This is a genomic window from Micromonospora sp. ATLC20 (genome assembly GCF_057196585.1).
On sequence record NZ_JBXUOV010000015.1, the window covers coordinates 1 to 57,340 of the forward strand.

At 72.6% G+C, this 57,340-nt stretch carries 50 protein-coding genes (1 of these 50 cut by a window edge); 31 read left to right on the plus strand and 19 right to left on the minus strand.

Annotated elements, in window-relative coordinates; genetic code table 11:
* Positions 1-114 precede the first annotated feature (114 nt).
* The gene (locus tag AC2CHG_RS05695) at positions 115-960 is read right to left on the minus strand and encodes an ABC transporter permease (RefSeq protein WP_210893836.1); all 846 of its coding nucleotides are present in this window, start codon (positions 958-960) and stop codon (positions 115-117) included.
* On the minus strand, positions 957-1,805 hold the full coding sequence (locus AC2CHG_RS05700; protein ID WP_262014013.1) for an ABC transporter ATP-binding protein: 849 nt from the start codon (positions 1,803-1,805) through the stop codon (positions 957-959). The genes AC2CHG_RS05695 and AC2CHG_RS05700 overlap by 4 nt, the downstream gene beginning before the upstream one ends.
* 86 nt (positions 1,806-1,891) lie before the next feature.
* Here AC2CHG_RS05700 and AC2CHG_RS05705 point away from each other — a divergent pair, with 86 nt between their 5' ends.
* From AC2CHG_RS05705 to AC2CHG_RS05725, 5 genes are all read left to right on the plus strand, one after another.
* A complete protein-coding gene (locus AC2CHG_RS05705; protein ID WP_355514524.1) occupies positions 1,892-2,416 on the plus strand; it encodes a PadR family transcriptional regulator in 525 nt (174 codons plus the stop codon).
* Positions 2,413-3,093 carry an ABC transporter ATP-binding protein gene (locus AC2CHG_RS05710; RefSeq protein WP_262014014.1) on the plus strand — a complete coding sequence of 227 codons (681 nt, stop codon included), beginning with the start codon at positions 2,413-2,415 and terminating at the stop codon, positions 3,091-3,093. The genes AC2CHG_RS05705 and AC2CHG_RS05710 overlap by 4 nt, the downstream gene beginning before the upstream one ends.
* Positions 3,090-5,243, plus strand: a complete 2,154-nt coding sequence (locus tag AC2CHG_RS05715; protein ID WP_484524299.1) for an FtsX-like permease family protein — start codon at positions 3,090-3,092, stop codon at positions 5,241-5,243. The genes AC2CHG_RS05710 and AC2CHG_RS05715 overlap by 4 nt, the downstream gene beginning before the upstream one ends.
* A 101-nt stretch (positions 5,244-5,344) precedes the next feature.
* Positions 5,345-7,357: a methylmalonyl-CoA mutase family protein gene (locus AC2CHG_RS05720; RefSeq protein ID WP_484524300.1), complete on the plus strand. Its 2,013-nt coding sequence runs from the start codon at positions 5,345-5,347 to the stop codon at positions 7,355-7,357.
* 52 nt (positions 7,358-7,409) lie between these two features.
* On the plus strand, positions 7,410-7,706 hold the full coding sequence (locus AC2CHG_RS05725) for a DUF1540 domain-containing protein (protein ID WP_377642990.1): 297 nt from the start codon (positions 7,410-7,412) through the stop codon (positions 7,704-7,706).
* A 10-nt stretch (positions 7,707-7,716) separates the two neighbouring features.
* Here AC2CHG_RS05725 and AC2CHG_RS05730 read toward each other — a convergent pair whose 3' ends face one another.
* Positions 7,717-8,334 (minus strand): DUF4126 domain-containing protein, encoded by a 618-nt coding sequence (locus tag AC2CHG_RS05730; protein ID WP_349880608.1) that lies wholly within the window; start codon positions 8,332-8,334, stop codon positions 7,717-7,719.
* 71 nt (positions 8,335-8,405) lie between these two features.
* Here AC2CHG_RS05730 and nucS point away from each other — a divergent pair, with 71 nt between their 5' ends.
* The gene (gene nucS, locus AC2CHG_RS05735) at positions 8,406-9,065 is read left to right on the plus strand and encodes an endonuclease NucS (protein WP_484524301.1); all 660 of its coding nucleotides are present in this window, start codon (positions 8,406-8,408) and stop codon (positions 9,063-9,065) included.
* A gap of 9 nt (positions 9,066-9,074) precedes the next feature.
* Here the strand turns inward: nucS and AC2CHG_RS05740 are convergent, their stop codons facing one another.
* Entirely contained in the window at positions 9,075-10,577 is a 1,503-nt protein-coding gene (locus AC2CHG_RS05740; protein WP_484524302.1) for an aldehyde dehydrogenase family protein, read from the minus strand.
* A gap of 218 nt (positions 10,578-10,795) precedes the next feature.
* Here AC2CHG_RS05740 and AC2CHG_RS05745 point away from each other — a divergent pair, with 218 nt between their 5' ends.
* From AC2CHG_RS05745 to AC2CHG_RS05775, 7 genes are all read left to right on the plus strand, one after another.
* Positions 10,796-11,242, plus strand: coding sequence for an FHA domain-containing protein (locus AC2CHG_RS05745; RefSeq protein ID WP_135241787.1), 447 nt, complete (start codon positions 10,796-10,798; stop codon positions 11,240-11,242).
* Positions 11,243-11,846: 604 nt separating this feature from the next.
* Positions 11,847-12,911, plus strand: coding sequence for an alpha/beta fold hydrolase (locus AC2CHG_RS05750; protein WP_484524303.1), 1,065 nt, complete (start codon positions 11,847-11,849; stop codon positions 12,909-12,911).
* A 123-nt stretch (positions 12,912-13,034) separates the two neighbouring features.
* A complete protein-coding gene (locus AC2CHG_RS05755; RefSeq protein WP_262014021.1) occupies positions 13,035-14,825 on the plus strand; it encodes a 3-hydroxyacyl-CoA dehydrogenase family protein in 1,791 nt (596 codons plus the stop codon).
* Between the two features lie 41 nt (positions 14,826-14,866).
* Positions 14,867-15,361: a SigE family RNA polymerase sigma factor gene (locus tag AC2CHG_RS05760; protein ID WP_262014022.1), complete on the plus strand. Its 495-nt coding sequence runs from the start codon at positions 14,867-14,869 to the stop codon at positions 15,359-15,361.
* Entirely contained in the window at positions 15,358-16,437 is a 1,080-nt protein-coding gene (locus AC2CHG_RS05765) for a hypothetical protein (protein ID WP_355508870.1), read from the plus strand. The genes AC2CHG_RS05760 and AC2CHG_RS05765 overlap by 4 nt, the downstream gene beginning before the upstream one ends.
* A gap of 110 nt (positions 16,438-16,547) precedes the next feature.
* A complete protein-coding gene (locus tag AC2CHG_RS05770; RefSeq protein ID WP_262014024.1) occupies positions 16,548-16,874 on the plus strand; it encodes a hypothetical protein in 327 nt (108 codons plus the stop codon).
* A gap of 67 nt (positions 16,875-16,941) precedes the next feature.
* Positions 16,942-17,751, plus strand: a complete 810-nt coding sequence (locus AC2CHG_RS05775; RefSeq protein ID WP_450068455.1) for an alpha/beta hydrolase — start codon at positions 16,942-16,944, stop codon at positions 17,749-17,751.
* Between the two features lie 4 nt (positions 17,752-17,755).
* Here the strand turns inward: AC2CHG_RS05775 and AC2CHG_RS05780 are convergent, their stop codons facing one another.
* From AC2CHG_RS05780 to mce, 5 genes are all read right to left on the minus strand, one after another.
* Positions 17,756-18,853 carry an AI-2E family transporter gene (locus tag AC2CHG_RS05780; RefSeq protein ID WP_484524318.1) on the minus strand — a complete coding sequence of 366 codons (1,098 nt, stop codon included), beginning with the start codon at positions 18,851-18,853 and terminating at the stop codon, positions 17,756-17,758.
* A 432-nt stretch (positions 18,854-19,285) separates the two neighbouring features.
* Positions 19,286-21,385, minus strand: coding sequence for a coiled-coil domain-containing protein (locus AC2CHG_RS05785; RefSeq protein ID WP_484524304.1), 2,100 nt, complete (start codon positions 21,383-21,385; stop codon positions 19,286-19,288).
* 172 nt (positions 21,386-21,557) lie between these two features.
* The gene (locus AC2CHG_RS05790; RefSeq protein ID WP_194800613.1) at positions 21,558-22,808 is read right to left on the minus strand and encodes a DivIVA domain-containing protein; all 1,251 of its coding nucleotides are present in this window, start codon (positions 22,806-22,808) and stop codon (positions 21,558-21,560) included.
* Positions 22,809-23,071: 263 nt separating this feature from the next.
* On the minus strand, positions 23,072-24,427 hold the full coding sequence (gene ccrA, locus AC2CHG_RS05795; protein ID WP_355508876.1) for a crotonyl-CoA carboxylase/reductase: 1,356 nt from the start codon (positions 24,425-24,427) through the stop codon (positions 23,072-23,074).
* Positions 24,428-24,708: 281 nt separating this feature from the next.
* Positions 24,709-25,173, minus strand: a complete 465-nt coding sequence (gene mce / locus AC2CHG_RS05800; protein ID WP_194800614.1) for a methylmalonyl-CoA epimerase — start codon at positions 25,171-25,173, stop codon at positions 24,709-24,711.
* Between the two features lie 62 nt (positions 25,174-25,235).
* On the opposite strand from mce, the gene AC2CHG_RS05805 reads away from it, so the two are divergent.
* Both AC2CHG_RS05805 and meaB read left to right on the plus strand, forming a co-directional pair.
* Positions 25,236-26,429 (plus strand): acetyl-CoA C-acetyltransferase, encoded by a 1,194-nt coding sequence (locus AC2CHG_RS05805; protein ID WP_120573447.1) that lies wholly within the window; start codon positions 25,236-25,238, stop codon positions 26,427-26,429.
* A gap of 12 nt (positions 26,430-26,441) precedes the next feature.
* Positions 26,442-27,443, plus strand: coding sequence for a methylmalonyl Co-A mutase-associated GTPase MeaB (meaB, locus tag AC2CHG_RS05810; RefSeq protein WP_387188182.1), 1,002 nt, complete (start codon positions 26,442-26,444; stop codon positions 27,441-27,443).
* A gap of 38 nt (positions 27,444-27,481) precedes the next feature.
* On the opposite strand, the gene AC2CHG_RS05815 is transcribed toward meaB, so the two are convergent.
* Entirely contained in the window at positions 27,482-28,126 is a 645-nt protein-coding gene (locus AC2CHG_RS05815; protein WP_355508879.1) for a TetR family transcriptional regulator, read from the minus strand.
* A 143-nt stretch (positions 28,127-28,269) separates the two neighbouring features.
* Here AC2CHG_RS05815 and AC2CHG_RS05820 point away from each other — a divergent pair, with 143 nt between their 5' ends.
* Both AC2CHG_RS05820 and AC2CHG_RS05825 read left to right on the plus strand, forming a co-directional pair.
* Entirely contained in the window at positions 28,270-30,408 is a 2,139-nt protein-coding gene (locus AC2CHG_RS05820) for an ABC transporter permease (RefSeq protein WP_484524305.1), read from the plus strand.
* A gap of 92 nt (positions 30,409-30,500) precedes the next feature.
* Complete coding sequence (locus tag AC2CHG_RS05825; RefSeq protein WP_262014031.1) at positions 30,501-30,905, plus strand: Asp23/Gls24 family envelope stress response protein; 405 nt, start codon at positions 30,501-30,503, stop codon at positions 30,903-30,905.
* Between the two features lie 15 nt (positions 30,906-30,920).
* Here AC2CHG_RS05825 and AC2CHG_RS05830 read toward each other — a convergent pair whose 3' ends face one another.
* The gene (locus AC2CHG_RS05830; RefSeq protein WP_262014032.1) at positions 30,921-31,337 is read right to left on the minus strand and encodes a GntR family transcriptional regulator; all 417 of its coding nucleotides are present in this window, start codon (positions 31,335-31,337) and stop codon (positions 30,921-30,923) included.
* A gap of 244 nt (positions 31,338-31,581) precedes the next feature.
* Here AC2CHG_RS05830 and AC2CHG_RS05835 point away from each other — a divergent pair, with 244 nt between their 5' ends.
* The 4 genes from AC2CHG_RS05835 (at position 31,582) to AC2CHG_RS05850 (ending at position 34,695) form a co-directional block, all read left to right on the plus strand.
* The gene (locus tag AC2CHG_RS05835) at positions 31,582-31,908 is read left to right on the plus strand and encodes a DivIVA domain-containing protein (protein WP_450068459.1); all 327 of its coding nucleotides are present in this window, start codon (positions 31,582-31,584) and stop codon (positions 31,906-31,908) included.
* Positions 31,905-32,162, plus strand: coding sequence for a hypothetical protein (locus tag AC2CHG_RS05840; RefSeq protein WP_030503872.1), 258 nt, complete (start codon positions 31,905-31,907; stop codon positions 32,160-32,162). Before AC2CHG_RS05835 ends, AC2CHG_RS05840 begins: the two co-directional genes overlap by 4 nt.
* Before the next feature lie 152 nt (positions 32,163-32,314).
* Positions 32,315-33,031, plus strand: coding sequence for a FadR/GntR family transcriptional regulator (locus AC2CHG_RS05845; RefSeq protein ID WP_262014034.1), 717 nt, complete (start codon positions 32,315-32,317; stop codon positions 33,029-33,031).
* Positions 33,032-33,222: 191 nt separating this feature from the next.
* On the plus strand, positions 33,223-34,695 hold the full coding sequence (locus AC2CHG_RS05850) for a P1 family peptidase (protein ID WP_484524306.1): 1,473 nt from the start codon (positions 33,223-33,225) through the stop codon (positions 34,693-34,695).
* 662 nt (positions 34,696-35,357) lie between these two features.
* Here the strand turns inward: AC2CHG_RS05850 and AC2CHG_RS05855 are convergent.
* The 3 genes from AC2CHG_RS05855 to AC2CHG_RS05865 form a co-directional block, all read right to left on the minus strand.
* A complete protein-coding gene (locus tag AC2CHG_RS05855) occupies positions 35,358-36,875 on the minus strand; it encodes an ABC transporter substrate-binding protein (protein WP_262014036.1) in 1,518 nt (505 codons plus the stop codon).
* Between the two features lie 124 nt (positions 36,876-36,999).
* Positions 37,000-37,956 (minus strand): formylglycine-generating enzyme family protein, encoded by a 957-nt coding sequence (locus AC2CHG_RS05860; RefSeq protein ID WP_484524307.1) that lies wholly within the window; start codon positions 37,954-37,956, stop codon positions 37,000-37,002.
* Between the two features lie 7 nt (positions 37,957-37,963).
* Positions 37,964-39,052 (minus strand): 3-isopropylmalate dehydrogenase, encoded by a 1,089-nt coding sequence (locus AC2CHG_RS05865; protein ID WP_262014038.1) that lies wholly within the window; start codon positions 39,050-39,052, stop codon positions 37,964-37,966.
* Positions 39,053-39,171: 119 nt separating this feature from the next.
* Here AC2CHG_RS05865 and pdxR point away from each other — a divergent pair, with 119 nt between their 5' ends.
* The 9 genes from pdxR to AC2CHG_RS05910 are packed head-to-tail and all read left to right on the plus strand — an operon-like array spanning position 39,172 to position 50,181.
* Entirely contained in the window at positions 39,172-40,764 is a 1,593-nt protein-coding gene (gene pdxR / locus AC2CHG_RS05870; RefSeq protein ID WP_484524308.1) for a MocR-like pyridoxine biosynthesis transcription factor PdxR, read from the plus strand.
* Between the two features lie 11 nt (positions 40,765-40,775).
* Positions 40,776-42,020: a M20 family metallopeptidase gene (locus tag AC2CHG_RS05875; protein ID WP_484524309.1), complete on the plus strand. Its 1,245-nt coding sequence runs from the start codon at positions 40,776-40,778 to the stop codon at positions 42,018-42,020.
* On the plus strand, positions 42,017-43,459 hold the full coding sequence (locus AC2CHG_RS05880; protein WP_484524310.1) for an aldehyde dehydrogenase family protein: 1,443 nt from the start codon (positions 42,017-42,019) through the stop codon (positions 43,457-43,459). The genes AC2CHG_RS05875 and AC2CHG_RS05880 overlap by 4 nt, the downstream gene beginning before the upstream one ends.
* Positions 43,460-43,481: 22 nt before the next feature.
* Positions 43,482-44,426 (plus strand): ABC transporter permease, encoded by a 945-nt coding sequence (locus AC2CHG_RS05885; RefSeq protein WP_194800627.1) that lies wholly within the window; start codon positions 43,482-43,484, stop codon positions 44,424-44,426.
* Complete coding sequence (locus AC2CHG_RS05890) at positions 44,423-45,307, plus strand: ABC transporter permease (protein ID WP_013288207.1); 885 nt, start codon at positions 44,423-44,425, stop codon at positions 45,305-45,307. The genes AC2CHG_RS05885 and AC2CHG_RS05890 overlap by 4 nt, the downstream gene beginning before the upstream one ends.
* 5 nt (positions 45,308-45,312) lie before the next feature.
* The gene (locus AC2CHG_RS05895; RefSeq protein WP_484524311.1) at positions 45,313-46,299 is read left to right on the plus strand and encodes an ABC transporter ATP-binding protein; all 987 of its coding nucleotides are present in this window, start codon (positions 45,313-45,315) and stop codon (positions 46,297-46,299) included.
* Positions 46,296-47,120, plus strand: a complete 825-nt coding sequence (locus tag AC2CHG_RS05900) for an ATP-binding cassette domain-containing protein (protein WP_318333014.1) — start codon at positions 46,296-46,298, stop codon at positions 47,118-47,120. Before AC2CHG_RS05895 ends, AC2CHG_RS05900 begins: the two co-directional genes overlap by 4 nt.
* The gene (locus AC2CHG_RS05905; protein ID WP_262014044.1) at positions 47,117-47,872 is read left to right on the plus strand and encodes an SDR family NAD(P)-dependent oxidoreductase; all 756 of its coding nucleotides are present in this window, start codon (positions 47,117-47,119) and stop codon (positions 47,870-47,872) included. Before AC2CHG_RS05900 ends, AC2CHG_RS05905 begins: the two co-directional genes overlap by 4 nt.
* Positions 47,873-47,880: 8 nt before the next feature.
* Positions 47,881-50,181: an arylsulfatase gene (locus AC2CHG_RS05910; protein WP_484524312.1), complete on the plus strand. Its 2,301-nt coding sequence runs from the start codon at positions 47,881-47,883 to the stop codon at positions 50,179-50,181.
* A gap of 92 nt (positions 50,182-50,273) precedes the next feature.
* Here AC2CHG_RS05910 and AC2CHG_RS05915 read toward each other — a convergent pair whose 3' ends face one another.
* The 5 genes from AC2CHG_RS05915 to AC2CHG_RS05935 form a co-directional block, all read right to left on the minus strand.
* Complete coding sequence (locus AC2CHG_RS05915; protein ID WP_484524313.1) at positions 50,274-51,560, minus strand: dihydrolipoamide acetyltransferase family protein; 1,287 nt, start codon at positions 51,558-51,560, stop codon at positions 50,274-50,276.
* A 14-nt stretch (positions 51,561-51,574) separates the two neighbouring features.
* Positions 51,575-52,543 (minus strand): alpha-ketoacid dehydrogenase subunit beta, encoded by a 969-nt coding sequence (locus tag AC2CHG_RS05920; protein WP_262014048.1) that lies wholly within the window; start codon positions 52,541-52,543, stop codon positions 51,575-51,577.
* Between the two features lie 28 nt (positions 52,544-52,571).
* Positions 52,572-53,702 (minus strand): thiamine pyrophosphate-dependent dehydrogenase E1 component subunit alpha, encoded by a 1,131-nt coding sequence (locus AC2CHG_RS05925; RefSeq protein ID WP_484524314.1) that lies wholly within the window; start codon positions 53,700-53,702, stop codon positions 52,572-52,574.
* A gap of 116 nt (positions 53,703-53,818) precedes the next feature.
* Positions 53,819-55,150, minus strand: coding sequence for an aspartate aminotransferase family protein (locus AC2CHG_RS05930; protein WP_366623251.1), 1,332 nt, complete (start codon positions 55,148-55,150; stop codon positions 53,819-53,821).
* A 20-nt stretch (positions 55,151-55,170) separates the two neighbouring features.
* Positions 55,171-56,703 carry a CoA-acylating methylmalonate-semialdehyde dehydrogenase gene (locus tag AC2CHG_RS05935; RefSeq protein ID WP_484524315.1) on the minus strand — a complete coding sequence of 511 codons (1,533 nt, stop codon included), beginning with the start codon at positions 56,701-56,703 and terminating at the stop codon, positions 55,171-55,173.
* Positions 56,704-56,809: 106 nt separating this feature from the next.
* Between AC2CHG_RS05935 and AC2CHG_RS05940 the strand changes: the two genes are divergently transcribed.
* Positions 56,810-57,340, plus strand: partial view of a PucR family transcriptional regulator gene (locus AC2CHG_RS05940; RefSeq protein WP_484524316.1) — the 5' portion only. 1,113 nt of this gene lie beyond the right edge of the window; 531 of the gene's 1,644 nt are visible here — the first part of the coding sequence; the start codon lies at positions 56,810-56,812; the stop codon falls past the right edge of the window.

Sequence of the window (57,340 nt, forward strand, 5' to 3'; positions counted from 1 at the left end):
GGTTGGCTCGACACCACCGGACCTACCGAGGGCCTTCCCTCACCTTCAACACGACACGCCGCCCGACCCCACCACTTCTCAAACACTCACTAAGAGGGGGCCCTTCCTTACACCTCAGCCGTCGCGCTTGGTGGTCCAGCGGAACGTGGTCAGGCAGAGCACCAGGCCGATGACGCACCAGGCGCCCAGCACCAGCGCGACGGTGCCCAGCTCGAACGAGCCGCCCGGCTCCCGGGCGCCGAAGCTGTCCGGCAGGAAGACCGAGCGCAGCCCCTGGCACATCCACTTGAGCGGGAAGATCGCCGCGACCTGCTGCATCCAGGTGGGCAGGCTGGTGAAGACGAAGAACACGCCGGAGATGAACTGGAGCACCAGAGCGACCGGGGTGACCACGGCCGAGCCGCTGCGGGCGGTGCGGGCCAGCGACGAGATGGCGATGCCGCAGAGCGTGCAGGCGGTGACGCCGAGGACGGAGACCCAGGCGAACGTCAGCCACTTGGTGGTGGTCTGCGGCAGGTCCAGGTCGAACATCGCCACCGAGACGGCGAGCAGCAGCACGGTCTCGGCGATGCCGATGACCACCACCATGATCACCTTGCCGGCGAACCAGACCCACTTCGGCATCGGCGTACCGCGGTAGCGCTTGAGCACGCCCCGGTCCCGCTCGATCGGGATCCAGATGCCGAGGTTCTGGAAGCTGACTGTCATCAGGCCGGTCGCGATCATGCCGGTGATGAAGTACTGCGTGTAGCTGACCCCGGGCGCGATCTCGTCGCTGAAGATCGCCGCGAAGATCAGGATCATGATGATCGGGAAGCCCATCGTGAACACGACGGACTCCCGGCTGCGCAGGAACTGGGTGATCTCCAGCCGCCCCTGGCGCAGCGCCAGCGCGCCCGCGCCGGGCCGCCGGGCCGCGGCGGCGGTGACCGGGGCCGCGGGGTTCGTCGTGGTGGTCATGAGTGTCCGATCATCCGCAGGTAGACGTCTTCCAGGGTCGGCCGGGTCACGGTCAGGCCCGGTACCTCGCCGCCGAAGTACGCAGCCAGGTCGTGCACCAGGGCCGTCGGGGTCGCGGTCTCCCTCGATCCCGGCGTGCCGTCGGGGTTGATCCAGGAGACGCTCGCCAGCGCCTCCTGCCGGTTGCCCAGCCGGTTGGGCGGCGCGACCTCGATCACCCGTCCGGCGGCGATCACGCCGACCCGGTCGGCGAGCGCCTCGGCCTCGTCCAGGTAGTGGGTGGTGAGCACGATCGTGGTGCCGGCGGCGGACAGGTCCCGGATCAGCTCCCAGAACTCGCGCCGGGCCTCCGGGTCGAAGCCGGTGGTCGGCTCGTCGAGGAAGAGCAGCTCGGGGCGGCCGATGATGCCCAGCGCCACGTCCAGGCGGCGCTTCTGCCCGCCGGAGAGCGTGTGCGTACGGGCCTTGGCCTTGGCGCCCAGCCCGACCCGCTCGACCACCTTGTCCGGGTCGTCGGCGCCCGGGTAGAAGCCGGAGAAGTGCCGGACCACCTCGATGACGCTGAGCTCGTCGAACTCGCCGGTGCCCTGAAGCACGATGCCGACCCGGGAGCGCCAGCCGGCGTCCGGGTGGGCCGGGTCCGCGCCGAGGACGCGTACCTCGCCCGCGTCGCGCTGCCGGTAGCCCTCCAGGATCTCGACCGTTGTGGTCTTGCCGGCGCCGTTGGGGCCGAGTAGGGCGAACACCTCGCCCCGGCGGACGTCCAGGTCCACCGACGCGACGGCGACGTTGTCGCCGTACGCCTTGCGCAGCCCTCGCACGGAAATCGCGAGCTCGTTCTCCATGACGTCAAGTGTGCGTCGTGCGGTAGCCCGTTCCACTGCCGGGTCAGCTATATACGCGAGGTATACACTCGGTGTAGTCTCTGGTCATGACGGTTCCCCTGACCCTGCTCGGCCTGCTCGAACGCGAACCGAGCCACGGCTACGACCTCAAGCGCGACTACGACACCTTCTTCGGACGCGGCAAGCCGCTGCCGTACGGGCAGGTCTACTCGACGCTGAGCCGGCTGGCCCGCGACGGCAAGGTGGTGGTCGGCGACGTCGCTCCCGGCGCCGGGCCGGACCGCAAGCGCTACGTCATCACCGACGTGGGCGCCACCGAGGTGGAGCACTGGCTGACCGAGCCGGTCGAACCGGAACCACACCTGCAGACCCTGTTGTTCACCAAGGTCGTGCTCGCGCTGATGCTCGACCGCCCGGCCGAGGAGTACCTGGACACCCAGCGCGCCGCGCACCTGCGCCGGATGCGCGAACTCACCGAGATCAAGCGCAGCGGCGAACTCGTCGACGTGATGCTGGCCGACCACGGCCTCTACCACCTCGAGGCGGACCTGCGGTGGATCGAGACGACGGGCGCCCGGCTGGACGCCCTGCGAAAGGCGGTACGGGCATGAGCCCGATGATCGAGGCACGCGACGTCACGTACGCGTTCGGCGAGACACCGGCCCTGCGCGGCGCGAGCCTCGCCGTGGCCGCCGGTGAGGTCGTCGCCGTGATGGGACCGAGCGGTTCCGGCAAGTCGACGCTGCTGCACTGCCTGGCCGGCATCCTGCGCCCCGACTCCGGCGAGGTCCGGTTCGACGGCACCCGGATCGACACGCTCGGCGAGGCCGACCGCAGCGCGCTGCGCCGCGACAGCTTCGGCTTCGTCTTCCAGTTCGGCCAGCTCGTGCCGGAACTCACCGCGGCGGAGAACGTGGCGCTGCCGCTGCTGCTGCGCGGTGTCCGCCGCACTCCGGCGCTGCGCACCGCGCGGGGCTGGTTCGAGCGGCTCGGCCTGGCCGGCATGGAGCACCGCCGCTCGGGCGAACTGTCCGGCGGGCAGGCCCAGCGGGTCGCGCTGGCCCGCGGCCTGGTCGCCGAGCCCCGGGTGCTGTTCGCCGACGAGCCCACCGGCGCGCTCGACTCGCTCACCGGCGAGGAGGTGATGACGCTGCTGGTGGAGGCCGCCCGCGAGAAGGGCACCACAGTCGTCCTGGTGACGCACGAGGCGCGCATCGCGGCGTACGCCGACCGGGAGGTCATGGTGCGGGACGGCCGGGTCAACGCCCCCGCCGGGGTCGCCTCGTGATCGGGCTCGCGCTCCGGCTCGCCGTCGCCGGTGGCCGGGAGGCGCTGGTCCGGCTGGTCGCCATCGCCGCCGCCGTCGCGGTCGGCACCGGCCTGCTGCTCACCACGCTCGCCGGTGTGAACGCCACCGACGCCCAGCTCACCCGCTACGCGTCGATGTACCCGCAGGAGACGGCGGGCGGGTCCGCCGACCCGCTGCTGTGGTCGACCCGGTTTGACTACTTCCGGGGCGATCAGATCGTTCGCATCGACGTCGCCGCCACCGGTCCGGACGCGCCCACGCCGATCGGCGTCCCCCGCGCGCCGGGACCCGGCGAGTACTACGCCTCCCCGGCGCTGCGCAAGCTGCTGGCCACCACCCCCGCCGACCAGCTCGCCGACCGCTACCCGGGCCGGGACCTCGGCGTCGTCGGGCCGGCGGCGCTCACCTCGCCGGACACCCTGCTCGTCCTGGTCGGCGGCACCCCGGAGCAGGTCGGGAAGCTGGACCAGGTTCGCAAGGTCACCCGGCTCGACGACAACCGGGCTCCGCTGCCGAGGGCGGCGATCGACCTCATCCTCGGCGTGGCCGCGGGCGGACTGCTGTTTCCCGTACTCGTCTTCATCGGCACGGCGACCCGGCTCGGCGCTGCCCGCCGGGAGCAGCGGTTCGCCGCGATGCGACTGGTCGGGGCCACGCCCCGGCAGATCTCGGCGGTCGCGGCCGTCGAGGCCGCGCTCGCGGCGGTGGCCGGCGCGGCGGCCGGCTTCGCGGTGTTCTTCGCGTTCCGCGGGCAGCTCGCCGGCATCCCGTTCACCGGCATGCCGTTCTTCCCCGGCGACATGGCCATCGGCGCGCCGGAGGCCCTCCTGGTGGCGCTCGGCGTGCCGGCGGGCGCGGCGGCCGCGGCCTGGGTCGCGCTGCGCCGGGTCCGGATCTCCCCACTCGGTGTCAGCCGCCGCGTCACACCCCGGCCGCCCCGGGTGTACCGGCTGATTCCGCTCGCGCTCGGCCTGGCCGGGCTGGGCTTCGCCCTGGTGTACCGGCCGCCCACGTCGGACGGGCAGACCGCGCTGTTCCTGCCCGCGCTGCTGCTGGTCATGGTCGGGCTGCTCACCGGCGGCCCGTGGCTGACCATGGTCGGTGCCCGGGCGATGGCCGCCCGGGCCAACCGGCCGGCCGCGTTGATCGCCGCGCGCCGGCTCGCCGACAACCCGTCCGCCGGGTTCCGGGCGGTGAGCGGCGTGATGCTCGCGCTGTTCGTCACGACGGTGGCCGTGGGCGTGATGGGGACGATCACGTACGAGCGCGGTCCGGCGCCCCGGGGGTCGCTGGAGGCCGGCCGGCTGTCGATGGTCCTCACCGACGACCCGCCCGTGCCGGGCACGCTGCTGGCCGACCTCGCCGCGACTCCCGGCGTCCGCAACCCGGTGCTCGTCCGGGAGAACCCGGTACGCGGTGACGGCCGCGACTCCGGGGTGATCGCCTGCGCGGACATCCCGCCCGCGTACGGGCGGTGCGCCGCCGGGGCGAGCGTCGCCGAGGTGCCGCCGGACCTGATCCCCTGGCGGGAGTCCGCCTCGGCCGACCGGATCTGGCCGTCGTCCCCGGTGGACCCGGCTGCCCTCGCGGAACTCCCGGCGGGTTCGGTGGCGGTCGAGGCGGAGGATCCGGTCGCGGTGGAGCGGGCCCGGACGGTCCTCGAAGCCGCGTTCCCGACGTTCTACGTGGCGCCGAACGTGCCCGGCGACTTCGAGGCCGACTTCGCCGACACCATGCGGGGCTGGCAGCGGCTGGCCGACCTCGTCGTAGTGGCCGGTCTCGTGCTCGCCGGATGCAGCCTGGCCGTGGCCGTGGCGGCCGGCCTCAGCGAACGGAAGCGGCCGTTCAGCCTGCTCCGGCTCAGCGGCGCCCCGGTACGGCTGCTGCGCCGGGTGGTGGCGCTGGAGAGCATGGTACCGCTGCTGACCGTCGCCGTGGTGGCGGTCGGGATGGGACTGGTCGCTGCGCAGCTGTTCCTGCGCGCGCAGATGCAGTACGACCTGCGCGTGCCGGGGATCGGGTTCGCCGCGGTGGTGGCCCTCGGCGTGCTGGGCTGTCTCGCGGTCATCGCGGCCACTCTGCCGCTGCTGGAACGGATCACCGGTCCGGAGACCGCCCGCAGCGAATGACCCGTACGGTGGGCCGGCCGCACGCCGGCCCACCGGTGTGGGCATCGGGTTGTGTGGTTTTCCACACTCTCTTTTACTGAACGGTAACTTAAACTCCGGCCATGGACGACGCGATGCCGGGACGGCTGCCCGAGCGGGACCGCCCGTGGGTGATGCGCACGTACGCCGGGCACTCCTCCGCCGCGGCCACCAACGCGCTCTTCCGCCGCAACCTGGCGAAGGGGCAGACCGGCCTGTCGGTCGCCTTCGACCTGCCCACCCAGACCGGGTACGACCCGGACCACGAACTGGCCTCCGGTGAGGTGGGCCGGGTCGGCGTGCCGGTGGCGCACCTGGGCGACATGCGGGCGCTGTTCGAGGGCATCCCGCTCGCCGAGATGAACACCTCGATGACCATCAACGCCCCGGCGATGTGGCTGCTCGGCCTCTACGGCACCGTCGCGGCCGAGCAGGGCGCCGAGCTGAGCCGCTGCGCCGGCACCACGCAGAACGACATCATCAAGGAGTACCTGTCCCGGGGGACGTACATCTTCCCGCCGGCGGCCTCGCTGCGGCTGACCGCCGACGTGATCGCGTACACGCTGCGTGAGATGCCGCGGTGGAACCCGGTGAACATCTGCTCGTACCACCTCCAGGAGGCCGGCGCCACGCCGGTGCAGGAGGTCGGCTTCGCGCTGGCCACAGCCGTCGCCGTGCTGGACACCGTGCGTGACTCCGGTCAGGTGCCGCCCGAGCGGATGGGCGACGTGGTCCAGCGGATCTCGTTCTTCGTCAACGCCGGGGTGCGCTTCGTCGAGGAGATCGCCAAGATGCGCGCGTTCGGCGCGCTCTGGGACGAGATCACCCGCGACCGCTACGGCGTGGCGGACCCGAAGCAGCGCCGGTTCCGCTACGGCGTCCAGGTCAACTCGCTGGGCCTGACCGAGGCGCAGCCGGAGAACAACATCCAGCGCATCGTGCTGGAGATGCTCGGCGTCACGCTGTCCCGCGACGCCCGCGCCCGGGCTGTGCAGCTGCCCGCCTGGAACGAGGCGCTCGGCCTCCCCCGCCCGTGGGACCAGCAGTGGTCGCTGCGCATGCAGCAGGTGCTGGCGTACGAGTCGGACCTGCTGGAGTACCCGGACCTGTTCGCCGGCTCGCACGTGATGACCGCGCTCGTCGACGAGATCGTCTCCGGTGCCCGCGTCGAGCTGGAGAAGGTGCTGGAGATGGGCGGCGTGGTCACCGCCGTCGAGACCGGCTACCTGAAGAGCGCGCTGGTGGCCTCGCTCGCCGACCGGCGCCGCCGGATGGAGTCCGGCTCGGACGTCGTGGTCGGCGTCAACCGGTTCACCGAGACCGAGCCGTCGCCGCTGACCGCTGCGGGTGCCGAGGCGGTCGAGCAGGTGGACCCGGCCGTCGAGGAGGCGGCCACCGACGGCGTACGCCGGTGGCGGGCCGACCGGGACGCGGCGGCCGTCGAGGCGGCGCTGGACCGGCTGCGTGCCGACGCCGCCACCACGGCGAACCTGATGCCCGCGACGCTGGACTGCGTGCGGGTCGGGGTCACCACCGGCGAGTGGGCGGGCGCGCTGCGCCAGGTGTACGGCGAGTACCGCGCGCCGACCGGCCTGGCCGGGGCGGTCGGCACAACCGGTGACGCCACCCTTGCCGGGGTCCGGGAGCGGGTCGCCGCGACCGCCCGGGAGCTGGGCAGCGGCCGGCTGCGGCTGCTGGTCGGCAAGCCGGGGCTGGACGGGCACTCGAACGGCGCGGAGCAGATCGCGGTACGCGCCCGTGACGCCGGCTTCGAGGTGGTCTACCAGGGCATCCGGCTGACCGCCGGGCAGATCGTGGCGGCGGCGGTGGAGGAGGACGTCGACCTGGTCGGCCTCTCCGTGCTGTCCGGCTCGCACCTGGCCGCCGTGCCGGCGGTGCTGGACGGGTTGCGCGCGGCTGGGCGGGGTGACCTGCCGGTGGTGGTGGGCGGGATCATCCCGGCCGCCGACGCCGAGACGCTGCGCGCCGCCGGGGTGGCCCGGGTGTTCACGCCGAAGGACTTCGCGCTCACCGGCATCATCGACGAGCTGGTCACCGTGATCCGCGAGGCGAACGCGCTGGATCCGGCACGCTGAAAGCATCACAAAGCCTAAAGTCGGGGCAAGACACCCACTGAAGGGCGAGATGATGACCGCGTCGTTGGAGATGCCCCGGGTCCAGGAGTGCGCCGTCCGGTCCTGCGCCTACAACCACACGAACGACTGCCACGCGTTCGCCATCACGATCGGCAGCAGCGACCACGCGCACTGCCACACGTTCGTGGAGATGCCGGTGCGTGGCGGAATCGACCAGCTCGTGGCCCAGGTCGGCGCGTGCTCGCGCGCGGACTGCCGGCACAACGGCGACCTGGAGTGCCACGCCCCGGCCATCACCGTCGGCCCGGACATGGACCTGGCCGACTGCATGACCTACGAGAGCCGCTGAGCCGCCGCGCTCACACGCGGAAGCCGGCCTCCCGGGCGGCGGCGCGTTCCCGGCGCCGCTCCCGGCGGCGGCGGAACAGCCACGGTACGAAGAACACCAGGGCGACCAGGAACACCAGCACCAGCACCGGCAGCAGCAGCGCCACCACCGACATGACCACGCTCGTCGCGTCCTCGGCGGTGCTGGCCACCGGCGCGCCCACCCCGGCGGTGGTCGCGTTGATGACCGGCCGGGCGGCGGCCTTGAGCAGGTGTACGCCGAGCGCGATCAGCACGCCGACCACCACCGGCACCCACTGGTGGGTGGAGAAGAACGTGTCCGGGTCGCTCACGGTGACCGTCTCCGAGCCGGCGCCCGCGCCGAACGCGAGCCCGCCCGCGGTCGGCCGGACCACCGTCTGCACCACGTCGTTGACGTGGTCGACCACCGGCACCTTGTCGGCCACCACCTCGACCGCGAGCAGGACGGCGAGGATCAGCACCACCCAGCCGTTGCCGAGCCACTGCCAGCCGCTCGGCAGCTCGACCAGATCGGTGTAGCGGGACAGCAGCCCCATCAGCAGCAGCGGGATGTAGGCGTTCAGGCCCGCCGAGGCGGCCAGACCGGAACCGGTGAGGACTTCGAGCACGATCTCAATATGGCACCGGTACGCCAGTGGCGCTCGTCGGCGTCCGCCGGGGCCTCGGCTACCCTCGGCGGGTGCGGTTGGTGATTGCGAAGTGCTCGGTGGACTACGTCGGACGGCTCTCGGCCCACCTGCCCCCGGCGACCCGGTTGCTGATGGTGAAGGCGGACGGGTCGGTGTCGATCCACGCGGACGACCGGGCCTACAAGCCGTTGAACTGGATGAGCCCGCCCTGCCGGCTGGAGGAGGCACCAGGCGTCTGGCGGGTGGTGAACAAGGCCGGCGAGGAACTGCGCATCACCCTGGAGGAGATCTTCCAGGACACCTCGTACGAGCTGGGCGTGGACCCGGGCCTGCGCAAGGACGGCGTCGAGGCGCACCTGCAGGAACTGCTCGCCGCGAACCCGGAGACGCTGGGGGAGGGCTTCACGCTGGTCCGGCGCGAGTACATGACCGCGATCGGGCCGGTCGACCTGCTCTGCCGGGACGCGGTCGGCGGCGCGGTGGCGGTCGAGGTGAAGCGGCGCGGCGAGATCGACGGCGTCGAGCAGCTCACCCGCTACCTGGAGCTGGTGAACCGCGATCCGCTGCTCGCGCCGGTGGCCGGCGTGTTCGCCGCGCAGGAGATCAAGCCGCAGGCACGGGTACTCGCCACCGACCGGGGGATCCGGTGCGTGGTGGTCGACTACGACAAGCTGCGCGGCATCGAGCGCGACGAGCTGACGTTGTTCTGAGGCGTTGCTTCAGCGGCCCCGGCCGTACATCAGCTTGGCGATCTTGATGATCCGGGCGACGTCGGCCGGGGTGCGCTCGAACGTCATCGCCGGCAGCAGCGACCGGGCCCGGCGGCGGGTGACCGACTTGGGCCGGCCGAACTCGCGCAGCCCCTCCTCGCCGTGGATGCGGCCGAAGCCGGACTCGCCGGTGCCGCCGAACGGCAGCGTCGACATGCCGGCGAAGGTCAGCGCCGAGTTGACCGAGGCCATCCCGGAGCGCAGCCGCCGCGCGACCGCCACCGCCCGCGCCCGGCCGAAGACCGAACCCCCGAGCCCGTACGGCAGCGCGTTGGTCCGCTCGACCGCCTCGTCCACGTCCCGGACGCGGTTGACCACGAGCGTCGGGCCGAACGTCTCCTCCCGCACGGCGGCCGAGTCCTCCGGCACGTCGACCAGCACCGTCGGGTGCACGTACGGCGGCTGGACCGCCTCCGGGCCGCCCAGCACCGCCCGGCCGCCCCGGTCGATCGCGTCGTCGATGTGCCGGCGGATGACGTCGATCTGCGACGGCATGGTGATCGGGCCGAGGTCGGAGCCGTCGGCGCCCACGGTGAGCCGCCCGGCCTTCGCCACCACCTTCTCCACGAAGGCGTCGAAGACCTGGTCGACCGCGTAGACCCGCTCGATGCCGATGCACGTCTGGCCGGCGTTCGTCATCCCGCCCCACACGCACGCGTCGGCGGCGGCGTCCAGGTCGGCGTCGCTGTCCACGATCATCGCGTCCTTGCCGCCGGCCTCCAGCAGCACCGGCGTGAGCGTCTCGGCGCAGGCGGCCATCACCCGCTTCGCGGTGGCGGTCGAGCCGGTGAACGCGACCTTGCCGACCCCGGAGCGGCACAGCGCCGCGCCGACCGCGCCGAAGCCGTGCACCACCTGGAACACCGGCTGCTCCGGCACCACCTCGGCGAACCTGTCGACCAGCCACTGGCCGACGGCCGGGGTGTACTCGCTGGGCTTGAACACCACCGCGTTGCCGGCGGCGAGCGCGTACGCGGCGGAGCCGATCGGGGTGAAGACCGGGTAGTTCCACGGGCCGATCACGCCGATCACGCCGTACGGCTGGTATTCGAGGTGACCGCTGAACTCGGCGAGGACCAGGCGGGAGCGGACCCGGCGCGGCCCCAGCACCCGCTGCGCGTTGCGGGCCGCCCAGTCGATGTGCTCCAGCGCGGTGAGGATCTCCACCACCGCGTCACCGACCGGCTTGCCGCCCTCGGTGTGCATCAGGTCGGCCAGTTCCTCGATCCGCCGGGCGAGCACGCCGCGCCAGCGCTGGAGGCGGTCGCGCCGGCCGGCGAAGCCGAGCCCGGCCCACCAGTCACCGGCCGCCCGGGCGCGGTCGACGGCGGCGCGCACGTCCGCCTCGGTGGCCAGCGGAAATCGGCCCGCCTCGGCGCCGGTGGCCGGGCTGGTCGACACCAATTGACCCTCGGAGATGAGCGGGGCGCCCGGCACATGTACAGCGGTCATGGCCGAAGTCTAGACCCGAGGATTACTCGCCGGTAGGTGTCGAACGCGCCGTACGCTGCGCGGACGATCAGCCGTCGCATCGACGGAGGTGCCGTCCGAAACGGCGAACGGGAGATGACCGGCCGGGGTCGCGGGGGTGACCGCGCGGTGGTGCAAGCCACTACGGTGAGGTGGCAGGCTGACGCCGCGGGGCGATGTGGGGTGGAGGTCGACTGTCCATGGAGGAGCATCCTGAGCTGATGCCGTTGCTGACGGTGTCGGGCGGGGCGATGCGGGGGCTCACGTTCCGGGTCGGCCAGGAGGCGCAGGTGATCGGCCGTGCGCCGACCGCCGACATCGTGCTCGCCGACCCGCATCTGAGCCGGCGGCACGCCACCGTCCGGGCCACCCCGGAGGGGGTGCTGCTCACCGACCTCGGCTCGACGAACGGCACCTGGCTCAACGACACCCGGGTAACCGGCAGCGTGGCGATCGCCGACGGCGACGTGGTCCGGCTCGGCCGCACCGATCTGCGCCTCTACGACCCGGGTGTTGCCCGCACCGACCCGGTCGGGATGAGCTTCGGCGCGATGCGCCGCGACCAGCGCCCCACAGTGCCGCTGCCCGTCCCCGGGCCACGCCAGCCGATCGAGGCCCGCGAGGCGCAGCCGGCCGACGTCAGCTAGCGGCACCGGCCGTCGCGGCGCCCTCGAGGCCGCTGACTCCCGGCACCCGCCCGTTGGGCCCTCCACGGCCGCTGAGTGCCGGCACCCGCTGGGCCGTCGAGGCCATGCGAACCCTCGACGGCCGCTGATTCCCGGTGCTCTCTGAGCCCTCGCGTCCGCGCTGACCCCGGCCTCGCGCCGGCCCGCGCGCTCAGCCCGCGCGCTCAGCCCGGCGGTGCCTGGGCGCGCCCCGCCACCCGCCCGCCTTCCCGGCGCCCCTCCCCGGCCCACCCACTCACGGTGATCAAGGAGTTTGGGTACGGGAAGGGCTCCTTCGGTGACACAAACTCCTTGATCACCGCTGCCGATGGGCCGCCGGTGTGGTCGCCGACGGACCGGCGACGGGGCCGGCGGACGGGTGGGCTGGGCGGGGTTGGCGCTCCCAGGTCTCGTCGATCATGAAGTTGGCGGCGTTCTGCGTCCGATTTGTCGCCGCCAACTTCATGATCGACGCGGTGAAGGGAGGGGGAGGGCGGGGCGGCGGGGGTGTGGGCCACGTGCGCGTCGGGCGGTGTGTCTGTGGGGCACATGGACCGGGGGTGGGGGCGCGTGCCAGCATGCGCGGATGCGTAGCGCACGGCTCACCGTCCAGGCCAACGGCATCACCCAGGCGGTCCGCGTGGCCGGTCCACCGGACGGCTTACCGGTCCTGCTGGTGCACGGCAACGTCTCCTCCTCCGCGTTCTGGGAACCGCTGCTGGCCCGGCTGCCGGAGACGCTGCGGGTGGTCGCCCCCGACCTGCGCGGCTACGGCGAGACCGACACCGCGCCGGTCGACGCCACCCGAGGGCTGGACGACTTCGCCGACGACGTGGCCGCGCTGCTGGACGCCCCGGGGCTGTTCGCGCCCGGCGCCCGGCCGGTGGTGGCCGGGCACTCGCTGGGCGGCGGCGTGGCGATGCGGCTGCTCGTCGGCCAGCCCGATCGGGTGGCCGGGCTGCTGCTGGAGGCGCCGGTGTCCCCGTACGGCTTCGGCGGCACCCGGGACCTCGACGGCACCCCCACCACGCCCGACTTCGCCGGCACCGGCGCGGGCGGCGCGAACCCCGACTTCGTGGCCCGGCTCGCCGCCGGTGACCGGAGCGCCGACGGCCCGACCAGCCCGCGGGCGGTGCTGCGTGCCGCGTACGTGGCCGACCCGGCCTCCCTCGGCGACGACGAGGACCTGCTGCTGGAGAGCATGCTGACCACCGCCACCGGCGACGACAACTACCCGGGCACCGCTGTCGCCTCGCCGCACTGGCCGGGGACCGCCGCCGGGCCGCGCGGCGTCCTCAACGCGCTTGCCCCGGCCCACTTCCGGCTCGCCGACGAGCTCGTCGCCGTGCCGGTCAAGCCGCCGGTGACCTGGGTACGCGGCGACGCCGACGTGATCGTCTCGGACACCTCGCTGTTCGACCTGGCGTACCTCGGCCGGCTCGGTGTGGTGCCCGGCTGGCCCGGCGACGGGGAGTGCCCGCCGCAGCCGATGGTGGGGCAGGCCCGCGCGGTGCTGGACCGGTACGCGGCGGCCGGCGGGACGTACCGCGAGGTGGTGCTGCCCGGCTGCGGGCACAGCCCGCACCTGGAGCGACCGGCGGAGTTCGTCGCCGAACTACTGGCGCTGGCCGGGGAGAACGCCACCGGGTGAGGCGCGGTGCGTGAAATATCCCACGGCGTCTCGACAACACAGCGTCACGTGGCAGACTCCGGCGCATAACCTTAGCGGCCGTTCATGTCGCGGACGGCGGAGTCGAGCCAGGGGAGGCCGGTCGTGGCGCGGGAGTTCACCAGGGTGGGCGTGGTGGGTCTGGGCACCATGGGTGCCGGCATCGTGGAGGTGTTCGCCCGCAACGGCGTCGACGTCACAGCCGTCGAGATCTCCGACGCGGCGCTGGAGCGCGGCCGGGTCACGCTGACCGGCTCCACCGACCGGGCCGTCGCCAAGGGCAAGCTCGCCGAGGCCGAGCGGGACGCCCTGCTCGCGCGGGTCGACTTCCGGGTCGGCCTGGACGCGCTGCACGACGTGGACCTGGTGATCGAGGCGGTGCCCGAGCACCTGGACCTCAAGCAGCGGATCTTCGCCGAGCTGGACCGGGTCTGCAAGCCCGAGGCGATCCTCGCCACCAACACGTCCTCGCTGAGCGTCACCGAGATCTCCGTCGCCACCACCCGGCCCAACCAGGTCATCGGCATCCACTTCTTCAACCCGGCCCCGGTGATGAAGCTGGTCGAGGTGGTCCGCACGGTGGTCACCTCCGCCGACGTGGTCGCCGACGTGGAGGCGCTCTGCGAGCGGCTCGGCAAGGTCGACGTGACGATCAGCGACCGGGCCGGGTTCATCGCCAACGCGCTGCTGTTCGGCTACCTGAACCACGCGGTCGGCATGTTCGAGGCCCGGTACGCCACCCGCGAGGACATCGACGCCGCCATGAAGCTCGGCTGCGGCCTGCCGATGGGCCCGCTGGCGCTGATGGACCTGATCGGCCTGGACACCGCGTACGAGATCCTCGACACCATGTACCGGCGCGGCGGCCGGGACCGCCGGCACGCCCCGGCCCCGCTGCTCAAGCAGATGGTCACCGCCGGTCTGCTGGGCCGCAAGTCCGGCCGCGGCTTCTACACCTACGAGCGGCCGGGCTCGCCGAAGGTCGTACCCGACGAGTACACGCCGCTCGCCGCGGACGCCGCGCTCGCCGACGGCGCCCGCGCCATCGCGAAGGTCGGCGTGGTCGGCTCCGGCACCATGGCCACCGGCATCATCGAGGTGTTCGCCAAGGCCGGCTACGAGGTCATCTCGGTGACCCGGGGCGCGGAGAAGTCCGCGAAGGTCTGCGAGGCGGTGAAGACCTCGCTGAACAAGGGCGTGGTACGCGGCAAGCTCAGCGAGACCGACCGGGACGAGGCGCTCGGCCGGATCACCTGGTCCGCGACGCTGGAGCACCTGGCCGACGTCGACCTGGTGGTCGAGGCCGTGATCGAGGAGCTGAGCGTCAAGAAGGCGCTGTTCGCCAGCCTCGACGAGATCTGCAAGCCCGGCGTCGTGCTCGCCACCACCACCTCGTCGCTGCCGGTGATCGACGTGGCGATGGCGACCCAGCGCCCCGCCGACGTGGTCGGCCTGCACTTCTTCAACCCGGCGCCGATCATGCCGCTGGTGGAGATCGTGCAGACCATCCGCACCTCCGCCGAGACGTCGGCCACCGCCCGCGCGGTCTGCGCGAAGCTCGGCAAGACCGGCGTGGTCTGCGGCGACCGGTCCGGCTTCATCGTCAACGCGCTGCTGTTCCCGTACCTGAACGACGCGGTGAAGATGCTGGAGGCCAGCTACTCGACCGCCGACGACATCGACTACGCGATGAAGCTCGGCTGCGGCTACCCGATGGGCCCGTTCGAGCTGCTCGACGTGGTCGGCCTGGACGTCTCGCTGGCCATCCAGCGGGAGCTGTACCTGGAACTGCGCGAGCCCGGCTTCGCCCCGGCGCCGCTGCTGGAGCACCTGGTCACGGCCGGCTATCTGGGCCGCAAGTCCGGCCGCGGGTTCCGCGACCACACCCGGCGCTGACCGCTGTCAACAGCCGGGCCCGGTGACGGCGTCTTCGGGGTGTGACCTTCGAGGAGTACGTCGGCAGCCGCGGCCCGGCTCTGTTGCGTCTGGCCCGGCTGCTGACCGGCGACGCGCACCGCGCCGAAGACCTGACCCAGGACGTGCTGGCGCGCGCGTACGTGCACTGGCGGAAGATCGCCCGGGTCGACCGGCCCGACGTGTACGTGCGCCGGATGCTCGTCAACGCGAACACGTCCTGGTGGCGGCGGCGGTCCAGCCGCGAGCTGGCGGTGGACACGTTCGCCGACCGGCCCGAACGCGGAGACCTGAGCGGCGAGGCGGCTGACCGGGACGAGATGTGGGGGCTGATCCGCGCCCTCCCGGACCGCCAGCGCGCCGTGCTGGTGCTGCGCTACTACGAGGACCTGGACGACGCCACGATCGCCCAGATCCTCGACTGCTCCCCGGTCACCGTCCGCACCCACGCGATGCGGGCGCTCGCCCACCTCCGGGAGCGCTGCGGCGTCCCGATGACCAAGGGGAGCCGGCCGTGACCGACCTCGACCAGCGAATCGTCTCGGTGTTGCGGGAGCACGCCGAGGGCGAGACAGACACCGGGCGCCTGCTGCGTCGCTCCCGCGCGCTCGGCCGGCGCCGGCAGGTACGCCGCCGACTCACCGCCGGCACCGCGCTCGCCCTGGTCGGCGTGCTCGGCTTCACCGGCGCGATACGCGCGGACGTGGGCGGGCTGGCCGGGCGGATGCCCTGGACGGCCGCAACCCCGGAGGCGGCGCCACCGCCGGTGCCGCCGCTCGCCGACGGGGTGCCCGGGGCGCTTCAGCGTCCCGATCTGGTGGGTACCGACCCGCAGGTGCTGCACCTAGGCGTCGACACCACCCGGGCCCGCTATCTGGGCTGGTCCGTCCACAGCTCCAACCTGGTCGAGTCGATCCGGTTCAGCGTCGGTGACGGACACCCGGTCCTGCTCGAGGTCAGCCCGGTGGCGAAGACCCTCGACGACACCTCGATCGAAGGCTTCCCGGTGCAGGCCGTCAGCGGCCGGCTGACCTTCGACGGTGGCGTGCTGCGCGTCGCCGGTACGGACGGTCTGGTCAAGTCGTGGCAGCCCTTCCCCGGCCTCTACGCCCGCGCGGCCACGCTTCGCGGTGACGTAGCCACCTTGGACCGGGTGGCCGGACTGGTGCGCTGGGACGAAGCCCGGCGATGCACCGGGCCGGTCCGACCGACCACGTTGCCGGCGAACGCGGCGGTGACGGGATGCTCGGTGGACGCGGCCGCCTTCCCGAAGGGCCTCACGGTTCAGCTCACCGTCTTCCGGGCACCCTCTTCGAACATGTGGATGAAGCTGGTCTACGGGGCGGAGATGGGGGAGGACACGGGCCGCGCCAGCAACCGCGACCTGGGTGGCCGTCCGGGCTTCCGGTATCCGGACGGCAACCGCCTGGAACTGCTCGGCCTGCCGAAGGTGCGGTTGACAGTCGACTTCGCCTGGCCGTTCCCCGGCTACGGACCCCCGGGCCAGGTGAACTTCACCGAGGCCGACGCGGCGACCGTGCTGGGCGGTGCGAAGGTGGCGAAGGACCTCACCCGTCCGCAGACCTGGCCCTGACCGGCCGGCATTCCTGGTACGGAACGGCCCGCCCATGGGCCGTTCCGTACCAAGATCGCCCCGGTTCGGGGCACCGGCAGTACGGTGGGGAGGGGCCGTAGGCTGGGATCGTGAGTCCCCGTCGAAATCGGGCCCGCCGGGAGGAGAACCCCGGCCTGGACGCCGAGCGTGCCCGCCACGGCGTGCCGACAGTGCAGCAGTGGCGCGACGGTGACTGGCAGATACGCGCGATCAGCGGCGGCGCGTCGGTCAAGACGTACCGCTGTCCCGGCTGTGACCAGGAGATCCGCCCCGGCGTGGCGCACCTGGTGGCCTGGCCGGCCGACGACCGGGGTGACCTGACCGACCGCCGGCACTGGCACTCCGGCTGCTGGCGCGCCCGGGACCGGCGCGGGCCGAACCTCCAGCGCGGCCGGGGCGCCCCGCGCTACGGCTGAGCGATCTGGATCACCCGGTTCCCGTCCCACTGGGCGGCGGGGCCGCCGACGCGGGAGACTGGCAGGCGTGAGCACTCCGATTCGCGCGTCGTCGATCCTGCCCGGCCGCCGGGAGGACATCGAGCTGCACACCGCCGACGGGCTGACGCTCGTCGGCGAGCTGGCCCGGCCGCTGGACCGCGAACCGGCCGCCACACTCGTCTGCCTGCACCCGCTGCCCACGCACGGCGGGATGATGGACAGCCACGTGTTCCGCAAGGCGGCCTGGCGGCTGCCCGCGCTGGCCGGCCTCGCCGTCCTCCGGTTCAACACCCGGGGCACCAGCAGCGTCCGCGGCACCAGCGAGGGAGCGTTCGACGGCGCGGTCGGCGAGCGGTTCGACGTGGCCGCCGCGATCGAGTACGCCGAGTTCCACGAGCTGCCGAACATCTGGCTGGTCGGGTGGTCGTTCGGCACCGACCTGGCGCTGAAGTACGGCTGCGACCCGGCGGTGGCCGGCGCGATCCTGCTCTCCCCGCCGCTGCGCTACTCCGCGCCGGAGGACCTGACGGTCTGGGCCGAGACGGGCAAGCCGCTCACCGCCCTGGTGCCCGAGTTCGACGACTACCTGCGCCCGGAGGAGGCCCGGGAGCGGTTCGCCGCCGTGCCGCAGGCCGAGGTGGTGGGCGTGGACGGCGCCAAGCACCTCTGGGTCGGCGACGCGGAGAAGGTGCTGGACGAGATCGTCCGGCGGGTCGCCCCGGGCGTACCGCTGCCGCTGCCGACCACCTGGGACGGCCCGATGGAGGCCGGCGACGTCAGCGCGTACGCCGACCGCACGGTCGCCGCGTTCGCCGACACCCCGGTGCCCGGCCCGGCCCAGCGGCGCGCCGAGTAACCGGTCAGCGGGCGTCCTGGCGGGGTAGCACCACCTCGCGCAGGATCAGCTGCAACGCGGCCACCGTCGGGATCGCGATGAGCGCGCCCACCACGCCCAGCAGCGCCACCCCGAGCAGCGCGGCCAGCAACGCGGCCACCTCGTTTACCGACACCGCCCGGCGCATGATCTTCGGATAGATCAGGTAGTTCTCCACCTGCTGGTAGATCACGAAGAACACCAGGCAGGCGATGCCCACCGGCAGGTCCGTGGCGAGCCCGACGAGCGTCACCACCACCGCGCCCAGCGTCGCGCCGATCTGCGGGATCAGGTCGGTCACCGCGACCACCACGGCCAGGGCGAACGGGTACGGCAGACCGACCGCCAGCGCGAACACGAACGTGCTCACCCCGGCCAGCACCGCGATGGCGAGCGCGCCGACCATGTACGCGCCGACCCGGGTGAGGATCTCGTCGCCGATCAGCCGGACCCGCTCCCGGCGTGAGCGCGGCGCCAGCGCGTACCCGAGTTCGCGCAGCTTGTCGAAGTACGCCAGGAAGTAGATCGTCAGCACCAGCACGGTGAGCAGGCGGAAGACCGTCCCGAAGATCAGTTGCGCGCCGCCGAGCACCCCGCCGAGCGCCCGCCCGACGTTGTCCGCGTTCGCCGCCGCCTGGACCCGCTCCATCACGTCGTACCGGATCACCAGGTCGTTGACTGTGGGGTTGCGGCGCAGCTCCTCGACGTACCCGGGTAGCTGCTGGATGAACTGACCGGACTGGGTCACCACCGGCGGCACCAGCGCCAGCAGCCCGGCGACGATCAGCAGCAGCAGGGTGAGCGTCACGACCGCCACCGCCAGGCCGCGCGGCACGCCCCACTTGCGCAGCCGGACCACCGCGGGGTGCAGGCCGATCGCGAGGAACAGCGCGATCACCACGAGCACCAGGATGCCGGCGGCGTTGCGGATGCCCAGGAACAACGCGTACGCGAGCAGCACGCCGAGCGCGCCGGTGAACCCGACCAGGAAGGCGCTGCGTCGCAGCGGCCGTCCCGGTACGCCGAAGCGCCCGCTCGGCTCGAACTCACCCGGCTCGACGTCGACGGGCCGCTCGCTGCTCACGCCGGTCCGCGCATGCTCCGCCGTGCGCGTCGTCTCACTCGCGGTGCCCTTGGTGTCGCTCGTGGGCTTCGCGCCGCCGGAGGTCTTCCCGTCCGCGGGCTCGTCGTCCCGGGCCGCGGAACCCTCCTGTGACACCCGTGCCTCCCCGCTGCCCGGCTCGCCCGCCGGTGCCGTCCACGGCCGCCGCGCGGCCCTCTGCCCGCAGGGTAGTCGCCGCCGTCCGCCCCGACCATCCCACCACCGCCACCCGCCGGGCCGTCCCGCCGGGCCGCCCTGGCGCGGGCCGCCCGCCAGTTCGGGGAGGTGGTGTGGTCCGGGTGGGTGGGATGCCGCCCCTTCGCCGACGTGGCGGTGGGCCCGCCAGCTCGGGGAAGTGGTGTGGTCCGGGTGGGGCGGATGCCACCACCTCCCCGATCCGGCGCGGCGGGTGGATCAGTCCTTGTCGACCGTCACCGTGCTGGGCTTGGCGCTGCGCTCGTCGGTGGTCGGCTTGGTCGGGCGCTTGCCGTTCTCGCCGGTGCTGGTGATCTTCGTCGGGGTGGCGCCCCGGCCGCCCTCGCCCGGTACGGCGGCCACAGTGGGCTCCCCGTCGACGCCCGCGCCGGCGGGGGAGTCCATCGTGGTCACCGGTTCCCCGACCGGCTTCGCCTTGCCCGCGTCGGCGGGCTCGCCGTCACCCTTGGCCGGCCCGGCGCCGTTGGGGACCGCGGTGGCGGTGCCCTTCGCGGCCACCGGCGCACCGCCGCCTGCCGGGGTGTCGCCGGGGCTCTCCGCGCCGCCGGTGACCGGCGTGCCCTCTCCCGCCGGCGTGCCGTCGCCGGTGGACCGGCCGACGGAGGCGGCGGTGGCGAGGTCGTCCGGGTCGACCGGGGTGGCCGCGATCCCGGCCGAGTCGGCGTCGCGCCGCAGGTCGGTGAGGCGGCGCTGCAGGTCGTCGGACTCCTGCCGCGACTTCCAGGTCTCGGTACGCAGGTCGGCCAGCTCCTGCTGGGCCTTGGCGATCTCCAGCATGACCCCGGCGAGCTGCTGCCGGCCGGCGGCCACCTCCTGCTGCGTGGCGGCCAGGTGCTGCTGCGTGGTGGCGAGGTGCTGCTGGGTGGTGGCCGCGTACTCCTCGAACTGGCGTCGCGAGGCCGCGACGTGCTCGTCGGCCTTGCGGCGCTGCGCGCCGGCGTCCGCCTCGGCGCGGCGCAGCAGCTCCGCGGCCTCCAACTCGGCCTGCTGCCGCATGCTCAGCGCGTCGGCCTCGGCGGCCTGCCGGACGTCGGCGGCGGTGCGCTCGATCTCGTCGCGCCGCGTCGTGTACGCCTGCTCCAGCTCCTCCTGCCGCTTGGCGTGCTGCTTGTCCAGCTCGTCGCGGCGCTTGGCGAACTCCTGCTCGGCGGCCGCCCGGCGCTGGGCCAGCTCCTTCTCCGCGCCGTCCCGCCGCTCCGCGACCTCCTTCTCCACCCCGGCCCGCCACGCGCCCAGCTCCTGCTGGGTCTGCGCGCGGGCCTGCTGCACGTACGCCTCGGTCTCGGTGCGCATGCGCTGCACGTACGCCTCGACCTCGGCGCGGTTGCGCTTGGCGGCCTCGGCGGCCTCGGTGGTGAGCCGGTTGGCCTCGCTGCGGGCCCGGCCGCGGGTGGCCTTGGCGGCCTCCTCCGCGTCGTCCACGATCTTCTTGGCCTCGGCCAGCGCCTTGGCGTGCGTGGCCCGGCCGGCCTCGGCGGCGGCGTCGGTGAGCCGCTTGGCCTCCTGCTGGCCCTTGGCGTGCACCTCCTTGGCCGCCTCGCGGAGCTGGTTCGCCTCCTGCTGGGCCTTGGCCAGCGCCTCCTTGGCCGACTCCCGCAGCCGCGCGGCCTCCTGCTGTGCCCGGGAGTGGATCTCCTTGGCGGTGTCGCGGAGCTGGGTGGCCTCCTGCTGGGCCTTCGCCAGCGCGTCCTGGGCGGTCCGGCGCAGCTTCTCGGCCTCGTCCTGGGCTGCCGTCCGCAGCTTCGTCGACTCGTCCTGCGCGTCCTTGCGCAGCTTCGCCGACTCGTCCTTGGCGGCCTTCAGCGTGGCCTCGGCCTCGGCCTTGCGGGCGGCGGTGTGCCGCTCCTCCTCGGTCCGGCGGGCCGCAAGCGCGATCTCGAAGTCCTTGAGCGCCTGGTTGGCCTGCTCCCGGGCCTCCTCGACGATGTGCTCGGCGGCGGCGCGGCGGGCCTCGATCTCCTCGTTGGCGGCGGCCAGGATGTCGTCGGCCTGCTCTTCGGCCATGGTGAGGATCTGCTCGACGCGCGGACCCAGGTGCCGGAACGACGCCCGGTCCACCACCGCCGCCTGCTTGCGCACCTGGGCCAGGTCGCGCTGGAGCACCTCGACCTGACCGGCCAGCTTGTGGATCTGGGTGTATGCCTGTTCCCGCTCGGTGGTCAACGCCGCGATCTCGTGCTCCGCGCGAGCGACGTAGCGGTCGACCTGCCGTTTCTCGTATCCCCGCAGGGCTGACTCGAAGCTGGGCTCCGTCGTCACGTCCCCGCCGAGCGCGAACAGTTCCTCGCCGTGCGACATGCCCCCATCCTCACACGCATCCGGCTCTGCTGGGGCGATACGGACGCCCCTTCTGGGAGCTACTTCACCCTCCTGGCGAAACGGGCCGCACAAGCATGACGGCGCGGGGCGACACCGGTCACCCGGCGTCACCCCGCGCCGTGGCTCATGCCCCCGACAGCGGGTGTAACGGTCAGCCGGCCGACTCGGCCGTCACCTTCTGCGCGGCGGCGTCGCCCTTCGGCGCCTCGGTCTTGCCGCCGGCCGGCACGCCCGGCACGATGCCGGCCAGGCCGGACAGCATCTGCCCGAGCTGCGAGGTGACCGCGTCCTTCTGACGGGTCAGGTCCTCGACCTCGCGGCGGGCCGCCTGCGTGGTCAGCTCGGCCTCGGTGCGGGCCTCGTTGAGCACCCGCTGCGCCTCGGCGCGCGCCTCGTTGAGCGTCTTGTCGGCCAGCGCCTTGGCCTTGTCGACGGTCTCGTTGGCGGTGCGCTCGGACTCGACCCGCCGGGCCTCGGCCCGCTGCTCGATCTCCTTGGCCCGCTCCTGCGCGGCGCGGGCGCGCTGCTCGGCCTCGTTCACCAGCTTCTGGGTCTGCGCGACCTGGGCGGCGTGCCGCTCCGACTCCTCGCGCTCGGCCTTCTCCCGCCGCTCGGCGAGCTGCAGCTCCAGGGCCTGCAGGTCCTTGTCGCGCTTGTCGCGCGCGTCGGTGAGCAGCTTGGTCGCCTCGGCCCGCTTCTCCTCGGCCTCCCGGGCGGCCTTGGCGCGCTGCTGGGTGATCTCCCGCTCGGCGGTGGCGCGCAGCGTGGCGACCTCGCGCTCGACCGTGGACTTCAGCTCGGCCACCTCGTGGGCGGTGACCGTACGCAGCTGCTTGGTCTCCCGGTCGGCGTCGGCGCGCAGCGTGTCGGCCTCGCGGCGGGCCTGCACGCGGACCTCGGCGGCCTCGCGCTCGGCGGCGGTACGGACGCTGCCGGCCTCGCGCTCGGCGGTGGCCTTCATGGCGGCGGCCTCGGCGCGGGCCTTGTCGGTGATCTCACGCGCCTCGAGGCGGGCGGCGGAGAGGATGCCCTCCGACTCGCGCTTGGCCTCGTTGCGGTGGTCGTTCGCCTGCTCCTCGGCCAGCCGCAGGATCTGCTCGACGCGAGTGCCCAGGCCGGAGAGCGTCGGCCGGCTGTTCTCCTCGAGCTGCTTGTTGGTCTCGGTGAGCTTCTGCTCCAGCGCGCTCTGGCGCTGCTCGGCCTGCCGCAGCCGGCGCTGGGCGTCGTTCATCCGCTGCTCGGCCTCGGCGCGGGCCTGCTCGGACTGGCTCAGGGCGGCGCTGAGGCGGCCGATGAAGTCGTCGACCTGGTTGGTGTTGTAACCACGCAGGCCAACGGTGAAATCGGGCTGTGAGTTCGCGTTATCGAAGAACGCAAGAGGGGAGGACTGCTGCTGGGGCATTGGGACATACTGGCAGACGCCCCAGGGTGGTTCGCAAGAGCGGTGGGCACCTTTCGCGTCCTGTTTACATGGTCAACTCGGTCGGCCGGTGAGACCGGACCAATTGGCGATCTTGGCAGCTCCCGGGCGGGTGGGGCGGGTCGGGCTTCTGCGGGGAAGGCGGCGCGAAAAGGGCCGCGGGTCGGTACCCGCGGCCCTTTGTGCGTACGCCGGTCGAATGGTGCCCGGCTCGGCCGGAAAGGCAATCCGGTGCGACCGTACGGTCAGTGACCGCGGAACCGGTTGATGGCGCTTTCGTGGCGCGAACGCATCTCGATGTCCCGGACGCCGAGCCCGTCGGCGGGGGCGAGGCACCGCACGCCGACCTTGCCCTGGTGCGCGTTGCGGTGCACCTCGTACGCGGCCTGGCCGGTCTGCTCCAGCGCGTACGTCTTCGACACGGTCGGGTGCACCTTGCCCAGCGCGACCAGCCGGTTGGCCTGCCACGCCTCGTGGTAGTTGGCGAAGTGGCTACCGACGATGCGCTTGAGGTGCATCCACAGGTAGCGGTTGTCGTACTGGTGGTTGAAGCCGCTGGTGGAGGCGCAGGTGACGATCGTGCCGCCCTTCTTGGCGACGTAGACGCTGGCGCCGAACGTCTCCCGGCCCGGGTGCTCGAAGACGATGTCCGGGTCCTCGCCGCCGGTCAGCTCGCGGATGCGCTCACCGAAGCGCCGCCACTCGTCCTGGTCCTGGGTGTGCTCGTCGGACCAGAACTTGAACCCCTCGGCGGTGCGGTCGATGACCAGCTCGGCGCCCATCTTGCGGCACAGCTCGGCCTTCTCCGGCGAGGACACCACGCAGACCGGGATCGCGCCGCCGTTGAGCGCCATCTGGGTGGCGTACCCGCCGAGGCCGCCGGAGGCGCCCCAGATCAGCACGACGTCGCCCTGCTTCATGTTCGCGCCGTGGTGCGAGACGAGCTGCCGGTACGCGGTGGAGTTGACCAGCCCCGGGCTGGCCGCCTCCTCCCAGCTCAGGTGGCGCGGCTTCGGCATCAGCTGGTTGGCCTTGACGATCGCCAGCTCGGCCAGGCCGCCGAAGTTGGTCTCGAAGCCCCAGATCCGCTGCTGCGGGTCGAGCATCGTGTCGTCGTGGCCGGCGGAGTCCTCCAGCTCGACCGAGAGGCAGTGCGCGACCACCTCGTCGCCGGCCTTCCACTTGGTCACGCCCGGCCCGGTGCGCAGCACCACGCCCGCGGCGTCCGAGCCGACCACGTGGTACGGCAGGTCGTGGCGGCGGGTCAGCTCGGAGAGCCGGCCGTAGCGCTGGAGGAACTTGAAGGTGGGCAGCGGCTCGAAGATGCTCGTCCACACCGTGTTGTAGTTGATCGCGCTGGCCATCACCGCGACGAGCGCCTCACCCGGGCCCAGTTCGGGGGTGGGCACCTCCTGCACGTGCAGCGCCTTGCGCGGGTCCTTGTCGCGGGTGGCCATGCCCTCGAACATGCGGGTGTCCTCGGCACGCACCACCACGCCCCGGTAGCTCTCCGGCACGGGCAGGCCGGCGAGGCCGGCGAGCTCCCGCTCCGGCTGCGACGAACCCTCCGCCGCCATGATCGCTTCGAGGATGTCCTGCACGGTGACCTCCCGTTTGTCCGCACCCGCACGACGCGGGCAGGGGTGCTGCCATCGTCGGCGCCGGTGCGACGGGACCGCCATGTCGGCAATCGACACATTCGGCAACCGGTCGCCGCTGCTGTTCGGGCGGACGTTACTGAACGGTAGCTAAAGCGGGAACCCCTCTGTGAAAAACTGCATCCACCGATGCGTGGAGGTGTCCGTGGGAACGTGCAAGTGCGCACTGCCGCGCGCCTTCCCGCATGCCGGGAGGGGGCCGCGACCGGCCCCCTCCGCGCGCGTCAGGCCGGCTGGACCAGCTCGATCAGCACGCCACCGGCGTCCTTGGGGTGCACGAAGTTGACCCGGGAGTCCGACGTGCCGCGCCGGGGTGCGTCGTAGAGCAGCCGGACGCCGCGCTCACGCAGCGCCGCGCAGGCCACGTCGATGTCCGCCACCGTGTACGCCACCTGCTGGATGCCGGGACCGCGCTTGTCCAGGAACTTGCCGATCGTGGTGTCCGGGGACAGCGGCGCGAGCAGCTGCACCATGCCGCCGGAGGCGTCCGGCCCGACCGCGAGCATCGCCTCGCGTACGCCCTGCTCGTCGTTGGTCTCGGTGTGCACGCAGCGCATCCCGAACGTGCGCTGGTAGAAGTCGATCGCGGCGTCCAGGTCGGCCACGGCGATCCCGACGTGGTCGATGCGGCGCAGGCCGATGTCTGTGACAAACTCGGCAGCGGGCTCGACGGGGGAGTTCTCAGCCATGACGCTAGTCTGACCGAACAATCGTTAAGGCGTACAGGTCGGCACCCCCTCGGAGGCAGGCAATGGCTTCGGTGATCGTCAGCGGCGCGCGGACCCCCATGGGGCGCCTGCTGGGCAACCTCAAGGACCTCCCCGCGACCAGGCTCGGTGGCATCGCGATCAAGGCGGCCCTGGAGCGCGCCGGCGTCGCGCCCGAGCAGGTCCAGTACGTGATCATGGGCCAGGTGCTCCAGGCCGGCGCCGGGCAGATCCCGGCCCGGCAGGCGGCCGTCGAGGCCGGCATCCCGATGTCCACCCCGGCGCTGACCATCAACAAGGTCTGCCTCTCCGGGCTGGACGCGATCGCGCTCGCCGACCAGCTCATCCGGGCCGGTGAGTTCGACGTCGTGGTGGCCGGTGGCATGGAGTCGATGACGAACGCCCCGCACCTGCTGCTCGGTCAGCGCTCCGGCTACAAGTACGGCGACGTGACGGTCAAGGACCACATGGCCCTCGACGGCCTCACCGACGCCTGGGACTGCTGCTCGATGGGCGAGTCCACCGAGCGCCACGGCGCGAAGCACGGCATCACCCGCGAGGAGCAGGACGCGTTCTCCGCGGCCAGTCACCAGCGTGCCGCCGCCGCGCAGAAGAACGGCCACTTCGGCGACGAGATCACCCCGGTGGTCATCCCGCAGCGCAAGGGCGACCCGCTGGTGATCAGCGAGGACGAGGGCATCCGTCCGGACACCACCGCCGAGTCGCTCGGCAAGCTGCGTCCCGCCTTCACCAAGGACGGCACCATCACCGCCGGCAGCTCCTCGCCGATCTCCGACGGCGCGGCCGCCGTGGTCGTGATGAGCAAGGCCAAGGCCAAGGAGCTGGGCCTGACCTGGCTGGCCGAGATCGGCGCCCACGGCAACGTGGCCGGCCCGGACAACTCCCTGCACTCGCAGCCGTCCAACGCGATCAACCACGCCCTGAAGAAGGGCGGCCTGAGCATCGAGGACCTCGACCTCATCGAGATCAACGAGGCGTTCGCTGCGGTGGGCATCCAGTCCACCCGTGACCTCGGCATCAGCCCCGACAAGGTCAACGTCAACGGCGGCGCGATCGCGCTCGGCCACCCGATCGGCATGTCCGGCGCCCGCCTCGTACTCACGCTCGCGATGGAGCTGAAGCGGCGCGGCGGCGGCACCGGCGCGGCGGCGCTCTGCGGCGGTGGCGGGCAGGGCGACGCGCTGATCATCCACGTGCCGAACGGCGCCGAGAGCTGATTGCTGATACCTGTGAACGATGCACAGAACGCCCCGGCGGCGGCCACCGGCCCGGTGCGCCGCAGCCGGGACGTACCCATGCTGGTGGAACGGGCCCGCGCGGGTGACCCCCGCGCGGTGGCCCGCCTGATCACCCTGGTCGAGTCCGGCGACGAGGTGCTGCCGCAGGTGGCGGCGGCGCTCGCGCCGTACGCCGGGCAGGCCCAGGTGGTCGGCCTGACCGGCTCGCCCGGCGTGGGCAAGTCGACCACCACGAACGAGCTGGTACGGGCGCTGCGGGCGCGCGGGCACCGGGTGGGCGTGCTGGCGATCGACCCGTCCAGCCCGTTCACCGGCGGCGCGATCCTCGGCGACCGGGTCCGGATGCAGGACCACGCGACCGACCCGGGCGTCTACATCCGCTCGATGTCCAGCCGGGGCCACCTGGGCGGGCTCTCCGCGGCCACGCCGCAGGCGGTGCGCGTGCTGGAGGGCGCGGGCTGCGACGTGGTGCTGGTCGAGACCGTCGGCGTCGGGCAGGCCGAGGTGGAGGTGGCCTCGCTGGCCGACACCACGCTGGTGCTGCTCGCGCCGGGCATGGGCGACGCGATCCAGGCCGTGAAGGCCGGCATCCTGGAGATCGCCGACGTCTTCGTGGTCAACAAGGCCGACCGGGACGGCGCGGACGCCACCGTCCGCGACATCCAGGGCATGATCGCGCTGGGCGAGCGCGGGCCGGGGGAGTGGCGACCGCAGGTGGTCCGCTCGATCGCCGCCCGTGCCGAGGGCATCGACGACATCGCCGCCGCGATCGACAAGCACCGCGACTGGCTGGAGCGCCACGGCGAGCTGCGCCGCCGCCGGGAGGCACGGGCCGCCGCCGAGATCGAGGCGATCGCGCTGGGCGTGCTGCGCGCCCGGATCGGCTCACTGCGCGACGGTACGCAGCTCCCGACGCTCGCGGCCAAGGTGGCCGAGGGCGCCATCGACCCGTACGCGGCGGCCGACGAGCTGCTGGCCCAGCTCGGTTCCTGAAGGCGCGGCCGCCGGGTTCGGCCGGCCCGCCTCCGGGCTCAGAGTTCCGCGTCGGTGAGCGGGTTGGCGGCTCCGGGCCGGCTGACCGGAGCCGCCAGCATGCCGGCGATGGCGTCGGCGAGGAAGTCGCCGACGTCCAGCCAGCGCGGGTCCTGCCTCTCCTGCTCGGCCCGGGCCTCGACCTCGGCGGTGGCGGTCATGACGATGCGGGCGATCAGCGCCGACCGGCCGGCCACCACTCCCCGGTCGAGGTGCGCCAGGCGCGACGCCAGCGACGCGCGGGCCGGCAGGTCGACGAAGGCCGACTCGAACGCCTCGCGCATCAGCACCCGCAGCGTCGGGTCGTGCAGGGCCTGGGCGAGGAAGCGGGCCCGCCAGCTCGGCCGGGGCAGGCTCGCGAGCACCGCCATGGACGGCTGTACGAGACTGCGCACGTCGCCGAGGACCGAGTCGGGCTGCTCGGGCATCGCCCGGCGGGGTTCGGCGAGGGCGTCCATGTGCCGGGCGACCAGTGCCCGGAGCAGGCCCTCCCGGCCGCCGAAGTAGTAGCGCACCGCCGAGTGGTTGGTGTTGCCGGCCACCTCGGCCACCCGGCGGTCGGAGACCTGGGCGATCCCCTCCTCGGCGAACAGGCGTTCGGCCGCGTCGAGCAGCGCGACGCGGGCTGCCTCCGACCGTGCCATGACCGCACCCCTCCTCGTGGACCGCGCGACTGTGGCGCAGGCCAAACCTAGTCGTTTCGTGGTCCGGCGCCGGCGTCACCTACACTACGTAAGTCAGTTGACTTACATTCTGGCCCGACGCGGCCGCGAACCCAGTCCGGAGCATGCCTGTGCCGTCCACCACCGACCCGGCGACCGCCGAGCCGAACGCCGCCGACCGCAAGGAACGGATCATCCGCTCGGTCGCCCTCTTCGTCATGCCGTTCCTCATGGTCACGATGATGTTCGCGACCTACGTGGCGACGATGCACTCCCCACACCCCCGGCAGATGCCGGTGGCGGTGGTCGGCAGCGGCGCCCAGGCGCAGGGCGTCGTCGACGCGCTCAACGCCGCCCCCGGCGAGCCGGTCGAGGCCCGGCTGGTGACGTCCCGGGACGCCGCGGTCGAGCTGCTGCGGGACCGGGAGATCAGCGGCGCGCTGCAACTCCCGGCCGCCGGGTCGGACCAGGCGACGATCTTCACGGCCTCGGCGGCCGGGGCCTCCGGCGCCGCCACCGCCCAGCAGCTTCTCGCCCCGGTCGCGGTGCAGCAGCAGTGGACGTCAACGGTCGAGGAGGTCGCGGCGCTGCCCGACGAGGACCGGGCCGGCATCGCCGTGCTGTTCGCCGCGATGGGCATGATGCTCGCCGGGTACGTGCCGCTGAGCCTGCTCCTGATGGCCACCCCCCACCTGCTGCGCCTGCGGCGGTTCGTCCCGCTGGTCGCCGGCTGGTCCGCGCTGACCAGCACGATCGTCTGGCTGATCCTCGGCCCGGTCGTCGGCGCGGTGGACGGCCACTACCTCACGTTCCTCGGCGTCGGCATGCTCGCCACCGCCGCCGTCGGTCTCGCCCAGCTTCTGTTCACCAAGCTGATGGGGCCGCTGGCGGTCCTGCTCGGGATGCTGCTCTTCGTCGTGTTCGGCATGCCCGCGTCGAACCTGGCGCTGCCGGTCCACACGATGCCCGGGTTCTTCCAGTTCCTGCACGGCGTACTGCCCCTGCCGGCGGCCGGCGAGGCGCTGCGGTCGGCGCTCTACTTCGGCGGCCGGGGCATCGGCGTCCACCTGCTGACGCTCGCCGCGTGGATCGTCGCCGCCGTGGCGCTCTGCCTGCTCAAGGAGCGCGGTGGGGCACCCATCCCGCAGGCGCCGCAGGTCGACGGCCCGGACACGCCGCTGCCCGCGCTGGCCGGCGGGCCGCCGCGGTCCAAGCGATTCCGGTACGCGACGGTCGCGGCGTTCCCGCTGAGCATCCTTGTCGTCGTGGTGGGCCTGATGAGCTTCTCCATGCACAAGCCGGAGCCCCACGACATCCCGGTCGCGGTGGTCGCCGCCGTCCCGGAGCAGGCCGAGCGGGCCGCCGCCGGGCTGCGGGCGGGCCTGAACGGCGTCGTCGACATCTCCGTGGCCGCGTCGGTGGACGAGGCCCGCGAGCGCATCCTCGCGCGTGACCTGGTCGCCGCGTACGTGCTGCCGTCCACGCCCGGTGGCGAGGCCACGCTGTACTCGTCCTCGGCCGCCGGGTCCAGCCAGCACACCATGGTCCAGACCATGTTCCAGCAGGTCGCGGCCGGGCAGCAGATGCCGCTGGCGGTCACCGACGTGTCGCCGCTGAGCGAGACCGACACGATGGGCAGCAACAGCCTGTACGTCGGCATGTCCTGGATCATGTCCGGCTTCCTGATGCTCGCGGTGCTCCGGGGCGGGGCGCCGCACATCCGGCGGCTGCGGCAGTTCCTGCCGATCCTCGGTGGCTGGGCGATCGGCATGTCCGCCTGGCTGTGGCTGCTGTTCGACGTGATCATCGGCGCGGTCAACGGGCACGCCCTGGAGATGATCGGCTTCGGCGCGGTCACCATCTTCGCCGTGTCACTGGTGACCGCCGTGTTCACCCGTACCTTCGGCCTCGCCGCGATCATCCCGATGATGGTGGTCCTGATGATGGCCGGCGTGCCCGCGTCCGGCGGCGGCCTGTCGGTCTACATGGTGCCGGAGTTCTTCCGGACGCTCCAGGGCGTCCTGCCGCTGCCCGCAGCGGTGGACACGGCCCGGTCGCTCGTCTACTTCGGCGGGGTCGGCGTCGGACGGAACCTGGCCGTCGTGGCGGTCTGGGCGGCGGTCGGCCTGCTGCTCAACCTCGGTGTCGACCGCTGGCTCCGGCGTCGCGGGCAGGCAGCGGGCGGCGCCGGGCCGCACCCGGTGCCGGGCACCTCCGGCGGGCTGGACGGGATCGGCGAGCCGGCGCCGGCCGGGGCACGCTGAACCGGGCGGCCGTCCACTGCGGACCGCCTCCGCCTAGTACGCTCGCACCGCCCCACGCCGTCGGCGCGGGGCGGTGCGACGGGTGGGAGAGCATGGCTGACGAGGCGACCCAGGAACTTCAGGTGACGCCGGACGCGGTGGCGGCCGGCACCACGCACGTCTCCGACGAGGTGGTGGAGAAGATCGCGGTGGCCGCCGCCCGAGGGGTGCCCGGCGTGGCCGAGCTGGGCGGTGACGTGGCCCGGTTCTTCAACGCGGTGCTCGACCGGGTCGGGCTCGACCAGGTCGGCGACGCCCGGCGGGGCTGCACGGCCCACGTCACCGACGGCGCGGCCGTGATCAACCTGGTCCTCGTGATCGAGGCGGGCCACCCGGTTCCGCAGGTCACCGACGAGGTGCGGATCGCCGTCGCGTCCGCCGTCGAGGCGTACGGCCTGCGGGTCGACGAGATCAACATCAAGGTCGACGACGTGGCGATGGGTACGCCCACCGCCTGACGCGCGCCGCCCGGCTCAGTCGTGCGCCGGGCGGGTCAGCTCCACCTCGTCGCCCGGCAGCAACTCCACGTCGCCCTCCGGGCCGTGGATCTCGAGCACCGGCACGCCCTCGTCCAGCAGCATGTTCCGGCGCTCGGCGCCGGTAGGCATCCGCGCGACGACCGATCCGCCGGGTGCGAGTTCGACCTGCCTGCGTTGCGGCGTCTCACGGACGACGGTGCCGTGGCCGCGCCTCGTGCTGACCAGGCCCTCCGATCGCAGCAGCGAGATCGCCATGCGAACGGCGTCGCGGCCGATGCCGTATTCCTGCGAGAGGCGTGCCTCGCTGGCGAGGGTCGATCCGGCCGGCATCTCTCCTGACTCGATCCGTTCGCGCAGCAGGTCGGCAAGCTGCACATAGACCGGCGTGTGCGAGCGCGGATCGATGGCCATGTCTTCAGCCTTGTGCCCTCGTGGGTATCTGAACTTCTGGCCGTAGGGCCTTGTGGCCACATGTCATTCAATGTAGTTTCCTTCTCACGGTCCGTGTCGCGTATGCGGGAGACGGACCGATCGGTCTGCCCCGGTGCCGTACCGCGAAGTGACGCTGCGGTGGCGGGGCGGGCGGGTCCGCCCGCGCGCGGCGGGCGGGTGGTCCCGCCCTTCCAGTCCCTTCGACCACGAGAGGCAGGCGTTCGTGCGGTGGAACATCCGGTGGCCCGGTCGGCGCGCGCGAGCCGGTCGCGGCACCACCCAGCCGGGCTGCTACCGGGCGGCCAACTACACGCCGTTGCGCCCCTGGCAGGTGCGGGAACGGCGGTTCCGGACGACCCGGCTGGGCCGGCGCGGGCTCGACCCGGCCGAGGTGCACGAGTTCCTCGACCGGGTGGCGCTCGACCTGGCCGACGTCTACCGGGCGCTCGGCGTCAGCCGGGAGGAGACCGCGCGGGTCCGGGACGCGCTGCGGCGCTGGCAGTCCGAGCAGGCGCAGAAGCGGATGAACGCGGGAGCGTACCGTCGATGAGTCCCCGCGAGCGGTTCGTCATCCACCTGCCGGTCGTCGCCGGTGACCTGGCCGGCGCCGTACGCCTGGCCCGGGTCGTCGCCCGCTGGTCGGGCGTGCTCGCCCAGGCCGACCCGGGCGAGACCACCGTCTCGGCCGAGGACGAGCAGGGCGTACGCCATCGGGTCTTCTGTGATCTGCGGATGGGCGACGGCCGGCGCTGCCTGCTGCGGGCCGACCACGACGGCCCGTGCGCCCGCCGCCTCCTCCGGTGACCCGCCGCCCGGCCTGCGCACTCGTCGTGGCGGGCGGGGGCTGACCACCGGACGGGTCGATGCACCGTACCGTTGTCCGCAGCGGCGCGAGGCCGCCGTGCGTCGGGAGGTTCGCCATGCCGAAGGGTGTCTCGTTCGCTCCAGTGCGAACCGTGAGGGCGTACGAGGGGATCGTCCGGCAGGTCGAGGAGCGGATCGCCGCCGGGGATCTGCGGCCGGGGGACCGGCTGCCGAGCGAGCGCGAGCTGACCACGCAGTTCGACGTCAGCAGGTCCACTGTGCGTGAGGCGCTGCGCGTGCTGGAGAGCAGCGGCCTGATCCGTTCCCGCCCCGGTGACCCGCTCGGGCCGCAGGTGATCGCCTCGACCGCCTCGGCGATGCGCAAGCTGTTCGCCCGGGTCGTGGACAGCCGGCGGCTCGGCGTGGCGGAGCTGCTCCAGTTCCGGATGATCATCGAGTCGGCGGCCGGATCGGTCGCCGCCCGGCTGGCGTCACCGTCCGAATTGGACGAGCTGGAGCAGGCGCTGACGGGCATGCGGGACGCGGTGGCCGACGGCTACGAGGCGTTCAGCGCGGCGGACGTCCGCTTCCACGAGCACGTCGCCCGGTTGTCGGGCAACGAGTTGCTCGTGCTCTGCCTCGACGCGGTACGGAGCATGGTCCTGGACCTGATCTCCACCAAGCTCGCGCAGGCCCCGGATCGGGAAGCGCTGATGGAGCGCACGCTGGCCCACCACCGCCGGGTTCTCGACGCGATGCGGGCGGGCGAAGCCGACGAGGTGGCCCGGCTGACCCGCCAGGAGTTGCACCACTACTACGCCGAGTACGTGCCGGAGGCGCGGCGCTCGATGGTGGACGTATTGCTCTGAATCCGCCTGATGTGGCCTGACCTCGGATTATCCGAGTCGGCCATCAGCTGAGCAGGCTCTTCCCTTCAACTGGTCTGACCAGTAGCCTCCGTCACATCTCGTCGTGTACCACGGGGGACCACCAGTTGCCCAATGCATCGACCGCCCCGGATCGGGGCGGAGGTCGCACCGCTTCACATGGGAGAAGCTGCATGAAGTCGTCCAGATTCGCCGCGTTCGCCGCGGCAGCCCTGGTCTGTCCGGGACTCGTGCTCGTCGGGTCGCCCGCGTCGGCCAACCCCGCCGCCGGTGCCCCGGGCGCCCACAACGCCATCACCGACGTCCCCGGCATCCAGGTCGGGCAGGTCCAGTCCGACACCGCTCCGTACCTGACCGGCACCTCGGTCGTCTACATGCCGCAGATGTCCGTGGCGAGTGTGGACCAGCGTGGTGGCGCCCCCGCCACCAAGGAGACCGACCTGCTCAGCCCGCTCAACTCCAACCCGGGCGTCAACGCGATCCAGCTCGGCGGCAGCAGCATGTACGGCCTGTCGGCCACCAACGGCATCATCCGCTGGCTGGAGGACCGCGGCGAGGGCGTACGCGTCGGCGCCGGCGGTGTGGCCCCGATCGTGCCGGCCGCTGACATCTTCGACCTCGGCCGCGGCGGCGACCCGAAGGCCCGCACCTCCGCCGAGTGGGGCTACCTCGCGGCACAGGCCACCTCGGACGGTCCCGTTCGCCAGGGCGGCGTCGGCGGTGGCACCGGTGCCCGTGGCGGCGGCATGCGCGGCGGCGTCGGCACCGCGAGCGTCCACCTCGGCGACGGCATCTACGTCGGCGCGATGGTGATCGTCAACCCGGCCGGCTCCCCGGTCGACCCGGCCGACTGCACCCTGTACGGCGTCAAGTACGGCATCGGCGACGAGTTCGCCGGGTACAAGGCTCCCAAGAAGAAGGAGTGCAACCCGCCGACGCCGCCGGCCGCCGCCGCCGAGCAGCCGGCAAACACCACGATCGCCGTGGTCGCCACCAACGCCCCGCTGGAGAAGGCCGCCGCGCAGCGCATGTCCGGCAACGCGCACGACGGCATGGCCCGCGCGATCAGCCCGATCCACACGCTCGGCGACGGCGACACCGTGTTCGCGGTGTCCACCGGCAAGGGCGAGGCGCTCCAGATCAACGACCCGGCCGACAGCCGCCAGCTCAACGCCATCTTCAACGCCGGCGCCAGCACGCTCGCCCGTGCCATCGCCAAGGCGGTCCTCTCGTCCGAGAGCATCGGCAACACCACCAGCTACTGCGACCGCTACCCCTCGGCCTGCAAGGGCATGAAGCAGCTCAAGCAGTGGCGTACCCAGGGCAACGCCCCGGACGTGACGCCGGAGACCTTCGCCGCGGCGACGCAGGCGCTGGCGCAGACCCCGGTCCCCGCGCCGGCCGGTGCCGACAACGGCAAGGGCAAGGACAAGCCCAAGCCCAAGGCCGCTCCGGCGGGCAACACCACGAACGACGCCGGTCAGGAGTCGCAGAACGGCATGGTTCTCGCCTCCGGTAACACCGGTGGTCCCACGCTCTCGACGGGCGTGACCACGGGCCTGCTGGCCGCCGCCATCCTCGGTGTCGGCCTGCTGGGGATGCACCTGCGGGGACGCCGCCGGACGCCCTCCGCCCCGCTCAGCTGACACACACGCTGTCTCACCTCGCGCCGGCACCGTAGGCGCGTGACGATCGAGGCGGGTTCCGTCCACCCGGACGGGACCCGCCTCACGTCGTTCCCAGCCCGCCGGTCCGCGCTTGATGTGACCGTCGATCTTGGAGTTGTGGCACCTCGCACAGCTCGCATACAGGGCATCCCAGGCGCCACAACTCCAAGATCGGCGGAGCGGGGCGTCCAAGGCCGACTCACTTCGCAGCACGTCAGCTCCTGGCGTGTGGAGCGCGAGGGGATCGCGCCGTCCCTCGGCAGCCCGGTGCATCGCGCTGGCGCCCAACGTAGAGGCCGCACCGTAGGGCTGGACGTGGTCGTCGGCCCGGGCGGAACACGTCCACCGCGGCTTAGCCCTCGCTCGGCAGTGCGTTGTGTCGACGCCCCGCGGTCCCGGACGCGCAGGGCTACACGCGGGCAGCACCTCGACTGCGTCAGTCCACTGCGCACCGATCACGGCTCCTCGGGCGTCCCCGGCCCTCCTAGCCCGTCGATCTTGCACTTGATGCCCTGGCGAACGGGGTCAAATCCCCCGCACCAGGGGCCGCAAGTGCAAGATCGCGGGGAGCGGGGAGCGGGGGATGACAGAAGGACCTGGTGGGCGGGAGCCCACCAGGTCCTTCTGTGTGCGTGGTGCGGTTACTTCTTGGAGACCTTGGTGACGTCGAAGGACTGGGTCACCGCGTCCTTCGGGTAGCCCTCGACGCCGTCGCGGATCACCGCGAGGTTCGGCAGCAGGAACAGCCAGTCGCTGGCGGCCTCCTGCGAGATGACCTTCGCGGCCTCGGCGAACTTCTTGTCCCGGGTCGCCGCGTCCAGAGCCGTGTCGGCCTCGTTCATGAGCTGCGTGACGGCCGGGTTCTTGTAGCGGTAGTAGTACTCCGGCTGGCCGTAGCGGACCAGGTCACGCGGCTCGACGTGGGCGATGATCGACAGGTCGTAGTTGGCCTTGCCGAGCACCTTGTCGAGCCACTGCGGCATCTCGACGTTGTTCTGGGTCACCTTGATGCCGACCTCGGCGAGCTGCGAGGCGACGAACTGCGCGGAGGCGCGGGCGTAGCCGGGCGGCGGGACGTCCATGGTCAGGGTGAGCCCGCCTGCGTGACCAGCCTCGGCGAGCAGCTGCTTGGCCTTGGCGGGGTCGTGCGGGAAGTCGCCGGTGCGGTCCTCGTACCACGGGTCGCTCGGCGGCACCATGCTGCCGATCTTCGTGCCGTACCCGGACCAGACGGTCTTGATGAGCGCGTCGTGGTCGATCGCGTGGCGGATGGCCTGGCGCACCCGGGCGTCGGCCAGCGGGCCCTTGGCGTTGTTCATCGCCAGGACGACCTCACCGGTCGTCTTGCCCTCGACCACCTCGAACTGCTTGTTGCCCTTGAACACCTCGAGCAGCTGCGGCGCCTGGATGTTCGCCACGATGTCGAGCTGGCCGGAGAGCATCGCGTTGTTCAGCGCGTTGGCGTCGGTGATGTACCGGAAGACGGCGGTGCCGACCTTGGCCTTCTCACCCCAGTAGCCGTCGTTGCGCACCAGCGTGATGCTGTCGCCGCGGTTCCACTTGTCGAACTTGAACGGGCCGGTGCCGTTCGGCTTCGTGCCCAGGTCGGTGGCGTTCTCCTTGAGCACCACACCGACCCGGCCGGCGACGTCGAACAGCCAGCTCTGGCTGGGCCGGGACAGCGTCACATCCACGGTGGAGGCATCGGGCGCCTCGACGGTCTTCACGACTGTCATCTGCGACTTGAACGGGTTCGTCGAGCCCTCGGCGGTGACCCGCTTGAAGCTCCACACCACGTCCTGCGCGGTGAGCTTCTGGCCGTCGTGGAAGGTCACGCCGTCGCGCAGCTTGAACGAGTACTTGGTGCCGTCGTCGGACACCTTCCACTCGCTGGCCAACAGCGGCTCCACCTCGCCGGTACCGGCGTTCTGGCGCACCAGGCCCTCGTACACGTTGTAGAGCAGGACCTGCGGGATCGCGGCGCCGGCCTCGGCGGTCAGGTCGAGGCTCACCGGCTCGAGGTAGGCGCCGAGGGTGACCGTACCGTTGCCGGAACCACCGCCGGTGGTGGTCTCGGAGTCGCCGTCGCTACTGCACGCGGTCAGAGCCAGCGCCGTGGCGAGCAGCACGGCGGGCAGCGTTATCTTCAGCCGATTCATTCGTGTGTCCCATCGCGAAGAACGCCAAGGGCGCTCGTAGCCTGTGAGGCGGGACACTATGAGCGTGGTACCCGATGCAAAAGGGCCAGTTCAGCGGGGTCGGCAGGTACCAATCAGCGTCCGGCTACCGGGCCACCCGGAACCCGGTGTTGCCGGTCGACGAGTCGACGGTGGTCCGACTCCGTGCTGCCACGCGGTATCGGTTGCAGTAGGAGTCGTGGCACAGGTACGAACCACCCCTGATGACGCTCTCACCTGGTGAGATGCGGCCGCGGTGGTCGCGCCAGGGTTCGGCCGTGAGTTCCCAAACGTTGCCCGCGACGTCGTACAGGCCGTAGCCGTTCGGCGGAAACGCGGTCACCGGAGAGGTGCCCGCGAACCCGTCTTCCGCGGTGTTGACAGTCGGGAAGACGCCCTGCCAGATGTTGCACATGTGCCGCCCGTCCGGGGTCAGCTCGTCGCCCCAGGCGTAGCGGGCCTGCGACAGGCCGCCGCGCGCCGCGTACTCCCACTCCGCCTCGGTCGCCAGCCGGGTGCCGGACCACAGGCAGTATGCCTCGGCGTCCCGGTGCGAGACGTGGACGACCGGGTGCCGCTCGCGTCCCCGTACGTCCGACCCGGGCCCGTCCGGGGCGGCCCAGTACGCCCCCTCGACGGCCAGCCACCACGGCGCCTGCGGCACGGACGCGTCCAGCACGTACGGGCGCGCGGACGGCGCCAGCAGCAGGTGGAAGACGAACGACCAGCCGTACCGCTCCGCATCAGTGCGGTAGCCGGTGGCGTCGGCGAAGCGGGCGAACTGCCGGTTCGTCACCGGTGTCGCGCCGATCGCGAACGGGCCCACGGTCACCGGCCGGACCGGTCCCTCCAGGTGCTCCGGGAAGCCCTCCGGGTCGTCGGTGCCCATGAGGAAGGTGCCGCCGGGCAGTGCGATCAGGTCGTCCGTACCCCCGTGTGGTGAGCGGACGGCACTCGCGCCCGCCGCGGCGCCGGTGCCGGCGGCGGGCGGGCGTCTCGGCGCGCAACACGGCGACGGCGGGGGAGTGCCCCCGCCGCCGTCCGGATCCGGTTCGGTGCTCACATCCGTGTCACGCCGGCAGGGCGTCCGCCTGGTGCGCGCCCTCGCCGATGACGGCGGCGACCGCGTCGCCGAAGTCCTCGGTCGACATGCCCATCTCCGGCCCGCGCATGGCGCCCAGGCGCGGCAGCACCGCCTTCACGCCGTCCTCCAGGCTGCGGGCCGCCTCCGGGTGACCCAGGTGCTCCAGCATCAGCGCGGCGCTGAGGATCGACCCGGCGGGGTTGGCCCAGCCGCGGCCGGCGATGTCCGGCGCGGAGCCGTGCACCGGCTCGAACATGCTCGGCGCCGACCCGGTCGGGTTGAGGTTGCCGCTGGCGGCCAGGCCGAGACCGCCCTGCACCGCGGCGCCCAGGTCGGTGATGATGTCGCCGAACAGGTTGTCGGTGACCACGACGTCGAACCGCTCCGGCTGCGTCACCAGGTAGAGGCACATCGCGTCGACGTGTACGTAGTCCACAGCGATGTCCGGGTACTCCGCCGAGACCTCCTCGAAGGTCCGCTGCCACAGGTCGCCGGCGTAGGTGAGGATGTTCGCCTTGTGCACCAGCGTCACGTGCTTGCGGCGGCCCAGGGCCAGCCGGAAACCGTGCCGGATGAGGCGCTCGACGCCCTTGCGGGTGTTCACCGACTCCTGGGTGGCGATCTCGTCCGGCCCGCCGCGGTGGATGAAGCCGCCCGCGCCGACGTACGCGCCCTCGGTGTTCTCCCGCAGGATCACCAGGTCGCACTGCTCGGGGCGCAGGCCGCCGATGGGCGTGGGCACACCCGGTAGCAGCTTGACCGGCCGCAGGTTCACGTACTGGTCGAACGCGGTCCGCAGGTGGATGACCAGGCCGCGTTCGAGCACGCCGGGCGGCACCGACGGGTCACCGACGGCGCCGAAGAGGATGGCGTCCGCCTTTGCCAGTTCCTGTTCCACGTCCGGCGGCACGACCTGGCCTGTTATCCGCCAGTAGTCCGCGCCGAGTTCGTAGTCCTCCCAGACCAGGTCGATCCCGAACCGTCGGGCGGCGGCGTCGCACGCCTTGACCGCCTGCGCGGTGACCTCCGGTCCGATGCCGTCGCCGGGCACCAGCGCGATTCGCTGGGCGCTCATGAGTCCACCCCTGTCCGCGTGCAGGAGACCGTCACCTGCCATCGCCCGGCCAAGCGTGGCGGGAACGGGCCCTCCGCAACAGGTCCAGGTCTCCGGCTAGGCTAGTACCAGCGGGACGCATGGGGCGTGTGCAGGGCGTACGACGACGGGACGAGGCGAGACCCCCGCGGGAGTGGGAGGTCGAGGTGGCGGATTTCCTGCTGCCGGTCAACCCGCAGAGCACGGTTCCGCTCTACGAACAGATCATCACCGGGCTCGAGGACGCCATCCTCGCCGGGCAGTACGACGACGGCCCGCTGCCGAGCACCCGCCGCCTGGCCGAGGCGCTCGGCGTCTCCCGGAACACGGTGCTGACCGCGTACGACCGGCTCATGGAGCAGGGTCTGATCGTGACCGTTCCGCGGCGCGGTCTCTACGTCTCCTCCGACGCGGTGGTGCGGATGCGGGCCGCGCGGCGGACCGCCCGCTCGCCGATGCAGCCGATCGACTGGGAGGCGCGGCTGCCGGAACCGCCGCCCACGCCGGTGCACCGGGATCCGGCCTGGTCACGGGCGCCGTTCCCGTTCGTGGTCGGCCAGCCCGACCCGTCCATGTTCCCGATCGGCGCGTGGGAGCGGGCGCAGCGGGAGGCGCTGCGGCAGGACGGGCTGTCCCGTGTCATCGGGGACGCCGGCCAGGCCGACGACCCGGAGCTGGTGCGTCAGCTCTGCGAGCACGTGCTGCCCGCGCGCGGCATCTCCGCCCACCCGGACCAGGTGATGATCACGCTGGGTTCGACGCACGCGCTGCACCTGCTGGCGAGCGTCCTCGTCCGGCCGGGCAGCGTGGTGCTCGTCGAGGACCCCGGCTACCCCGACGCGCGGACGATCATGCAGATGGCCGGCGCCGACGTGGTGCCCGGCGCGGTCGACGAGGACGGCCTGGTCGTCGAGGACCTGCCGGCCGACCTGCACGGCGCCCAGCTCGTCTACGTCACGCCGAGCCACCAGTACCCGACCGGCGCGACCATGTCGGCGTCCCGCCGTGAGGAGCTGCTGCGCCGGGCGGGCGCGGCGGACGCGGTGGTGATCGAGGACGACTACGACCCGGAGATGACGTTCCGGGGGATGCCCGCGGTGGCGGTGCGGGCGCTCGACGACGAGGACCGCGTGGTCTACCTCGGCAGCTTCAGCAAACTGCTGGCGCCCGGCCTGCGGCTCGGGTACGTGGTGGCGTCCCCGGCGCTCGTGGACGCCATGCGGGCCCGCTCCCGCTACGTGCTGCGTCACCCGCCCGGCCCGATGCAACGCGCCCTCGCGCAGATGATCGCCAGCCGCGACCTGGCCCGTCACGTGCGCCGCGTCCGCGCCCACTACCTGGGGCTGTACGAGGAGATGGTGCGGGCGGTCGAGCGGCACGTGCGCTGGGGACCGCAGCCGGTGCCGCGCGGCGGGCTGGCCCGGTGGATCACCGGCCCGCCGGGGCTGGACGCCGGTGAACTGGCCCGCGAGCTGCGCCGGCAGGGCGTGCTGCTGGACCCGGGCGCGCCGTACTGGGCCGCCCGGCCGGCCCCGCGTCACCACCTGCGCCTGGGGTACCAGGTGATGCCGCTGGACCGGATCGACGAGGGGGTGCGGCGGGTCGTCGAGGCGGTAGAAGACCAGGTCCGGCCGCGACTGGTACCCCCGCCGACCCGGAAACTGGACGTTCCCCTCCGGGGGCGGAGTTCGTAACCTCCGACGCCATGACGTCGGACACCCACGCCTCCCTCCGCGCCGGCCATCTCGTGGACGAGCAAGCCGTCGTGTCGCTCACCCAGGACCTGGTCCGCATCCCTTCGACCTGGGACGCGGGGCGCGGGCGAAGCGAGCAGCCCGCGGCGGAACTCGTCGCGCAGGTCATGCGGGGGTTCGGCTGGCGGCCGGAGGCCACCGAGGTCGTCCCCGGGCGCCCCAACGTCGTCGCTGTGGTGGACGGCGGCCTGCCCGGCCCGACGCTGATGTTCGAGGGGCACACCGACGTCGTCACCGAGGGCGCTCCCGAGGAGTGGACCGTCGACCCGTTCGGCGGCGACATCGTCGACGGGCGGCTGTACGGTCGCGGCTCCGCCGACATGAAGGCCGGCGTCGCCGCGATGATCCACGCGGCCCGGGCCGTCGAGCTGGCCGGGCCGTTCCCGGGCCGGATCGTGGTGGCGGCCCTGGTGGACGAGGAGGGCCAGATGCTCGGGGCGAAGCACTTCACCACCACGGCGCTGGCCCGCGAGGTGGACGCCGCGATCATCTGTGAGCCGGAGGCGGAGGAGATCTGCGCGGTCGCCAAGGGCGCCGTCCGGCTGCTTGTCACCTGCACCGGCAAGATGGCGCACGGCGCGATGCCGCAGCACGGCCGCAACCCCGTCCCCGCGGTGGCCGAGCTGGTCGCCGCGCTCGGCCGGTACCAGAAGGAACTGCAGGCCGACCCGGGTGAGCACGTGCACCTCGGCCCGACGTACCTGACCCCCACGGTCCTGGACGCCGGCTCCGCCGACCAGCTCAACGTCATCCCCGGTCGCGCCGTCCTCGGCGTGGACTGCCGGACCGTACCCGGTGTCGACCACGCCGCCCTCGCCGCGCGGGTCCGCTCCGACGCCGACGCCATCGGCGCCCGGCACGGCGTCACCTTCGCCGTCGAGGTCGTCGACGACCGGCCGTGCGCGGTGACACCGGAGGACCACCCGATCTCGCTCGCCGTGGCCGGGGCGCACCGCGCCGTCACCGGTGCCGAGCCCGTCTTCGGCGGCGTGCCCGGCGCGACCGACGGCACCATCCTGTGGCGCGACAGCGGCATCCCGAACGTGGTGTACGGCCCCGGCCCGAAGTGGATCGCCCACCAGCCCGACGAGTACGTCGAGGTCGACGACATCGTCCGCAAGACGAAGGTGTACGCCGAGGCGGCGCTGGCCTTCCTCACCGGTGCCACCGGCGCCCGGGCGGGTGCGGCGTCGTGACCGCGCAGGAGCTGCTGACCGCGCTGCCCGCCGGACTGCCGATCGGCGCGGGCTGGACCAGCACCGCGCAGACCGCGCCGGTGCGCTTCCCGTACGACGGCAGCACAGTCACCCAGGCGCCGTGGGGCGACACCGCCGACGCGGAGGCGGCTGTCGAGGCCGCGCAGGGGGTCGCCGCGGAGATGGCCGGGCTGCCCGGCCACCGGCGGCGCGCGATCCTGACGGCAGTCGCCGCCGAGGTGCGCGCCCGCGCCGATTCGCTGGCCGAGCTGCTGGTCCTGGAGACCGGCAAGCCGCTCGTCGACTGCCGGGTCGAGGTCGCCCGCACGCTTGTCACGCTGGAGACGGCCGCCGAGGAGGTCGGGCACCTGACCGGCGAGACGGTGGCGCTGGACATGCAGCCGGCCGGCGAGGGCATGCTCGGTTTCTGGGTACGCCGCCCGGTCGGCGTCGTCGTCGGCATCACCGGGTTCAACTACCCGCTGCTCCTGGCCGCCCACAAGGTCGCGCCGTCGATCGCGGCGGGCTGCCCGGTGATCGTCAAGCCGGCGCCGAACACGCCGCTGGCCACGCTCGTGCTCGTGGACCTGTTCCGCGCGGCGGGCTGCCCGGCCGCGGGCGTCCAGCTCGTCACCGGTGGCGTCGAGGTCGGCAAGCTCCTGACCACGCACCCCGGCGTCGCGGCCGTGTCGTTCACCGGGTCGGCGCACGTCGGCCACCAGATCGCCCGCGCCGCGGCCCCGCGCAAGGTGCTGCTGGAACTCGGGTCCAACGCGGCGCTCGTCGTCGGCCGCGACGCCGACCTCGACCGGGCCGCCGAAGCGGTCGTACGCGGCGGGTTCTACGCCTCCGGTCAGGCGTGCATCAGCGTGCAGCGGGTGATCGTCGAGGAGCCGGTCCGCGAGGCGCTGCTGGACCGCCTCCAGCCGCTGCTGGCGACGGTCACCACCGGTGACCCCCGGTCCGCCGACACCCGTGTGTCCGCCCTGGTGGACGAGGCGTCCACCGAGCGGGTCCACTCGTGGGTGGACCGCGCGGTCGCCGCCGGGGCGCGCTGCCTGGCCGGCGGTACGGCGCAGGGCCGGGTGCTGCAACCGACTGTGCTCGTCGACGTCCCCGAGGACGCCGAGTGCTGGGCGGAGGAGATCTTCGGTCCGGTGGTCTGCGTCCGGTCGGTGCCCGACATGGACGCCGCGGTCGAGCTGGTCAACCGGTCGCGCTACGGGCTCCAGGCCGCCGTCTTCACCCGTGATCTGGCGGTGGCCCTGGACGTCGTGCGCCGTCTCGACGTCGGCGGGGTGCTCGTCAACGAGGTGCCCGGCTTCCGCGCCGACAACATGCCGTACGGCGGCGTCAAGGACTCCGGCATCGGCCGGGAGGGACCGCGCTTCGCCATGGAGGAGCTGACCGTGACCAAGATGGTGATGATCAGGCCATGACTCGGAGTGGGAGCACACACGCATGGTGATCTACTTCGTCCGGCGGCTGGCCATCCTCGCGGTATCCCTGTTCGCCGCGTCGATCCTCGTCTTCACGATGCTCTCGCTGCTGCCGGGCGACCAGGCGCAGGCGATGCTGGGTGTGAACGCGACCCCGGAGGCGCTGGAGGCGCTGCGGGAACAGTTCGGGACGAACCGGCCGTTCACCGAGCGGTACCTCGACTGGGCGGGCGGCCTGATCCGCGGTGACTTCGGCATCTCGCCGCTCAGCGGGGTGTCGGTCGGCTCGGAGATCGCCGACAAGCTCGGCGTGACGGTGCCGCTGATCCTGGCCGGGATGACGCTGGCGCTGCTCATCGCCGTACCGCTGGGCATCCTCGCCGCGGTGAAGAGCCGCACCGCGATCGGGACGGCGCTGTCCGCGCTGAGCCAGGTCGGCATCGCCGTGCCGTCGTTCTGGCTGGGCATCCTGCTCATCACCGTGTTCGCGGTGAAGTTGCAGTGGCTGCCCGCCGGCGGGTTCACCGGATGGGACGACGTCGGCGGCGCCGTGCAGGCCCTGCTGATGCCGGCGCTGGTCCTCGGCGTGGCCCAGGGCGCGATCCTGATGCGCTACGTCCGGTCCGCGGTGGTCGAGGTCATGCAGGAGGACTTCATCCAGACCGCGCGGGCCAAGGGGCTCAGCCGCTCGCAGGCGCTGACCCGGCACGCACTGCGCAACGCGGCCATCCCGGTCATCACCGTCCTCGGTCTGCAACTCGCGACGCTGCTCATCGGCACCGTCGTGATCGAGAACGTCTTCGGCCTGCCCGGCCTCGGCCGGATGCTGCTGCAGGACGTCGGCAACCGCGACCTGCTGAAGGTGCAGGGCACCGTGATGGTGCTGACCGCCGCGGTGCTTCTGATCAACTTCGTCGTCGACGTGGTGTACCACGCGGTCGACCCCAGGCTGAGGAGCAAGGCATGACATCAGTCGCCGACGCCCCACCGGACGCCACCGCCGACGTCGTCGCGGCCGGCCCCGTCAAGCCGCGCCGCCGCTGGAACCTCACGCTGGTGATCGGCGCCGGCCTGGTGGGCCTGGTCGTCCTCACCGCGCTCGTGTCGTTCCTCTGGACGCCGTACGACCCCACCCGGGTCGACCCGTCGCAGACGCTGCTGTCCCCGGGTGGGGACCACTGGCTCGGCACCGACCACTTCGGCCGGGACATCGTCAGCCAGCTCCTCGTCGGCGCGCGGACCACACTGTTCGTCGGTGTGGTCGCCGTCGCGATCGCCGCCGCTGTGGGCGTACCTCTGGGTCTGCTCGCCGCCACCGGGCACCGCTGGCTCAGCGAGCCGGTGATGCGGGCGCTGGACATCGTGTTCGCGTTCCCGGCCATCCTGCTGGCCATCATCCTGGCCGCCGGCTTCGGTGCCTCCACGCTCACCGGCATGATCGCGATCGGCGTCGCCAACGTGCCGGTGTTCGGCCGCCTCACCCGGGCCGGCGCGATGCAGGTGCTGCAAAGCGACTTCGTGCTCGCCGCGCGCAGCTACGGCCGCCGGGGCGTGGTGCTCATGGTCCGGTACGTGCTGCCGAACATCGCGGCCCTGCTCATCGTGCAGGCGTCGGTGTCGTTCGCGCACGCGGTGCTCGCCGAGGCGGCGCTGTCGTACCTCGGGTACGGCACCCCGCCACCGACCCCCACCTGGGGCCGGATGCTCCAGGAGGCCCAGAACTACTTCGTCGTGCAGCCGATGCTCGCCGTCTGGCCCGGTCTGGCCATCGCCCTGTCGGTGCTCGGCTTCAACCTCATGGGCGACGGGCTGCGCGACGCCCTCGACCCGCGGCTGAGAGGACGGTGAGCGGCGTGAGCGGGCTCGTGGTGGAGGACCTCGTCGTCAAGGTCCACGACATCCAGGCCGTCAAGGGCGTCTCGTTCGAGATCGGGCGGGGCCGGCGGATGGGGCTGATCGGCGAGTCCGGCTGCGGCAAGTCCCTGACCGCGCTCGCGCTGATGGGCCTGCTGCCCCACGGCGTGACCGCGACCGGGCGGGTGCTGCTGAACGGCCGCAACCTGCTCGACCTGTCCGACAGGGAGATGTGCGCGGTCCGCGGCAACGACATCGCCATGGTGTTCCAGGAGCCGATGACGGCGCTGAACCCGCTGATGCGGGTCGGCAACCAGGTCGCCGAGTCGCTGCGGCTGCACAAGGGGATGAGCCGCGCGGCGGCCTCGGCCCGGGCCGTCGAACTGCTCGAACGGGTCCAGCTGCCCGAGCCCGACCGGACCGCGCGCAAGTACCCGCACCAGCTCTCCGGCGGTCAGCGGCAGCGCGTCGTGCTCGCCATCGCGCTGGCGTGCGACCCGGCCGTGCTGGTCGCGGACGAGCCCACCACCGCGCTGGACGTCACGGTGCAGGCGGAGATGCTGCGGCTGATGGACACGCTGGTGCGCGAGGAGGGCGCGTCGCTGCTGCTCATCACGCACGACCTGCCCGTCGTCGCCAGCATCTGCGAGGAACTGCTCGTCATGTACGGCGGCTCGATCGTCGAGCACGGCGACGTGGCGACGGTGTTCGACTCGCCCCGGCACCCGTACACGGCGGGCCTGCGGGCGTCCACGGTGCTGGAGAGCACCGACGGAAGCGGCCGGCTGTCGACGATCCCGGGCCGCGTCCCGTCGCTCGGTTCGTTCCCCACCGGCTGCGTCTACCGCAACCGATGCCCGCGCGCCGACGACGTCTGCGGCACGGTGCCGCTGCTGACGGCGCCGCCCGGCAGCACCCAGCGGGCCGCCTGCCACCACCCGATCGAGAGCGACCAGCCCCTAGGAAGCGGGAAGGCCAGCGCATGACCACCACCCCGTTGCTGGAAGCCGTCGACGTGGTGCGCGAGTACCGCGCCCCGCGGCGGTCGCTGCGTACGCCGGGCCAGCCGATCCGCGCGCTCGACGGCGTGAGCGTGCAGGTCCACGAGGGCGAGGCGTTCGGCATCGTGGGGGAGAGCGGCTCCGGCAAGTCCACACTGTCGCGCATCCTCATGGCCCTCGACCAGCCGACGTCCGGCACCGCCTTCTACAACGGGCAGCGGATCAGCGGCGTACCGGAGCGGCGGCTCGGGTTCCTGCGCCGCGACGTGCAGATGGTGCTCCAGGATCCGATGTCGTCGCTGAACCCGCGCATGCGCGTCGCGGACATCATCGCGGAGCCGATGCGCGCGCTGCGCCTGCCCGGCGACCACCGGGCCCGCGTCGCCGAGCTGATGCACTCGGTGGGTCTGCCCGAGGAGGCGGTGACCCGCTACCCGCACCAGTTCTCCGGCGGCCAGCGGCAGCGCATCGCCATCGCCCGCGCCCTCGCGGCCGGGCCGAAGGTCATCGTCGGCGACGAGCCGGTCAGCGCGCTCGACGTCTCGGTCCGCGCGCAGATCCTCAACCTGCTCACCGACCTGGCCGAGCAGTTCAAGCTGACCCTGATCCTGGTCTCCCACGACCTGTCCGTCGTCCGGTACCTCTGCGACCGGATCGCGGTGATGAACCAGGGCCGGATCGTCGAGACGGGTGACACCGAATCGATCTACTCCGACCCCCGGCACCCCTACACCCAGAGGCTGCTGTCCGCGGTGCCCACCCTGAGCGGCGACCTCCTGGACCGATTCAACAGGAGCAGCACATGAGGTTGGTTGACCGCGTCGCCGTCGTCACCGGAGGCGCCAGCGGCATCGGACTGGCCACCGTCGGCCGGCTCGTCGAGGAGGGCGCGCGCGTCGTCATCGCCGACCTCGACGGCGACCGCGCCGCCGGGGCCGCCGCCGGCTTCGGGTCCGCCGTGGTCGGCGTGGCCTGCGACGTCACCCGGGCCGCCGACTGCCGCGCCGCCGTCGAGACCGCCGTCGAGCGGTTCGGCCGGCTCGACCTCATGCACGCGAACGCCGGTACGCCGTTCACCGGCCCGCTCGACGAGGTGGACGAGGCGACGCTGGACCGCGTGGTCGACGTGAACCTCAAGGGTGCGTTCTGGACCGCGCAGGCCGCCGCGCCCGCGCTGATCGAGGCCGGTGGCGGCGCGATCGTGTTCACCGCGTCGCTGCAGGCCGTCATCGCCCGTCCCCGGTACGCGCCGTACACCGCCGCCAAGCACGGCGTCATCGGCCTGATGAAGGCGCTGGCGCTGGAGCTGGCGCCGCACGGCGTCCGGGTCAACGCGATCGCCCCGGCGGCGACCGAGACGCCGATGCTCTCGGCGTTCCTGGGCGGGATGGGAGACGTGCCGGACAGCGCGCGGGAGAACTTCCGGGCGTCGATCCCGCTGGGCCGCATGGCGACGCCGCGCGACTCCGCCGACGCGGTGGTGTTCCTCGCCAGCGACGAGGCGCGCATGATCACGGGCCACACGCTCGTCCTCGACGGCGGCACGACGGCCGGCTGAGGCGTACCGTGACCGGACCTCTGGCGGACCCTCCGTACGAGGGGACCATCGGACGCACCTACGGCGAGTCGACGGAGCACTGGAGCGCGCCGCAATCGGCCGCCGCGGGTACGCCGAACGTGGTGTACGTGCTGCTGGACGACGTCGGGTTCGCCGACTTCGGCTGCTTCGGCGCCGAGATCGACACCCCGACGATCGACCGCCTGGCCGCCTCCGGGCTGCGGTACACCAACTTCCACACCTCTCCGCTGTGCTCGCCGACCCGGGCCAGCGTGCTCACCGGCCGCAACCACCACAGCGTCGGCATGCGCATGCTGTCCAACTTCGACAGCGGCTTCCCGAGCGGGCGGGGGCGGATCACCCACGCCGCGGCCACAGTCGCGGAGATGCTCGCCGACGCCGGGTTCAACACGATGGCGGTCGGCAAGTGGCACGTCGCGCCGCTGGAGCACACCACGCCGTCCGGCCCGTACGACCAGTGGCCGCTGGGCCGCGGCTTCGAGCGGTACTACGGCTTCCTGGAGGCCGAGACCGACAACTTCTATCCGGAGCTGGTGTACGACAACCACCAGGTGGACCCGCCGGCCACCCCGGAGGAGGGCTACCACCTCACCGAGGACCTCACCGACCGGGCCATCGGGTTCGTCCGGGACCAGACCTCGTTCACCCCGGAGAAGCCGTTCTTCCTCTACCTGGCGTACGCCGCGGCGCACGCGCCGCACCAGGCCCCGCCGGACTACCTGGCGAAGTACCGGGGCCGCTACGACGCCGGCTGGGACGTCATCCGCGCGGACCGGCACCGGCGGCAGATCGGACTCGGCATCATCCCGCCGGAGGCGCCGCTGCCACCGCACAACCCCGGCGTCGTGCCGTGGGACGACGTGCCGCCGGAGCAGCGGCGCCTGTTCGCCCGCATGCAGGAGGCGTACGCGGCGATGGTCGACCACACCGACGCCCAGCTCGGGCGTCTGGTCGACTTCCTGGAGCGGATCGGCCGGCTCGACAACACCGTCTTCGTGGTCATGTCGGACAACGGCGCGAGCCCCGAGGGCACGCCCCTCGGCACGCTCAACCCCACCGCTTTCCAGAACCGGGTGCCGGAGAACCTCCAGGACAGCCTGGACCGGATCGACGAGATCGGCGGCCCGCGCGCGCAGAGCAACTACCCGCTGGGCTGGGCGCAGGTCAGCAACACCCCGTTCCGCCGCTACAAGCAGCACACCCACGAGGGCGGCGTCCGGGTGCCGTTCGTGCTGAGCTGGCCGGCCGGTGGCGTACCCGGCGGGGAGGTGCGGACGCAGTTCCAGCACAGCATCGACGTCACCGCGACGGTGCTGGACCTCGTCGGGGTGCGGCCGCCCGCGGTGCGCCGGGGCGTACCGCAGATGCCGCTGCACGGCCGCAGCTTCCGCGACGGGCTGCGCGACCCGGCGGCGCCGCCGTCGCGGGACCGCCAGTACTTCGAGATGTTCGGCCATCGCGGCATCTACCACCAGGGCTGGAAGGCTGTCGCGTTCCACGAGCGGGGCACCTCGTGGGACGAGGACCGCTGGGAGCTGTACCGGATCGACGAGGACCCGACCGAGAGCCGGGACCTGGCCGCCGAGCACCCGGAGGTGCTGCGGCGTCTCATCGAGGAGTTCTGGATCGAGGCGGCCCGCTACGACGTGCTGCCGCTTGACGACAGGGGATTCGCCATCCGGGCCCGGGTGCCGCGCCCCGGATCGGTGCGGGACCGGCTGGACTTCACGTACCTGGCGGGCGTACCGACGATCTCCGGTGCGGCGGTGCCGCCGACGATGAACCGTTCGCACGCCATCACCGCGCGGGTGCACCGCACCGACGTCACCCAGGGCGGCGTGATCGTGGTGCTCGGCAACGTCAGCGGCGGCTACGTGCTGCACATCCAGGACAACCACCTGGTGTACGAGTACAACCACCTCGGCACCCACTACGTGCTGCGGTCCGAGGGCGAGTTGCCGCTGGGCCCGGTGGAGCTGACCTTCGAGCTGACGAAGACGGCCGACTGCCAGGGCACCGGCCGCCTCTACGTGGACGGCGAGGCGGCGGGCGAGGCGCTGTTCCCGCGACTGCTGCCGTTCTTTCACGGCTTCGCCGGCATGGACGTCGGGCGCAGCATCCACTCGCCGGTGTCGTCGAGCTACCCGGCCCGGCACGAGTTCTCCGGCGAGCTGGAGTACGTGCGGTTCCGCCTCGCCGCGTCCGAGGAGGTGGGTGAGCCCATCGCACCGGCGGGCGACGTCGCGCCGCGTCCGTCGGCCGGCGTCGGGTTCGAGGTCGTGGACTGACGCGCGCCCGCGCGCCCGCGCGCCCGCGCGTACGGCGACGGCGCGTGGACGGACCTCCTTGTCCGTCCACGCGCCGTCCGTCTGCCGGGGCCTCAGCGCAGGGCCAGACCCCACAGCGGGTCGTCCAGGAACCGCCCGACGTGGGCGAGTACCCGGCTGCCCAGTTCCCCGTCCACCAGCCGGTGGTCGAACGACAGCGACAACTGCACCGTCCACCGGGGAACGACCTGCTCGTCGACCACCCACGGCATCCGGCGCAGTGCGCCGAGGCAGAGGATCGCCGCCTCACCGGGGTTGAGGATCGGGGTGCCGGCGTCCACCCCGAACACGCCGATGTTGGTGATGGTGATCGTTCCGCCGGACAGGTCGGCGGGACGGGTACGGCCCTCCCGCGCGGTGCTCGCCAGCTCGTTCAGCGCGACCGCGAGGTCCCGTACCGGAAGGTTCTGCGCGGCCTTGACGTTCGGCACCAGCAGACCGCGCGGCGTCGCGGCGGCGATGCCCAGGTTGACGTCGGCGAACCGGACGATCTCCTGGTTCTCCTCGTCCCACCGGGCGTTGACGTCCGGGTACCGGCGGACCGCGTCCAGCACCGCGAGCGACGCCACGAGCAGCGGGCTGACCTTCACCCCCTGGAACGCCGGATCCTGCTTCAGCCGGTCCACGAACTCGACGGTGCCGGTCATGTCGACGGTGAGGAACTCGGTGACGTGCGGCGCGGTGAACGCGCTGGCGACCATCGCGGCGGCGGTCGCCTTGCGGACCCCGCGCACGGGCAGGCGCTCGTCCCGCCGCTGGTCGGCCACCGGCGCCGGGACGGTGGTGTGGTCGAGCAGGTCCTGGCGGGTGATCCGGCCGCCGGGGCCGCTGCCGCGGATGTCGGCCAGCTCCACGCCGAGGTCCTTCGCGAGCTTGCGCAGCGGCGGCTTGGTGAGCACCGGCGGCCGGGACGTGTGCGGCCCGCGGACCGGCTCGGCCGGGCGGACGGACGGCGTCGCGCGACGCGGCCGGCGGGTCCGCGCCTGCGCGGACACCCCGTAGCCCACGAGCACCGCGGTACGCTCCGCCGCCGGTTCCTCGGCGGCCGGTTCGTCGCCGGTCGGCGGTTCGTCGGCGGACGGCGCCGCCGGGCCGTCACCCGGCACCCGGATCGCGATGATCGGCGAGCCGACCTCGACTGTCTGCCCCTCCTCGGCCAGCAGGCGGTCCACCACACCGGCGTACGGGCTGGGCAGCTCGACCACGGCCTTGGCGGTCTCGATGTCCACGATGACGTCGTTGAGGCCGACCGGATCGCCGGGGGCGACCCGCCAGGTGACGATCTCGGCCTCGGTGAGGCCCTCGCCGACGTCGGGCAGGCGGAACTGCTGAACGTTCACGGGTACCTCTCCCTTCACGCGGCCAGGACGCGGTCGACGGCGTCGAGGATCCGGTCCAGGTCGGGCAGGTACTCCTCCTCGACCTTGGCCGGCGGGTACGGCAGGTTGAAGCCACCGACCCGCTCGACCGGCGCCTCCAGCGAGTAGAAGCACCGGGTCGTCACCTGCGCGACGACCTCGGCACCGAACCCGGCGAACGTGGGGGCCTCGTGGACCACCACCGCCCGGCCGGTACGGCGGACCGACTCCTCGATGGTCGCCACGTCCAGCGGGGAGATGGACCGCAGGTCGATCACCTCGATGTCGCGCCCCTCCGGTGCCGCGGCCTCGGCGGCGGCGACGCAGGTGGCGACGGTGCCGCCGTACGTCAGCAGCGTCACGTCGCTGCCCGGCCGCACGGTCCGGGCGCGGTCCAGCGGCAGTGGCGGCCCGGCGGGGGTCACCTCGCCCTTGACCCAGTAGCGGCGCTTCGGCTCGTAGAAGATGACCGGGTCGTCACCGGCGACGGCCTGGCGGATCATCCAGTGCGCGTCGTCCGGGCTGGCGCAGTAGACGACCCGCAGCCCGGCGGTGTGCGCGAAGTACGCCTCGTTCGACTCGCTGTGGTGCTCCACCGCGCCGATGCCGCCACCCACCGGGATGCGCACCACCACCGGCAGGGCGGTACGGCCGCCGGTGCGGGCCCGCATCTTCGCGAGCTGGGAGACGATCTGGTTGAACGCGGGGTAGACGAAGCCGTCGAACTGGATCTCGCAGACCGGGCGGTACCCGCGCAGCGCCAGCCCGATGGCGGTGCCGACGATCCCGGACTCGGCGAGGGTGGTGTCCACCACCCGGGCCTCGCCGAAGTCCTTCTGGAGACCGTCGGTGACCCGGAAGACGCCGCCGAGCCGGCCGACGTCCTCGCCCATCAGGAGGACCTTGTCGTCGTCCTCCATGGCGCGGCGCAGGCCGCTGTTCAGTGCCTGACAGAGGGTGAGCATGAACGAGTTCTCCGATCGCGGGCGGGCGTCAGTCGAGGAAGGAGGCGCGGTAGGCGACGAACGCGTCGCGCTCCTCCCGCAGAAGCGGGGGCACGTCGGCCAGCACGGTGGCGAAGGCGTCCGCGAGGTCCGGCGCCGTCAGGGCCAGGCACTCCCGGCGGGTCCGGTCGGCGAGTTCGTCCGCCTCGGCCTGGATCTCGCCGAGGAACACCTCGTCGCTCCAGCCCTCGGCGCGCATGAGCGCCTCGACCCGGGCCAGCGGATCCCGCGCCCGCCACGCCTCCAGCTCGCCGTCGGTGCGGTACCGGGTCGGGTCGTCCGACGTGCTGTGCCCGCCCATCCGGTACGTGGTGGCCTCGACGATCGCGGGGCCGGCACCGGACCGGGCGTGCTCGGTCACCGCTGACGTCACCGCGTACACCGCCAGCACGTCGTTGCCGTCGACCCACTCGCTGCGCAGGCCGAACCCGGCGCCGCGCCGGTGGATCGGGGTACGCGTCTGCGACGCGGTCGGCGTGGAGATGGCCCACTGGTTGTTCTGGCAGAAGAACACCATCGGGGCGGCGTTGACGGCGGCGATGTTCATCGCCTCGCTCGCGTCGCCCTCGCTGGCGGCGCCGTCACCGAAGTACGTCACGACCACCGTGTCGCTGCCGTCGCGCTGCACCCCGAGGGCGTACCCGGTGGCGTGCAGCAGCTGGGCGGCCAGGACCAGCGTGTAGATGTGGAACGAGTACGGCTCCGGGTCCCAGCCGCTGTGCGCGACGCCGCGCCACTGGCGGAGCAGGTCGGCCGGGCCGATGCCGCGCCACAGGGCCGCGGCGTGCTCCCGGTAGCTCGGGAAGACGTAGTCGTCGGCGCGTACCGCCGCGACCGAGCCGACCTGGGCCGCCTCCTGGCCGCGGCACTGCAGCCACAGGCCCAGCTCGCCCTGGCGCTGCAACGCGAACGCCTCGTCGTCGAGGCGGCGCGCGAGCCGCATCCCCCGGTACAGGTCGCGGGTGAGTCGGCCGAGGGCGTCACGGTCGGCGTCGACGTCCGGGTGCAGGCGCCCGTCCGGGGTGACGAGCTGGGTCCAGCCCTCGGACGTACGCGGAAGGCCGGTGGTGCCGGCGAAGGGGTTGGTGACCTGTGGGTCGGCGAGATCTACGGTAGTCATTCGTCACCTTCTGGGTGCGTCGGTCTCCGCGTCACCGGGGTCGCCGGCCGTATCGCGGATCTCGGATACGGGACCGCCCGCCGGGGTGGACCCGGCGGGCGGTGGTGGGCATTGCCTCAGACCGTGTGGCGGTCGGCGAGTGTCAGCGCCTCGTCGAGGATCGCCAGGCCCGCCTTGGCCTCCGTCTCCGACACGGTGCACGGTGGCACCACGTGGATCCGGTTGAAGTTCGCGAACGCGACGAGCCCGCCGCGCTTGCACGCGGCCAGCACCTCGTTCATCTCCGGCGACGACGACCCGTACGGCGCCAGCGGCTCCTTCGTCTCCCGGTCGCGTACCAGTTCCAGCGCCCAGAACACGCCGAGCCCGCGTACGTCACCGACGCTCGGGTGCCGGTCGGCCAGCTCACGCAGCCCCGGGCCCAGCACGTCGGCGCCGATCGTGGCGGCGTTCTCGACGATCCGCTCGTCCCGCATCACGTTGATGGTCGCGACGGCGGCGGCGGTGGCCAGCGGGTGACCGGAGTAGGTCAGGCCGCCGGGGTAGGCGCGGGTGGCGAACGTGTCGGCCACGTGGTCGGCGATCACCACACCGCCGAGCGGGACGTAACCGGAGTTCACGCCCTTGGCGAAGGTGATCAGGTCGGGCGTCACGCCGTAGTGGTCCAGCGCGAACCAGGCGCCGGTACGCCCGAAGCCCGCCATCACCTCGTCGGCGATGTAGAGGATGCCGTGCCTGTCGCACAGCTCCCGTACGCCCGCCAGGAAGCCCGGCGGCGGCGGCATGATGCCGGCGGTGCCCGGCACCGTCTCCAGCACGATCGCGGCGATGGTGGACGGGCCCTCCATCTCCACGACGCGTTCGAGGTGGCGCAGCGCGAGCGCGCACTCCTCCTCCTCGGTCGTGGCGCCGAACTCCGACCGGTATAGGAACGGGCCGAAGAAGTGCACCACCCCGGCGGTGCCGTTGTCGCTGGGCCAGCGGCGCGGGTCGCCGGTGAGGTTCACCGCCGTCTGGGTGCCGCCGTGGTAGCTGCGGTACTGCGACAGCACCTTCGGCCGGCCGGTGTGCAGCCGGGCCATCCGGACGGCGTGCTCGATCGCGTCCGCGCCGCCGTTCGTGAAGAACACCTTGGAAAGGCCCGCCGGGGTCAGCTCGGTGATCAGCCGGGCCGCCTCGCCGCGGACGTCGTTGGCGTACGACGGCGCGATCGTGCACAGACGGGCCGCCTGCTCCTGGATCGCCGCGACCACCACCGGGTGCTGGTGGCCGATGTTGGTGTTGACGAGCTGCGACGAGAAGTCCAGGTAGCGGTTCCCGTCGCCGTCCCAGAAGTACGACCCCTCGGCGCGCTCGACCACCATCGGGTCGAGCAGCGACTGGGCGGACCAGGAGTGGAAGACGTGCGCGCGGTCGAGTTCGTAGGTGCGTCGTGCGCTGCTGCTCATCGGCGTTCTCTCTCCGCTGCTCAGACGTTCTCGGGGAAGCCGAGGTTGATGCCGCCGTGGCTGGGGTCGAGCCACCGGGACGTGACGACCTTGCCGCGGGTGAAGAAGTGCACGCCCTCGGCGCCGTGGGCGTGCGAGTCGCCGAAGAGGCTGTCCTTCCAGCCGCCGAAGGAGTAGTAGGCCATCGGCACCGGGATCGGCACGTTGACGCCGACCATGCCGACCTCGACCTCGTTCTGGAAGCGGCGGGCCGCGCCGCCGTCGTTCGTGAAGATGGCCGTGCCGTTGCCGTACCGGTTGGCGTTCACCAGCGCGAGCGCCTCGTCGTAGCTGCCGACGCGCACCACCGACAGCACCGGCCCGAAGATCTCGTCGGTGTAGACGCTCATCTCCGGCGACACCCGGTCCAGCAGGCTCGGCCCGAGCCAGAACCCGGACTCGTCGCCGTCGACACGCACCTCGCGGCCGTCCACCACCAGCTCGGCGCCCGCCTCGGCACCCGCGTCGAGGTACGACGCGACGCGGTCGCGGTGCTCCTTGGTGACCAGCGGACCCATGTCGCAGGAGCGCCGCCCGTCACCGACCTTCAGCGTGGCGATGCGCTCCCGGATCCGGGCCACCAGGTCGTCGGCGACGGGCTCGACGACCACCAGAGCCGAGATGGCCATGCACCGCTCGCCGGCCGAACCGAACCCGGCGTTCACCGCCGCGTCGGCGGCCAGGTCGAGGTCGGCGTCCGGCAGCACCACCATGTGGTTCTTCGCGCCGCCGAGGGCCTGGACGCGCTTGCCGTTGCGGGTGCCGGTCTCGTACACGTACCGGGCGATCGGCGTGGAGCCGACGAACGACACCGCCTTGACCTCGGGGTGCTCCAGCAGCCGGTCCACCGCGACCTTGTCGCCGTGCACCACGTTGAACACGCCGGCGGGCAGGCCGGCCTGCTCCCAGAGCCGGGCCACGAGCAGCGACGCGGACGGGTCCTTCTCGCTGGGCTTGAGCACGACGGTGTTGCCCGCCGCGATGGCGATGGGCACGAACCACATCGGGACCATCACCGGGAAGTTGAAGGGGGAGATCACGGCGCAGACGCCGACCGGCTGCCGGATCGAGTAGACGTCCACGTTCGTGGAGACGCCCTCCGAGTAGCCGCCCTTGAGCAGGTGCGGGATGCCGCACGCGAACTCGACGACCTCCAGGCCGCGGGTGACCTCGCCGAGGGCGTCCGAGACGACCTTGCCGTGCTCGGCCGTGATCAGCTCGGCCAGCTCCTGCTTGTGCTGGTTGACCAGCTCCCGGAACGCGAACAGCACCTGGGTGCGCTTGGTCAGCGACGAGGTCCGCCAGGAGGCGAACGCGGCGGCGGCCGAGGCGACGGCCTGGTCCACCTCGTCGACCGAGGCCAGCGGCACCTCCGTCCGGACCGCGCCCAGCGCCGGATCGTAGACTGGGGCCGTACGCTCGGTGACTCCGGCGAACGGCTTGCCGTCGATCCAGTGGGTCACCCGCTCCAGCGGGACGGGAGCGGGCGCGGTGCCGGGTGCTGTCTGGGTCATGCCCGGGATCATCTGCGCTTCCCCAGGTCCGGGCAATGGGCACTGTGTCGTTCCCGTCCGCGGGAAGCGCACATACTGTGCGCCGGAGGAAGGGGGAGGCGCTCCGATGCCGATGACCGTCCGTGACGTGCTGGAACTGCCGGCTCTGCAGCAGGCCGGGCCGCGCGTCCTGGCGGGCCGGGACCGGCTGGACGCGCCGGTGCGCTGGGTGCACGTCGCCGAGATCCCCGAGATCGCCGACCTGCTCCGCGGTGGCGAGCTGGTCCTGACCACGGGCATCGGCCTGCCCCCCGACGACGACGGGCTGCGCCGGTGGATCGACGGCCTCGCGGCCGTCGGGGTGGCGGGCGTGGTGGTCGAGCTGGGCCGCCGGTTCGGCGGCACGCTGCCGGCCGGGCTGGTCGAGCACGCCCGCAGCCGGAACCTGCCCCTGATCGCCCTGCGGCGCGAGATGCGGTTCGTCGCCGTGACCGAGGTCGTCCACTCGGTGATCGTCGAGGAGCAGACGGCGGACCTGCTCGCGAAGGACGAGATCCACCGCATCTTCACCGAGCTGTCGGTGGAGGGCGCCGAGCCCCGCCAGGTGCTCCGCGAGGTCACCCGCCTGTCCCGGCGGCCAGCGGTGCTGGAGAACCTC

Bases quoted from the DNA above. Each gene is read 5' to 3' on its own strand.
- AC2CHG_RS05710 (WP_262014014.1), top strand. From the start codon at position 2,413: ATGAGCCCGATGATCGAGGCACGCGACGTCACGTACGCGTTCGGCGAG.
- AC2CHG_RS05865 (WP_262014038.1), bottom strand. From the start codon at position 39,052: ATGAGCGCCCAGCGAATCGCGCTGGTGCCCGGCGACGGCATCGGACCG.
- AC2CHG_RS05820 (WP_484524305.1), top strand. From the start codon at position 28,270: ATGCCTGTGCCGTCCACCACCGACCCGGCGACCGCCGAGCCGAACGCC.
- AC2CHG_RS05745 (WP_135241787.1), top strand. From the start codon at position 10,796: ATGGAGGAGCATCCTGAGCTGATGCCGTTGCTGACGGTGTCGGGCGGG.
- AC2CHG_RS05815 (WP_355508879.1), bottom strand. From the start codon at position 28,126: ATGGCACGGTCGGAGGCAGCCCGCGTCGCGCTGCTCGACGCGGCCGAA.
- AC2CHG_RS05720 (WP_484524300.1), top strand. From the start codon at position 5,345: ATGGACGACGCGATGCCGGGACGGCTGCCCGAGCGGGACCGCCCGTGG.
- AC2CHG_RS05785 (WP_484524304.1), bottom strand. From the start codon at position 21,385: ATGTCGCACGGCGAGGAACTGTTCGCGCTCGGCGGGGACGTGACGACG.
- AC2CHG_RS05900 (WP_318333014.1), top strand. From the start codon at position 46,296: ATGACCACCACCCCGTTGCTGGAAGCCGTCGACGTGGTGCGCGAGTAC.
- pdxR (WP_484524308.1), top strand. From the start codon at position 39,172: ATGGGGCGTGTGCAGGGCGTACGACGACGGGACGAGGCGAGACCCCCG.
- AC2CHG_RS05855 (WP_262014036.1), bottom strand. From the start codon at position 36,875: ATGAATCGGCTGAAGATAACGCTGCCCGCCGTGCTGCTCGCCACGGCG.
- AC2CHG_RS05825 (WP_262014031.1), top strand. From the start codon at position 30,501: ATGGCTGACGAGGCGACCCAGGAACTTCAGGTGACGCCGGACGCGGTG.
- AC2CHG_RS05705 (WP_355514524.1), top strand. From the start codon at position 1,892: ATGACGGTTCCCCTGACCCTGCTCGGCCTGCTCGAACGCGAACCGAGC.
- AC2CHG_RS05920 (WP_262014048.1), bottom strand. From the start codon at position 52,543: ATGCTCACCCTCTGTCAGGCACTGAACAGCGGCCTGCGCCGCGCCATG.
- AC2CHG_RS05750 (WP_484524303.1), top strand. From the start codon at position 11,847: ATGCGTAGCGCACGGCTCACCGTCCAGGCCAACGGCATCACCCAGGCG.
- AC2CHG_RS05905 (WP_262014044.1), top strand. From the start codon at position 47,117: ATGAGGTTGGTTGACCGCGTCGCCGTCGTCACCGGAGGCGCCAGCGGC.
- AC2CHG_RS05695 (WP_210893836.1), bottom strand. From the start codon at position 960: ATGACCACCACGACGAACCCCGCGGCCCCGGTCACCGCCGCCGCGGCC.
- AC2CHG_RS05930 (WP_366623251.1), bottom strand. From the start codon at position 55,150: ATGAGCAGCAGCGCACGACGCACCTACGAACTCGACCGCGCGCACGTC.
- AC2CHG_RS05875 (WP_484524309.1), top strand. From the start codon at position 40,776: ATGACGTCGGACACCCACGCCTCCCTCCGCGCCGGCCATCTCGTGGAC.
- AC2CHG_RS05830 (WP_262014032.1), bottom strand. From the start codon at position 31,337: ATGGCCATCGATCCGCGCTCGCACACGCCGGTCTATGTGCAGCTTGCC.
- mce (WP_194800614.1), bottom strand. From the start codon at position 25,173: ATGGCTGAGAACTCCCCCGTCGAGCCCGCTGCCGAGTTTGTCACAGAC.
- AC2CHG_RS05700 (WP_262014013.1), bottom strand. From the start codon at position 1,805: ATGGAGAACGAGCTCGCGATTTCCGTGCGAGGGCTGCGCAAGGCGTAC.
- AC2CHG_RS05885 (WP_194800627.1), top strand. From the start codon at position 43,482: ATGGTGATCTACTTCGTCCGGCGGCTGGCCATCCTCGCGGTATCCCTG.
- AC2CHG_RS05850 (WP_484524306.1), top strand. From the start codon at position 33,223: ATGAAGTCGTCCAGATTCGCCGCGTTCGCCGCGGCAGCCCTGGTCTGT.
- AC2CHG_RS05740 (WP_484524302.1), bottom strand. From the start codon at position 10,577: ATGACCGCTGTACATGTGCCGGGCGCCCCGCTCATCTCCGAGGGTCAA.
- AC2CHG_RS05890 (WP_013288207.1), top strand. From the start codon at position 44,423: ATGACATCAGTCGCCGACGCCCCACCGGACGCCACCGCCGACGTCGTC.
- AC2CHG_RS05925 (WP_484524314.1), bottom strand. From the start codon at position 53,702: ATGACTACCGTAGATCTCGCCGACCCACAGGTCACCAACCCCTTCGCC.
- AC2CHG_RS05725 (WP_377642990.1), top strand. From the start codon at position 7,410: ATGACCGCGTCGTTGGAGATGCCCCGGGTCCAGGAGTGCGCCGTCCGG.
- AC2CHG_RS05790 (WP_194800613.1), bottom strand. From the start codon at position 22,808: ATGCCCCAGCAGCAGTCCTCCCCTCTTGCGTTCTTCGATAACGCGAAC.
- AC2CHG_RS05935 (WP_484524315.1), bottom strand. From the start codon at position 56,703: ATGACCCAGACAGCACCCGGCACCGCGCCCGCTCCCGTCCCGCTGGAG.
- AC2CHG_RS05805 (WP_120573447.1), top strand. From the start codon at position 25,236: ATGGCTTCGGTGATCGTCAGCGGCGCGCGGACCCCCATGGGGCGCCTG.
- AC2CHG_RS05840 (WP_030503872.1), top strand. From the start codon at position 31,905: ATGAGTCCCCGCGAGCGGTTCGTCATCCACCTGCCGGTCGTCGCCGGT.